Source organism: Saccharopolyspora dendranthemae, from assembly GCF_007829955.1.
GTDB classification, from domain to species: Bacteria; Actinomycetota; Actinomycetes; order Mycobacteriales; family Pseudonocardiaceae; genus Saccharopolyspora; species Saccharopolyspora dendranthemae.
Map to the genome: position 1 here is coordinate 968,603 of NZ_VIWX01000002.1, position 57,171 is coordinate 1,025,773.

The following is a 57,171-nucleotide window of genomic DNA, read 5'->3' on the forward strand; positions in this document are numbered from 1 at the left end:
ACCGGTACACCGGCACCTCGATGACCCGCGCACCGGCGTGCTCCAGCGCTGCGACGAAGTCCGGTAGCGGCGTCCCGTGCAGCTGGACCGCGATCCGCGTCCCGTCCAGCGGCTCGCCGAGCAGGTGCTCCAGTAGCTCCCCTGAGGATTCCGACTCCGGTGACCACGGATCGGGCAGCCCGGCCGCCCGCACCGCCCCGCGCGCCTTCGGGCCCCGCGCCAGCGGGCGGGCCGAGCTCAACGCCGCCAGCAGGTCTTCGCCCACGCCCCATCCGTCGGCGGCCTCGATCCAGCCGCGGAAGCCGATGCCGGTCGTGGCGACCACGGCGTCGGGCGGGTCGGCGATGCACTCGTCGGTGACCCGCCGGAGCTCGGTGTCGTCGGCCAGCGGCAGGATCCGCAGCGCCGGGCCGTGCACGACTCGGGCACCGCGCCGCTCGAGCAGCGAGCCGAGCTCGTCGGCCCGGCGGGCCGCGGTCACCGCGACCGTGTACCCGGTGAGTTCGTCCCTCAAGGAAGCGCGACCTCCACGACCGCCTCGCGCCGCCGCACCCGGAACACCGGAAGCCGGGCGCCGGGGTCGTCCAGGCACAGGCCGGTGCGCAGGGAGAACACCTGCTTGAGCATGGGGGAGGCCACGGTCGGTTCCCCTCCGCGATCGCCGACGATGCCGCGGCTGATCACCCCGGCCCCGCAGAACGGGTCGACGTTGCCCACGGCGAACAGCTCGTCGTCGTGAGTGCGGAACACGGCGACCGCGTTGTCGCCGACCAGTGCCGGCATGCCGTGCTCGGGTGCCAGCAGGTCGAGCGCGCAGATCGGCTGCCAGTTCACGAGTGGACCTCCTCGGTGCGGGGGTTGATCGAGGGCATCGGCAGACCGACCGGTCCCGGCCGGATCTGACCGCGCTCGGAGATGAAGCGGATCGTGGGATCCGGTGCCTCCGGAGCGTTGACGAAGGACACGAACCGCGAGAGCTTGCCCGGATCGGACAGCACTCCGGCCCACTCGTCGGAGTAGGTCTCGACGTGGCGCTGCATCGCGCCTTCCAGCTCGGCGGCGATGCCGAGGGAGTCCTCGACGACGACGTCCTTGAGGTGCTCCAGGCCGCCTTCGAGGGATTCGACCCAGGCGGAGGTGCGCTGCAGGCGGTCGGCGGTGCGCACGTAGAACATGAGGAACCGGTCGATGAGCTGGATCAGCCGCTCGTCGTCGAGGTCGGCTGCGAGCAGCTCGGCGTGGCGCGGGCTGAACCCGCCGTTGCCGCCGACGTAGAGGTTCCAGCCCTCGTCGGTGGCGATGACGCCGAAGTCCTTGCCTCGGGCCTCGGCGCACTCGCGGGCGCAGCCCGACACCGCCGACTTGAGCTTGTGCGGTGAGCGCAGGCCCCGGTAGCGCAGTTCCAGCCTGATCGCCATGCTCACCGAGTCCTGCACGCCGTAGCGGCACCAGTCGTCGCCGACGCAGGACTTCACCGTCCGCAGCGCCTTGCCGTAGGCGTGCCCGGACTCGAACCCGGCATCGACCAGCCTCGTCCAGATCTGCGGCAGCTGCTCCACCCGCGCGCCGAAGAGATCGATGCGCTGACCACCGGTGATCTTGGTGTAGAGCCCGAACTCCTTGGCCACCTCGCCGAGCACGATGAGCTTGTCGGGGGTGATCTCGCCACCTGGCACCCGGGGCACCACCGAGTAGGTGCCGTTGCGCTGGATGTTGGCCAGGAACCGGTCGTTGGTGTCCTGCAGGCCCGCCTGCTCGCCGTCGAGGATGTGGCCGTTGCCGAGGCTGGCCAGGATCGAGGCGACGGCGGGTTTGCAGATGTCGCACCCGCGCCCGGAACCGTGCTTGGCGATCAGCTCGGAGAACGAGCCGGCTCCGGTGGCCCGCACGATCTCGAAGAGCTCGGCGCGGGACTGGCCGAAGTGCTCGCACAGCGCCTTCGACGTCGCCACACCGCACTCGCTCAGCAGCGTCCCCAGCATCGGCACGCACGATCCGCAGCTGGTCCCGGCCCTGGTGCAGGACTTCACCTCCGCGACACCGGTGAGCCCGCGCTCGACGATGGCGCTGGTGATCTGCCCCTTGGTGACGTTGTTGCACGAGCACACCGCCGCGTCGTCCGGCAGCGCGCCGGGGTCCGCGCCCGACCCGGCGGGCAGCAGCAGCTGCTCGGGTGCGGCCGGGAGTTCCCGGCCGACCAGCGGTCGCAGCACCGAGTAGGCGCCGGCGTCGCCGACCAGGACACCGCCGAGCAGCACCCGGGCGTCGTCGGAGAGCACGAGCTTCGCGTAGGTGCCGGCGGCGTTGTTGGCGTAGACGACCTCCAGCGCGCCCTCGGCCGTGCCGTGGGCGTCGCCGAAGCTGGCGACGTCGACGCCGAGGAGCTTGAGCTTCGTCGACAGGTCGGCACCCGGGAAGGTCCCCTCGCCCAGCTCCAGCAGCTGATCGGCGACACCTTCGGCCATCGCGTAACCCGGCGCGACGAGCCCGTAGCAGCGGCCGTCGACCGCCGCGCACTCGCCGATCGCCCACACGCGGTCGACACCGGTCCGGCACGCCTCGTCGACCAGGAACCCGCCGCGCTCACCGCGCGCCACCCCGGCGGTCTCGGCGAGCTCGTCGCGGGGGCGCACACCGGCGGAGAACACGACCAGGTCGGTGTCGATGACGGTGCCGTCGTCCAGGGTCACCCCGGTGACGTGCTCCTCGCCGTCGACCGAACGGGTCGCGGCACCGGCGTGGACGGTCAGTCCCAGCTCCTCGACCAGCTTCCGCAGTACCTGCCCGCCGCCCTCGTCGACCTGCAGCGGCATCAGCCGCGGTGCCATCTCCACCACGTGCGGGCGCATCCCCAGCAACCGCAACGCGTTCGCGGCCTCCAAGCCCAGCAACCCGCCGCCGATGACCACGCCGTCGGCGCCCTCGGTCGCGGCGTCGCGGATGGCGTCGAGATCCTCGAGGGTGCGGTAGACGAAGGTGCCGGGGAGCCGATGTCCGGGCACCGGCGGGACGAACGGCGTCGAACCCGTCGCCAGCACCAGCGCGTCGTAGCTCAGCGACTCACCACCCGCCAGCGAGACCGCGCGGGCCTCGGTGTCCACATCGGACACCGAGGTGCCCGGCCGCAGCTCGACCATCGGGTCGTCGACGAGGTCCTGCCCGGTCAGGCTGAGGTCCTCGGCGCTCTTGCCGTCCAGGTAGGACGACAGCGCCACGCGGTCGTAGGCGGGACGAGGTTCCTCGCCGAGCACGACGATCCGCCAGGTGTCGGCCTCGTCGCGATGACGGAGCGATTCGACGAGCCGGTGGCCGACCATCCCGTGGCCGACGACGACGAGCGTGCGAGTCATGCCGCGCCCTTCCTCTCTGATTCGATGCGATCGGCCAGCGCGTCGCACAGCCGGCCGACGTCGTCGACGCAGCCGCCGCACCCGGTGGTCGCGCGCGTGGCTCCGGCCAGCGCCGCGACCGAGCGGGCACCGCTGTGCCACGCGCTGATCAGGGACTTCTTGGTGACGTGGGAGCAGCGGCACAGCACCGCGTCCTCGGGCAGCTCGACCGGTGCGCCCGGCACGGCGGCGGGAGTTCCCAGCAGCAGCGACAACCGGTCGGCCGGCATCGGCAGGCCCCGCTCGTGCACCCGGGTGATCGCGGGGATCGCGGCGGGCAACCCCAGCAGCACCGCGCCGGAGACCCGCCCGGAGTGCAGCGCGAGCGCGGCGTAGCGGCCCCGAGCCGGATCCGAGAACGTGACGATCTCGGCGTCGCCGGAACGCAGCGCGCGCGTCGCGCCGACGGAGGCGAGGTCGAGGCCGCGTGCCCTGAGCCGGGTCACCACACCGGACCCGGTGAAGCGCGCGCCGCCTCCGGTGAGGTGCTCGGCCAGCACCTCCGCCTGCTCCCAGGCCGAGGAGATCACCCCGGCCGCCACGCCTCGGTGCTCGGCGCAGTCGCCGATGGCGTGGATGTGCGGATCGCTGGTGCGCAGCTGATCGTCGACGACGACGCCGCGGTTGACCGACACACCGGCGCGCTGCGCGAGGCGCACCTCCGGCCGCACTCCGGTGCACGCCACCACGACATCGGCCGCGACCTCGGAACCGTCGGTGAGCCGCAGCATCCCGTCTCTGTGCGACGTGGCCTTCACCCCGAGCCGGACGTCGACACCGAGCTCGCCCACCCGCTCGGCGAGCATCCGGCCAGCGGTGTCGTCGAGGCGGCGCCCCATCAGGTGCGGCCCGCGGTGCACCAAGCTCACTTGACGCCCGCGCGCCAGCAGCGCCAGCGCGACCTCCACCCCGAGCACGCCGCCGCCGAGCACGGCGACACGGCCCGGTGCTCGCTCCAGCCGGGCGCAGTCGGAGAGCGTGCGCAGCGAGGTGAGCCGATCGGGGGTCAGGCCGATGATCTCCGGAACCAGCGGCCGCGCACCGGTGGCCAGCACCAGCGCCTCGTAGCCGAACTCGCGGCCGTCCTCGGTGCGCACTGCGCGCCGCCCCCGGTCGATGTCGATGACCGGGTTGCCCGGCCGCACCTCGGCGTCCACCTCGGGCAGCGCCACCGCCGACGGGGGCAACGATCCGTCGAGCACGGAGCCGAGCAGCACCCGGTTGTAGGCGGCGTGCCGCTCGGCGCCCAGCACGGTGATCTGGCCGTCGTGGCCGTGCGCTCGCAGCTTCTCCACGAGCCGGTGCGCGGCCGGCCCGTTGCCGACCACGACCACCCGGCCCGCCACGGGGTTCAGCGGGCTCATTCGGACACCACATCCCGGTGGGGTTCGATGCGCACCGCGCTGGCCTTGAACTCGGGCATCTTGCTGCGCGGGTCCAGCGCGTCCCCGGTGAGCAGGTTGGCGCGCCCGTCGCCGGGGAAGTGGAACGGCAAGAAGACGGTGTCGGTGCGCATCGTCGGCACCACCCGCACCTCGGCGATCGCGCTGCCGCGCGCCGAAGTGACCCTCGCCAGCACCCCGTGGGCCAGACCGGCGCGGGAGGCGGTGTCGGGGTGGACCTCCACGAACGCGGCGGGGGAGGCGTCGTTGAGCTCGGCGACCCGCCTCGTCTGCGCGCCCGACTGGTAGTGCGCCAGCACGCGCCCGGTGGTCGCCGTCAGCGGGAACAGCTCCGTCGGCTGCTCACCGGCATCGCGGTGCTCGACCGCCGCGAACTGCGCCCGCCCACCGGGGTGGGCGAAACCGTCGAGGAACAGCCTCGGCGTTCCGGGATGCCGCACGTCCGGGCAGGGCCAGTGCAGCGCCTCGCCCGCGTCGAGCCGCTCGTAGCTGATGCCCGCGTAATCGGCCTTGCCGCCGGCCGACGCGCGGCGCAGCTCGTCGAAGACCTCGCGCGGGCGGGTGGGGTAGCGGTGGCCGGGCTCGCCCAACCGGGTCGCGATGCCGTGCAGCACCTCCAGGTCGCTGCGCGCGTGACCCGGGGCCGGCCGCAACCGGCGGCGCCGCAGGACGCGACCCTCCAGGTTGGTCATGGTGCCCTCCTCCTCGGCCCACTGGGTCACCGGCAGCACCACGTCGGCCAGCTCGCTGGTCTCCGACGGCACGAAATCGGCCACCACCAGCAGATTCAGCGACCTCAGCCGGTCGACCACGTGCTCGGCGCGGGGCGCCGACACCACCGGGTTGGAACCGAACACCAGCAGCGCGCTCGGGCCGTCGTCGGTGCCCAGCGCGTCGAGCAGCTCGTAGGCCGAGCGCCCCGGCCCCGGCAGCACCTCCGGCGGCACGCCCCAGATCCCGGCGACGTGCTCGCGCGCGGACTGGTCGGTGATCATGCGGTAGCCGGGCAGCTGATCGGCCTTCTGACCGTGCTCCCGGCCGCCCTGCCCGTTGCCCTGACCGGTCAGGCAGCCGTACCCGCGACCGCGCCGTCCTGGAAGTCCCAGCGCGAGCGCGAGGTTGATGAATCCGGAGACCACGTCCACGCCCGTGCTGTGCTGCTCGGCGCCGCGTCCGGTGAGCACGTAGGCGCTGCCGGCACCGGCGAGCATCCGCACCGCTTCCCGCTGGTCGGTCGCCGGGACCCCGGTCACCCGCTCGACCCGTTCGGGCCACCAGGACATCGCCCTCCGCCACGCGGCGTCGAACCCGTCGGTCCGCTCGCGGACGAAGTCGCCGTCGACGTGGCCGTCGACCACCGCGATGTGCAGGAGTCCCAGCGCCAGCGCCAGATCCGTGCCCGGCAGCGGCTGCAGGTGCAGCGCGGCCCGCTCGGCGGTCGCGGTCCTGCGCGGATCCACGACGATCAGGTCCGGCGAGCGCAGGTGCTGCATCAGGGGCGGCATGGTCTCCGCCGGATTGGCCCCGGCCAGCAGCACCACGTCCGCGCCGCCCAGGTCGGTCACCGGGAACGGCAGCCCGCGGTCCAGGCCGAACGCGGCCGTCCCGGCGGCGGCCGCCGAGGACATGCAGAACCGCCCGTTGTAGTCGATCTGGCTCGTGCCCAGCGCGAGCCGCGCGAACTTGCCCAGCAGGTAGGCCTTCTCGTTGGTGAGGCCTCCGCCGCCGAACACCCCGACGGAGTCCGGGCCGCGTTCCCGACGAACCCGATCGAGGCCGGAGGCGACGGTGTCGAGCGCCGCCTCCCAGGAGACCGGGACGAGCTCGCCGCCGCGACGCACCAGCGGCCGCCGCAACCGGTCGGGGACCTCCAGCAGGGAGGGAGCGGTCCAGCCCTTCTGGCAGAGCCCACCCCGGTTGACCGGGAAGTCCGTCGGCTGCACCAACACCGCGCCCCGTTCCTGCGCGAGCCGGGTTCCGCACTGCAAGGCGCAGTACGGGCAGTGGGTGTCCACAGCGCGAAGCTCAGACACGACCGGCCCCCGCGGTTCGCTCCCGGGGCACCTCGACCGGGCCCTGACCCGGCCCGCGCGCACCGCGCAGGTACACCCACCAGGTCACCAGGACGCACACCGCGTAGTAGGCGAGGAACACCGCCAGAGCCCCGTCACCGCTGGCCGCCTCGCCGCCGTAGGAAGCGCGGAACGCCAGGTTGATGCCCACACCGCCCAGCGCGCCGATCGCACCGGCGATCCCGATGACCGCACCCGAGTACCGCCGAGCCTGCGCGAAGGCCGCCACGGCCTCGCCGCCCGCGGTGACCTCGCGCTCGGCCTCCTCGGCGAAGACCGCGGGGATCATCTTGTAGGTCGAGCCGTTGCCCAGGCCGGTCAGCAGGAACAGCGCGATGAACGCCGTCACGTACAGCGCGAACGACCCCCACGCGGAGGCCACCAGCAGCACGGCCGTCCCGGCCGCCATCAGCGCGAAGCTCCACAGCGTCACCCGAGCTCCGCCGAGGCGGTCGGCCAACCGGCCGCCCAGCGGCCGCGACAGCGAACCCACCAGCGGTCCCAGGAAGGTCCAGCTCGCCGCCTGCAGCGGCGTGAACCCGAACTCCGTCTGCAGCACCAGCCCGAACGCGAAGCTGTAGCCGATGAACGACCCGAAGGTGCCCACGTACAGCGCGGAGATCCACCAGGTGTGCCTGCTGCCGCAGGCCTCCCGCAGCGCGCCCGGCTCCGCCCTGATGCTGTCGACGTTGTCCATGCCCAGCGCCGCGCACACCGCTGCCACCGCGATCAGCGGCAGGTAGATCGCCGCCACGTAGGCCGGGTGGGTGTTGCCCGCGAAGGCGATGACGAGCAGGCCGATCACCTGGATCGCCGCCACGCCGATGTTGCCGCCGCCCGCGTTGAGCCCCAGCGCCCAGCCCTGCAGCCGCTGCGGGAAGAAGGTCGTGATGTTGGCCATCGACGAGGCGAAGTTGCCGCCACCGGCACCAGCTGTCGCGCCGATGAGCACGAACACCCACAGCGGCGTGCCCGGCTGCTGCACGAAGTGCAGAGCCAGCACCGTCGGCACCAGCAGCACCGCCGAGCTGAAGATCGTCCAGTTCCGGCCGCCGAAGCGGGTCACCGCCGCCGCGTAGGGCAGCCGCAGCACCGCGCCCACCAGGTTCGGCGTGATCACCAGCAGGAACTTCTCCGACGCGGTGAACGGCAGGCCGATGTCGGGCCCCATGAACAGGACCAGGACCGACCAGATGCTCCAGACGGAGAACCCGATGTGCTCGGAGAGGATCGAGAAGATCAGGTTGCGGCGAGCGATGCGCTTGCCGGTGGATGCCCAGAGGACCTCGTCCTCCGGGTCCCAGCCCTCGATCCAGCGGCCTCTCGGGGACCGTGCGTTCGTCGTCAACGCGGCTCCTCTCAACGGGTCGCTCCGAAGGTAGGAACCGGCTGTTTCCCCTGTGCTCGTCGCGCGTTACCGCCAAGAAAATGGGTCTTCACAGAACCGGACCGCTGCCGGTCAGGAACTCGGTGACCGGCAACACACGTCGGCCCGGTGCGCCGACCGACATCGCGTCCGTGGCACCTTGTGGAGGTGACGCAACGAGGCTCGGAGGCCGACGACAGCGCGACGTGGCAGCACGCCCGAGAACTCTTCGGTGCCGCCCGGCGCATCACCGCGCTCACCGGCGCGGGCGTGTCGACCGCGTCCGGCATCCCCGACTTCCGGGGGCCGGAGGGCGTGTGGACCCGCAACCCGCAGGCCGCCCGGCTCAGCGACATCGACAGCTACCTCGCGGACGAGGACGTCCGGGCGCAGGCCTGGCGTGCCCGAGCCGAGAACCCCGCCTGGCACGCCGAACCCAACGCCGCGCACCGGGCGTTCGTCGACCTAGAGGCCTCCGGCCGGTTGGGCGCGCTGCTCACCCAGAACATCGACGAGCTGCATCAGCGCGCCGGTCTGAGCCGCGACCGCGTCCTGGAGCTGCACGGAACGATGCGCCGCACGATCTGCGTGCACTGCGGCGCGTCCGGCGACATGATCAAGGTCCTGCAGCGGGTCGCCGACGGCGAGCGCGACCCGGATTGCCGTTCGTGCGGCGGAATCCTCAAATCGGCGACGGTGTTCTTCGGCCAGACGCTGGACGGCGAGGTGCTGCGGGAAGCCCGGCGGGCGTCGCTGGACTGCGACCTGTTCGTCGCGGCGGGCACCTCCTTGTCCGTCTACCCGGCGGCGGCCTTCGCGGAGATGGCGGGCAAGGCCGGTGCGAAGCTGATCATCTGCAACGCCGAGCCCACCCCCTACGACGAGATCGCGGACGCGGTCCTGCGCGGACCGCTCACCGAGGTGCTGCCCGGGCTCGCCGCCGCACCGCTGATCGACTCCGGCGAACCGCTGCGAACGTGGGGTGATCCCAGCACCTGGGATCAGATGTGACACGAGTGGTTGACGTTGCAAGAGAAACGTCCGTTTCGTGTGGTGCGCATGAGGCGCTGATGCAAAACTCCGGCTAATTGTGACTCCGTTCGGTCTAAGTTCCGGTACCGAACGGGTGCATCTGCTGGAGGTGACGGGTGTTGTCCACGAATCGAGGCGCGCGCAGGATCGGCGTGCTGGTGCTGCTCTGCGCGGTCGGTTTGGGGGCCACCGGTACTGGGTTGGCCGTCCCGCCTCCGCCGCCGAACCCCAGCGATGCCGAGCTCCAGGCGGGCAAGGCCGAGGCCCAGCGCAGCGCCGGCGAGGCCGGTGCGCTCGCCAACCGGCTCGCCGAGGCCGAATCCCGTCTCGTGGGCCTGCAGTCGCAGGTCGAGGTCCAGATGGAGGGCGCGAACAAGGCCCGCGTCGATCTCCAGCGGGCCGAGGACGACTACGGCCGCTCGCGCACCGCCGCGGATGCCGCCGCCGCAGACGCGCGCGTCGCGGCCGGGCGGATCGATTCGCAGCGCCACCGGCTCGACCAGTTCGCCGCCAGCAGCTACCGGCAGGGCAGCAAGCTCGGCTCGATCACCGCCTACGCCGGCGCCCGCGATCCGGAGGAGATGCTCGAACGGGCGTCCCTGCTCGACGCCATCAGCGACTCGCAGCTCGACGTCCTGGAGGACCTCGAGAAGGCGCGCATCGAGAAGGTCAACAAGGACTCGATGACCCGGGCCGCGCTGGAGGAGGCCGAGGCCAAGCGCCAGGCCGCCGACGAAGCGCGGGCGGCCGCCGAAGCCGCCCAGCAGGCGGCGATCCAGGCGCGGGCCCAGCAGGTCACGCAAGCCGAAGGATTGCAGGCCGATCGCGACTCGGTGCAGGCGGAGCTCGACTCGGCCCGCTCGCGGGTGTCCGGGCTGCAGGCCCAGCGCGCCGACTACGAGGACTGGCAGGACGACAAGGCCGCGGAGGAGCAGGCCGCGGCCAGTGCCCGCCCGGTCACCGCTCCTCAGACCGGCAGCGATCAGCCGTCGTCCTCCGGTGACGTCGAAGCCGTGGTGTCGCGGGCGCTGTCGCAGCTGGGGATGCCCTACGCGTGGGGCGGTGGCAACTCGCGGGGGCCGACCCGCGGCATCCGGGACGGGGGAGTGGCCGACTCCTACGGCGACTACGCCAAGGTCGGTTTCGACTGCTCCGGGCTGATGATCTACGCGTTCGCGGGTGCCGGCGTCTCGCTGGACCACTACAGCGGCTACCAGGCTCAGTCGGGCAAGCGGGTCCCGGTCTCGCAGATGCAGCGCGGCGACATGCTGTTCTGGAACGACGGCGGCTCCATCCACCACGTCGCGCTCTACCTGGGCAACGGGAAGATGGTCGAGGCGCCGTACTCCGGCTCGCGGGTGCGCGTCGCCCCGGTCCGCTACGGCGGCATCTACCCCTACGCGGTGCGCCCGCTCTGACGGCCCGGCTGGTCGGCTCGGTTCGCGGGCTGCAAGCATTGCGACGTGGCGGATTTCGCGGCGGTGCTGCTGGCCGGGGGTGGCGCGCGCCGGCTCGGCGGTGCGGACAAGGTGATGCTGCCGGTGCGCGGCCGGACTCTGCTGGACCGCACGATCGACGCCGTGGCCGGAGCGAATCCCGTCGTGGTGGTCGGTCCTGAACGGCCGACGGCCACGGCGGTCCTGTGGACCGCTGAGGAACCCGCCGGGGGAGGGCCGCTCGCGGCCGTCGAGGCCGGGCTGCGCCGGATCGAAGACACCGACGGGCTCGTGGCGGTCCTGGCCGCCGATCACCCCAACCTCACCCCGGACACCCTCGCGCGCCTGAGCGCAGCGCTGACCGACCAGCCGACGGCCGGGGGAGCGGTCCTGGCGGATCCCGGCGGGAGGGCGCAGTGGCTGATCGGTCTCTGGCGGGTGCGAGCCCTGCGGGACTCGATGCCCTCGGAGGTCCGGAACCGCCCGGTGCGCGCGCTGTTCGCGCCCCTGGGCCCGGTGCGGGTTCCCGCAACCACACCTGAGGTGTCCGATGTGGACACGCCGGGGGACCTGCGCGAAGCCCGCACGCCGGACTTCTGAGCGCCTCCCCGGCTCCTCGCCGGAGAGGCGCTGTTCAAAACATTAACTGCATCTATCGTTTCAGTGTCGAATGAAATTAATGCCGTTCGGCCGGGGTCACCACAAGCCGCGCGGAGGCCGAAAGCGGTTCGGCTTCACAGCGGTCATACCGGCGATGAGGTTGGGTGGGGTTCGATGCGCCCCCTCGTGCGCGAGGAGTCAGCGGCGTGCCAGGATCTTGATCGGCCGGAAGCGGCCGCATCGACGAGGAGGCTGGGAGAAGTGACCGAGGCCGGCAACGGTGAGAGCGCGGGCGCCGGAGCCGCTGCGGCGCGTCCAGCAGGTCAGGCGGGAGCGTCGAGCACCCCGGCGCGCGACGCGCAGCTGCTCGAGCGCACCGTCTTCGAAGTCAAGCGCGTCATCGTCGGGCAGGACCGCCTGATCGAGCGGATGCTGACCGGTCTGCTGGCCAAGGGGCACATCCTGCTCGAGGGCGTGCCCGGTGTCGCCAAAACCCTCGCGGTCGAGACCTTCGCCCGGGTCGTCGGCGGCTCGTTCTCCCGCTTGCAGTTCACCCCGGACCTGGTACCCGCCGACATCCTCGGCACCCGCATCTACCGGCAGGGCAGCGAGCGCTTCGACGTCGAGCTCGGCCCGGTGCTGGCGAACTTCGTGCTCGCCGACGAGATCAACCGCGCGCCCGCCAAGGTGCAGTCGGCGCTGCTGGAGGTCATGGCCGAGCGGCACGTGTCCATCGGCGGGCAGAGCTTCCCGATGCCCGCACCGTTCCTGGTGCTGGCCACCCAGAACCCCATCGAGAACGAGGGCGTCTACCCGCTGCCGGAAGCCCAGCGCGACCGCTTCCTGTTCAAGCTCCCGGTCGAGTACCCGACCGCCGAGGAAGAGCGCGAGATCATCTACCGGATGGGCGTGACCCCGCCCGAGCCCGACGGGGTGCTCAGCCCCGAGGAGCTGATCCGGTTGCAGGACGTCGCCGCGGGCGTGTTCGTGCACCACGCGCTGGTCGACTACGTGGTGCGCCTCGTGGTGGCCACCCGGATGCCCAACGACCACGGACTGGCCGACATCGCGGGCTGGGTCTCCTACGGAGCCTCACCGCGTGCCAGCCTCGGGATCATCGCCGCCGCCCGCGCTCTGGCGCTGGTGCGCGGTCGTGACTACGTGCTGCCGCAGGACGTCGTCGACGTCGTGCCGGACGTGCTGCGCCACCGGCTGGTGCTGTCCTACGACGCGCTCGCCGACGGCATCCCGGTCGAGCACATCGTGGCCCGGGTGCTGCAGACGGTTCCGCTGCCGCAGGTCTCCGCCCGTCCGCAGGGCGGCCCGCAGCAGCCGGCGCCGATCGGTCCCGCCGGGCAGCCCGGCTACGGCCAGCCGCCGATGCCACCGCACCAGTGAGGGGAGGGGCAGACGTGGCGGTACCCGCGAACTCCGGCGGTGACCGCCCGGCCTGGGCGCCACCGGCCCTGGAGACCGGGCGCATGGAGGTCGCGCTGCGCGCCCTCGAACTCACCGTTCGCGGGCGGCTCGACGGCCTCCTGCAGGGCAACCACCTCGGCCTGGTGCCCGGCCCGGGCAGCGAACCGGGGGAGGCCCGCAGCTACCAGCCCGGCGACGACGTGCGGCGGATGGACTGGGCGGTCACCGCGCGCATGACCGAGCCGCACATCCGGCAGACGGTCGCCGACCGCGAGCTGGAGACGTGGGTGGCGATGGACCTCTCGCCGAGCCTCGACTTCGGCACGGCCGCCTGCGACAAGCGGGAGCTGGCGGTCGCCGCGCTCGCCGCGGTGATGTTCTTGACCAGTGGTGGCGGCAACCGGGTCGGCGCTGTCGTGGACAACGGGACCGGGCAGCACCGGCTCCCCGCGCGCGGGGGCGCCGCCTACGCGCGGGCGCTGCTGAAGAAGGTCGCCGAGACGCCGCGCGCCCCGGAGGGAACCCGGGGAGACCTCCCAGGGCTGCTGGAGTCGTTGCGGCGTCCGCCGCGCCGCCGGGGGCTGGCCGTGGTGATCTCCGACTTCCTCGGCGGCACCGACTGGCAGCGCGCGCTGCGCGGTCTCGGCGCGCGGCACTCGCTACTGGCGATCGAGGTGATCGACCCGCGGGACGTGGAACTGCCCGACGTGGGCACGGTCCTGCTGTCCGACCCGGAGACGGGCAAGCGCCGCGAGGTGCACACGACTCCGGTGCTGCGCAAGGAGTTCGCCGCTGCGGCGGCCGCGCACCGGGAGGACGTGGCGAGGGTCCTGCGCAGGGCCGGGTGCGCTCACCTGGTGCTGCGCACCGATTCCGACTGGATCGCCGATGTCGTGCGGTTCGTGATGGCCCGCAAGCGCGGTTGGTCCGGCGGAGGAGCTGGGTGATGTTGAGTCTGACCGGGTTCACCGCGCCGTGGTGGTTCCTGCTGCTGTTTCTGGTCGCCGGTCTCGTCGCCGGGTACGTGTGGGCGATGCGCCGCGGTCGGCGGGACACGCTGAAGTTCTCCAACCTCGAGGTGCTGGACCGGGTCGCCTCCAGCAGGCAGGGCTGGTGGAAGCACGTGCCTCCGGCGCTGCTGGGGGTGGCGCTGATCTTCCTGACGGTGGCGTTGTCGGGACCGACCGCGGAGCAGCGGATCCCGCGCAACCGGGCGACGGTCATGCTGACCGTGGACGTGTCGCTGTCGATGAAGGCCACCGACGTCGAGCCGAACCGCTTGGAGGCGGCGAAGGTCGCGGCCAAGGAGTTCGCCGACAAGCTGACGCCGGGCATCAACCTCGGCCTGGTGTCCTTCGCCGGGACGGCGACCGTGCTGGTCATGCCGACCACGGATCGGTCGAGCGTCAAGCAGGCGATCGACACCCTCAAGCTGGCGGAGGCGACCGCGACGGGTGACGGCATCAACGCGTCGATGCAGGCCATCGACTCGTTCGGCAAGATGGTCGGCGGTCCGGCGGGTGCGCCTCCGGCGCGGATCGTGCTGATGGCCGACGGTGGGCAGACCATTCCGCGCGAGATGGACGCGCCGCGCGGCGCCTACACGAAGGCCGGGGAGGCGAAGAAGGCGGGCGTGCCGATCTCGACGATCTCCTTCGGCACCAAGCACGGCTCGATCGAGATCGAGGGCGAGCAGGAGTGGGTCGAGGTCGACGACGACGCGATGCAGGAGATCGCGCGCTTGTCCGGCGGTGAGTTCCACAAGGCGTCCAGCGCCGAACAGCTGCGCGAGGTCTACGAGACCCTGGGCGAGCAGATCGGCTACGAGACCAAGCACACAGACGCCAGCAAACCGTGGCTGGTGCTGGGTACTCTCTGCGCGATCATCGCGGCCGGGATCTCCCTGTTCGCCGGTCGAAGACTGCCTTGAGGGCGGGCGCGCCCCGTCCCGACGACGACGGGAGCAGCGTCGCCTTGAGCACGGCAGCTCGTTTCTTGTGGGAGTTCGTCAAGTCGCCGACCACGACCGCCGCCGTGGGCCCGAGTTCGCGGGCCTTGGCGGAGCAGATGGTGGCCCCGATCCCGTTGACCGGTGATCCGGTGGTGGTGGAGCTGGGGCCGGGCACCGGGGCTTTCACCGAGGTGATCCAGCGGCGCCTGGGGGGCCGCGGGACGCACCTGGCGGTGGAGCTCAACGAGGGGTGGGCGGCCGAGCTGGGTCGCCGGTTCCCCGGCGTGGAGTCGGTGTGCGGTGATGCGCGCAGCGTTCCGGAGTTGTTGTCCGAGCACGGTGTGGGCAAGGCCGATGTGGTGGTCAGCGGGTTGCCGTGGGTGGCGCACGCGCCGGTGGGTGGTGTGCCGCTGGTGGAGCTGCTGGCGGGGGCGATGACGCCGGACGGGGCTTTCACGCAGTTCGCCTACACCTGGACCCGGTGGGCGCCTCCGGCGCGCAGGCAGCACGCGGATCTGAAGGCGACCTTCGAGGAGACGGTGGTCAGCCGCACGGTGTGGCGCAACCTGCCGCCCGCGGTGGTGTACCTGGCCCGGCGGCCGCGTCGCGCGTAGCCGCGGGCCGCCTGTGGCGGTGTTAGTTTGCTGGGATGCCTGCTGATGCTGTGGTGACGGGGCTGGACGAGTTACCGCTGCTGGTGGAGCTGGGGACGGCGTTGCTGTTCTCGAGCCTCATCGGTCTGGAGCGGGAGATTCGCGCCAAGAGCGCCGGGCTGCGCACTCACGCGCTGGTCGGGGTGGGCGCGGGCCTGTTCATGCTGGTGTCCAAGTACGCCTTCGGCGATCTGCTGGTGTTCGACCGGGTGTCGCTGGATCCGTCGCGGGTGGCGGCGCAGATCGTGTCGGGCATCGGTTTCATCGGCGGTGGTCTGATCTTCGTGCGGCGGGATGCCGTGCGGGGGTTGACCACGGCGGCGTCGGTGTGGCTGGTGGCAGCGGTGGGGATGGCCTGCGGCGGGGGACTGGTGCTGCTGGCGGCCGCGACGACGGGCGTGCACTTCCTGGTGGCGATCGGGTTCCCGTACCTGCTGCGGTTCGCCCGCCCGGCGTTGCGGGAGCCGCAGGTGATGCGGGTCGGCTACCTCGACGGCTACGGGGTGCTGCGCAACGTGCTGACGATGTGCACGAGTCGCGGGTGGACGCTGCTGGACCTGCAGGTCGAGCGCGAGGATTCCGACGACGAGCAGCGCACGGCGGTGGTGGCGCTGCGGTTGCGGGGCAAGAGCCCGGTGGCGGCGCTGGTGGAGGAGATCAGCTCGTTGCCGGGGGTGTTGCACGCGGCGGCCGGCGAGTCGGCCGAGGGCGGGTTCTGAGGCGGTGCCGGGCCCGCGTGCGAGCCCGGCACCGGCGGGTCACTCCGCCTCCGCCTCCGCGTCCTTCTTGACCTCGTCCATGTCGAGCCCGCGGGCCTGGCCCACGAGGTCCTCGAAGACGTTCTCGGGCAGCGCGCCGGGCTGCTGGAACACCAGGACCTTGTCTCGGATGATCGCCAGCGTCGGGATCGACTGGACGTCGAAGGCGGCGGCGAGCTCGGGCTGGTCCTCGGTGTCGACCTTGGCGAAGACGATGTCGTCGTGGGTTTCCGAGCCCTTCTCGAAGACCGGCGCGAACTGCTTGCACGGGCCGCACCAGGAGGCCCAGAAGTCGATGATGACGAACTTGTCGTCACCGACGACCTCGTCGAAGTTGTCCTTGGTCAGTTCCACCGTGGCCATGGGATACCTCTTCGCAGTGGTGGGGCAGTACTCGGGCAACGTCGGCCGCGGGACCGCGCATTCCCCCAGGTTCATGTCGGTTGCACCACGCTCGTGGTGATCACCGCGAGCGTGGTGGGCCACGGTACTGGCCGCGGGGCCGGTTCGGCGTGCACGGGGTGCCTCGGTGTGTAGGCACGCCACCATATTGGGGCCTGTTTTATGTGCGGAGTCGATGAGCGGTGGTGCTCGCCGAGCCGATAATGTCGCGGCTGAAACGAATCTTGACGTGTTCGATGGGAGATCCACAGTGGCACGGTCCGTACTGGTGACCGGCGGTAACCGCGGCATCGGCCTGGCGATCGCGAGGGCGTTCGAGGCCGCCGGGGACAAGGTCGCGGTCACGCACCGCGGATCGGGTGCGCCGGAGGGCTTGTTCGGCGTGCAGTGCGACGTCACCGATCCGGACCAGGTCGCCGCGGCCTTCGACGAGGTGGAGGACGCGCACGGGCGGGTCGAGGTGCTGGTGGCCAACGCCGGCATCACCGATGACACGTTGCTGCTGCGGATGAGCGAGGAGCAGTTCGGGCGGGTCATCGACGCGAATCTGGCGGGTTCCTACCGGGTGGCCAAGCGCGCGGCCAGCAGCATGTTGCGCAACCGGTGGGGCCGGATGATCTTCATCTCGTCGGTGGTGGGTCTGTCCGGTGGGCCTGGTCAGGTCAACTACGCGGCGAGCAAGGCGGGTCTGGTGGGCATGTCCCGCTCGATCGCCCGCGAGCTCGGTTCGCGCAAGGTCACCGCGAACGTGGTGGCGCCCGGTTACGTCGCCACGGACATGACCGACGAGCTGTCCGAGGAGCGCAAGAAGGAGATCCTCGCGCAGGTGCCGCTGTCGCGGATGGCCGACCCGGAGGAGGTCGCGGGCGCGGTGCGCTGGCTGGCGTCCGACGAGGCCGGGTACATCACCGGTGCGGTGATCCCGGTCGACGGCGGTCTCGGGATGGGGCACTGACGGCCCGGTCGCGGGGACGAGAACTTCCGGCACGGCGCTGGTGCCGGTGACCACGGGTGCGCCAGCACTCGGCATGTGATTTCGAAGGGGTTTTCTCGTGAGCGGATTGCTCGAAGGCAAGCGGATCCTGGTCACCGGGGTGATCACCGACGCGTCGATCGCGTTCCACGCGGCCAAGGCCGCGCAGGAGCAGGGCGCCGAGGTCGTGCTCACCGGTTTCGGCCGGTTGAGCCTGGTGGAGCGGATCGCCACCCGGCTCCCGAAGCCGGCACCGGTGCTGGAGCTGGACGTCTCCAACGCCGAGCACCTGGAGACCTTGCCCGAGCGGCTGCGCCAGCACGTGAGCGGCCTGGACGGGGTGCTGCACTCGATCGGCTACGCGCCGCCGTCGTGCCTGGGCGAGCCGTTCCTGGACGCGCCGTGGGAGGACGTGGCGACCGGCGTGGAGATCTCGGCGTACTCGTTGAAGTCGTTGAGCACCGCGGTGCTGCCGCTGATGGGCGAGGGCGGCTCGATCGTGGGCATGGACTTCGACGCGCGCGTGGCGTGGCCTGCCTACAACTGGATGGGCGTGGCGAAGGCGGCGCTGGAGTCGACGTCGCGGTACCTGGCGCGCGAGCTGGGGCCGCAGGGCATCCGGGTGAACCTGGTGTCGGCGGGGCCGGTGCGCACGATGGCGGCCAAGTCGATCCCGGGCTTCTCCGAGCTGGAGGCGGGCTGGGGTGACCGGGCTCCGCTGGGCTGGGACGTCAACGACCCGACGCCGGTGGCGAAGTCGATCTGCGCGGTGCTGTCGGATTGGCTGCCCGCCACGACCGGCTCGATGATCATGGTCGACGGTGGTGTCCACTCGCTCGGGATCTGATCCCGGCAAGTCGCTGTGGCGGGGTGGTGGTTCCCAGCGGAACCACCACCCCGCCGTCGTCCGCGCGGCGAAGCGCTCGCGCGTTCCCAGTTTTAGTCATAACTGAGCCGACATTTCGGGCATCGAAGGTCCTCGGTTTGGACTAAAACTGGGAAGTGCGGGGGATCGGGGCCGCGAGGGGGTTCACATCGCGTGCGCCCCGGTTGCGCGGCGGTGTTCGCGCGGCGCGATGATGGCGCGGTGAGCTTTGACGCGTTGCTGTTCTTGTCGTTCGGAGGGCCGGAGGGGCCGGAGGAAGTGCGGCCGTTCCTGGAGAACGTGACTCGGGGCAGGGGAGTGCCGCCGGAACGCCTCGACGAGGTGGCCGAGCACTACCTGCACTTCGGCGGTGTGTCGCCGATCAACCGGTTGAACCAGGACGTCATGGCGGCGCTGCGGTCCGAGCTGGCGGCGCAGGGCCGGGATCTGCCGGTCTACTTCGGCAACCGCAACTGGCATCCGATGATCGAGGACACCGTCGCGCAGATGGCCGATGACGGGGTCGAGCGGGCGTTGGTGTTCGCCACCTCGGCGTGGGGCGGGTACTCGGGCTGCAAGCAGTACCACGAGGACATCGTGCGGGCGCGGGAGTCGGTGGGGCAGCGGGCCCCGGAGCTGGTGAAGCTCCGGCAGTTCTTCGACCACCCGCTGTTCGTCGAGGCCAACGCCGACGCGGTGCGCGCGGCCTACGAGCGCTTGGGGGAGCGCTCCGAGCAGCCGCGGCTGGTGTTCACCGCCCACTCCGTCCCGTTGCGCGCGGACGAGCAGCCCGGTGCCGACGGCCGGCCGCGCTGGTACTCGCGCCAGGTGGCCGAGGCCGCCCGGTTGGTGGCCGAGCGGGTGGGCGTGGACGCCTACGACGTGGTGTGGCAGTCGCGTTCCGGGCCGCCGCAGGTGCCGTGGCTGGAACCGGACGTCTGCGATCACCTGGAGGACCTGCACGCCAAGGGGGTGGGTTCGGTGGTGGTCAGCCCGATCGGTTTCGTCTCGGACCACCTCGAGGTGATCTGGGACCTGGACAACGAGGCCGAGGAAGTGGCCGCCGAGCTGGGAATGGGGTTCGCCCGCGCGGCCACGGCGGGCACCGATCCCCGGTTCGCGAAGATGATCGTGGAGCTGATCGCGGAGCACACCGATGATGCTCCGGCGTGCAAGCTCTCGGAGATGCTGGCCGCGGGGTCGACGGTCAACGGTCAGCTCTGCGCTCCGGGCTGCTGCTGAACCGCTGAGACGAGACGAGGGGGTGCGTTCCCGACGCGGGAACGCACCCCCTCGTCTCGGTCAGGAGCTGGTGGCCTGGTCGGCCAGGACGCGCACCATCTCGGCGATCGAGGCGCGGCGGGCGGCGCGGACGGCGTCGAAGAGGGGCCGCAGCGCGTCGGTGCGGGCGCGGATGGCCGATGCGGACAGGGCGCCGCCGGGGGAGTCGTCGGTGGCCACCCAGAGGATCGCTTCGACCTCGGTGGCCCGCTGCAGGATGCGCAGCGTGCGCTGGGGGATGGTCTCCGGCCAGTCCGGGGCGGGTTTGTCGGCGATGGTCCGGGCGATCTCCTCGCGCACGCCGGGGCGCTGCTTGGCGACGCCGAGGTCGATGAGGACGGTGGCGGCTTCGCGCATCGCGGAGGCCATGCCGTGCTCGGCTTCGCCGATCGGCATGTGCTCGGCGGGCGGCATCTCGCCGGTGTCGAACACCGTCCAGCGCCGGACTCCTTCGGCGATGCGCTCGGGGACCAGGCCGAGTTGGGCTTCGGGCAGCACGGCGGCTTCACCGGTGCGCATCGCGAGCTTCGAGAAGGCGCTGGCTCCGCCGAGTCCGCGGACGTCGCCCGGCACGGGCAGCGCCAGTTCGCCGGTGGAGACCCCGGCCTTGCGCAGGGCGGCGAGCAGCAGGGCGGGACCGGCGGGCGTGTCCTGGGGTCCGGGCAGGTCCAGGCGCGCGGCGAGCTCGTCGTCGGCGGCGCGGAACTCCTGCACCTCGCCCCAGGTCTGCACGGCATCGAGCACGTCGTCGGAGGCGGCAGCACCGTGCAGCCAGGCGGACGACCAGACAACCAGAGTGGCGCTAGGGCATGGCACGTCGCTAGAGGGTACGGATCGAAAACCGTTGCCGCGTCCGGGGGGATGCGGGGTGTGACGCCGCCCATGGCCCGGACTCGCGGTGATCGTCCGGCGTGGCGGCACCATCACCCACCACGATCGGATTACCGTGTTGATCGTGCGGTCGGTTGATTATGGACGGGACATCCTCTCGGGCTCGCGGCGCAAGAAGGTGCCGGAGATCCCCGCTGAACCGGGTCTGGTGGTGGAGGACGCGGCCAGCGGTTTCTGCGGTGCGGTCCTGCGGGTGGAGAAGGGCAACGTCGTGCTGGAGGACCGGCACGGCAAGCAACGGCTGTTCCCGATGCGCCCGGCGGCGTTCCTGCACGAGGGCAAGCCCGCGACGTTGGTTCCGGCGGCCGCGGTGTCGCCCGCGGCGCCTGCCCGGTCGGCTTCGGGTTCGGTGAAGGTCGAGGGCCTGCGAGCCCGGACGGCCCGGGGGAGCCGGATCTGGGTGGAGGGGTTGCACGACGCGGAGCTGGTGGAGCGGATCTGGGGCCACGACCTCCGGGTGGAAGGCGTGGTCGTGGAGCCGTTGCACGGCGTGGACGATCTGCCGGGGCTGCTGGCGGAGTTCGGGCCGGAGCCGGGACGGCGGGTCGGGGTGCTGGTCGACCACCTGGTGCCCGGCAGCAAGGAATCCCGTCTCGTCGAGGGCATCGCCGACGAGCACGTCATGATCACCGGTCATCCCTACGTGGACGTGTGGGAGGCGGTGAAACCGGCCGCGGTGGGGATCCCGGAGTGGCCGCAGGTGCCGCGCGGGCAGGACTGGAAGCAGGGCGTGTGCTCCCGCCTGGGGTGGGGTGAGCCCGCGGAGGGCTGGCGGCGCGTGCTGGCAGGTGCCACCGGTTTCCGGGACGTCGAGGCGCCGCTGCTGTCGGCGGTCGAGCAGCTGATCGATTTCGTGACCGCGCCGGAGTGATGCGGTCACACCTTGATCACGTGGCCGCGAATGCCGGGACGACCTGGGTCGCGCGTGCCAGGATGGATGCATGACTCCTGCGCTGCTCTGGCTGATCGCCGGGGTGCTGCTGATCGGTGCCGAGGTGCTCTCCGGCGACTTCGTGCTGGTCATGCTCGGTGCCGCGGCTCTGGGGGCCGCCGGTAGTTCGGCGCTCGGGATGCCTTTGGGCGTGGACGTCGCGGTGTTCGCGGTGCTGGCGCTGGGGCTGGTGCTGATGGCTCGGCCGGCGTTGAAGCGGCGCATGACCGAGCAGCGGGAGCTCAAGACGAACGTGGACGCCCTGGTGGGCAAGCAGGCGCGGGTGGAGTCCACAGTGGATGGACAGGGTGGTCGGGTCAGCATCGAGGGCCAGCTGTGGTCGGCGAGGTCGCTGGACGACACCCAGGTAATCGAGGTCGGTCGCACGGTCACCGTCATGGAGATCGCGGGCGCCACTGCCGTGGTGTGGGCCGAGCCCTGAGGGAGATGAGGCTTTGTGGGGATGCCTGAACTGATCGCGCTCCTGGTCGTGGTGCTGCTGGTGCTCATCGTCGTGGTGAAGGCCGTGATGGTGGTGCCGCAGGCGCAGTCGGCGGTGGTCGAGCGGCTGGGCCGCTTCCGGACGGTGGCGCAGCCGGGCCTGAACATGCTGGTGCCGTTCTTCGACAAGGTGCGGGCGCGCATCGATCTGCGGGAGCAGGTCGTGTCGTTTCCGCCGCAGCCGGTGATCACCCAGGACAACTTGACGGTGTCGATCGACACGGTGGTGTACTTCCAGGTCACCGATGCGCGCGCGGCGGTCTACGAGATCTCCAACTACATCGTGGCGGTGGAGCAGCTGACCACCACGACGCTGCGCAACGTGGTCGGTGCGATGAGCCTGGAGGAGACGCTGACCTCGCGGGATGCGATCAACACGCAGCTGCGCGGGGTGCTCGACACCGAGACCGGCCGGTGGGGGATCCGGGTCGCGCGCGTGGAGCTCAAGGCGATCGACCCGCCGCCGTCGATCAAGGACTCGATGGAGAAGCAGATGCGCGCCGACCGGGAGAAGCGCGCGATGATCCTCAACGCGGAGGGCACCCGGGAGTCGTCGATCAAGACCGCCGAGGGGCAGAAGCAGTCGGCGATCCTGGCGGCGGAAGGCGAGAAGCAGGCGGCGATCCTGGCCGCCGAGGCCGACCGGCAGTCCAGCATCCTGCGGGCGCAGGGTGAGCGGGCCAGTCAGTACCTGCAGTCGCAGGGGCAGGCGAAGGCCATCGAGAAGGTCTTCGCGGCGGTCAAGCGTTCCAAGCCGACGCCGGAGCTGCTGGCCTACCAGTACCTGCAGACGTTGCCGCAGATGGCGCAGGGTGACGCCAACAAGGTGTGGGTGGTGCCCAGCGATTTCGGGAAGTCCCTGGAGGGCTTCGCGAAGATGCTGGGCGAGCCGGGTGCCGACGGTGTGTTCCGCTACGAGCCGTCGGAGGACACGACCGAGGCTCCGCCGGCCGAGGCGGTCGAGGAGTCGGTGCAGGCGTGGTTCGACACCACCACCAACCCCGAGGTCGCCGAAGCGGTGCGCGCGGCCGAGGCGGTGGCACGCAAGGAGGTTCCGCCGGCGAACATGTCGCAGTCGCCGGAACAGGGCTGATTCGCTGTTGTTCGCGTCCCGGTGCCGGTCATCCGGCGCCGGGACGTTCTTGTTGGGCGGGTTCGCCGAGGGGCGTGAACGGTTGCGCGTCCTGGTGCGCCGGCGCGTAGGTGGCGACCGCGCCGACGGCGTTGCCGAAGGGGTCGCGCAGCACGCCGAAAACGCCGGGGAAGACCCGGATCTCCCCGTCGCCGCAGATGACCGGCAGGTGGATCGCGGTGCCTTCGAGCCCGGCTCGGGCGGTCCGCATCGCGCGGTGGAACCCCTCCCAGTGAGCCTGCCGGTGCTCCGGGGGCACGATCAGATCGAGCGAGGCGCCGTGCGCGTCGTCCGCCGTGTGCCCGAAGAGCAGTTCCGCGTCGTCGTTGAAGTGGGCGATTCGGCCGCTGGTGTCGGCGACGACCAGGGCTGAGCGGTGCTCGGTGTTGTTCATGAACAAAGAATGCGGCTTGATCAGCACGTCCGCACCGGTTTATTGCATCTGCAGTTTCAGTGCGAACCGAAATTAATGCTTCGCCGTCGAGATCCGGTACGAGAAGTGCAACCCAAACCGCTGCGACAGGAGAGGTCGGCTCAGGTGTCGGACGGGTCGAGGTAGGGGCCGCCGGAGATGCCGAGTGCTCGGACGGTTCCTAGCAGGTGCTCGCGGAGGAGCGTCTTGGTCGCCTCGGCGTCGCCGGCCGCGAGGGTGTGGGCGAGCTCGGCGTGCTGGTGGGTGATGCGGTCGCGTTGGGAGTGGGTGCGCGCGGTGGAGGTGATGCGCATCTGCTTGTCGCGCAAGGTGTTGTAGAGGTCGGTGACCACGGGGTTGGCCGCGGCGTCGACCAGGGTGGCGTGGAAGGCGCGGTCGGCGACGTGCATCTCGGCGTCGCTGAGCTCGGTGCCGTCGCAGGCGGGGTGTTCGGCCAGCCGGCGGCCGATGGCCGACATCGCGTCGGCGCCTTCGATGGCGAGCTTGTCGATGGCGAAGCTCTCCAGCGCGAGGCGGGCCTCGATCAGCGCGCGGGCTTCGGTCGCGCTGACCGGCACGACGAGCGCTCCGCGCTTGGGGTAGAGCTTGAGGAATCCCTCCGATTGGAGGCGCAAAAACGCCTCGCGGACGGGTGTGCGCGACATCTGCAGGGTGCCTGCCACCTCTCCTTCGCTGAGCAGCTCGCCGTCGGGGAAGCTGCCGTCCAGGAGTCCGGTCTTGACGTGCTGGTACGCGCGGTCTGCTGCCGGGGTTTCGGATGTTGTTGCGCTCGACACGTGTGCATCCTACTTCCACCCATCTTGTATCTATGATGGATACAAGTCTTTTCCAGGGAGGGGTAGCACGGTGTCCACGACGGTCGAAGCGCCACCGCAGCACGCGGGTGCCCAGCAGCGAGGGGCTGGACCTCGCATGGCCTGGCTGGTCTGGGGCGTAGGAGCTCTCTGCTACTGCGCAGCGCTGTTCCACCGGGCAGGGCTGGGGGTGGCCGCACCGGAGGCGCTGCAGCGCTTCGACTCCGGGCCGGGCGTGCTGGCGCTGTTCTCCGCGTTGCAGCTGGGCGTGTACCTGGTGCTGCAGATCCCGGCGGGCCTGCTGGCCGACCGCCTCGGCCCGCGCAAGGTCATCACGGGCGGCATGGTCGCCCTGGCGCTCGGGTCGGCGGTGTTCGCGCTGAGCGGTTCGATCGTCGGCGGGATCGCCGGGCGGATGCTGATCGGTTTCGGCGACGCGTTCATGTTCACCAACGTGCTGCGGCTGGCCGCGCACTGGTTCCCGCCGCACCGCTACGGCAAGGTCGCCGCGCTGACCGGACTGGCGGGCGGACTCGGGCAGGTCGTCTCGACGTTGCCGCTGAGCCTGTCGCTGCACTCGCTGGGGTGGGTGCCGACGTTCCTGGGTGCTGCGGCGCTGACCGCCGCTCTGGGCCTGGCGGCGGCGCTGATCATCCGGGATCGCGACGTGGCGGCTCACGATCGCGCGGAGCACTCGGAGCCGGTGTCCGAGCGGATCCGCCACAGCCTGCGGGTGGTCGTCGCGCAGCGCGGCACCCAGCACTCGTTCTGGACGCACTTCGTTCTGATGGCCCAGTTCGTCGCGATCACCACGCTGTGGGGCGGTCCGTGGCTGAGCTCGGCGCAGGGGCACGGCCAGTCGGAGGTCGGATCCCTGCTGCTGCTGAGCGTGCTCGGTTTCGTCGCGGGCACGTGGTTCGCGGGCCAGTACGTGTCGGGGCGTCCGCGTCGCCGTGAGCGCTACACGTTCGGGTTGTCGTTGGTGGTGGTCGCCGTGTGGGCGGTGATGGTCGGATGGCCGGGTGTGCTGCCGATGCCGCTGCTGGTGGTGGCGTTGCTGGCGGTCGGTGTGTCCGGTGGTGCGGCGATGCTGGCCTTCGACGGTGCGCGCACGGCCAACGCCGAGCACCGGTCGGGCACTGCCACGGGTGTGGTGAACATGGGTGGTTTCAGCGCTGCGGTGCTGATCCAGCTGCTGGTGGGCGCCGTGCTGGAGCTGGTGTCGGGTCTGGATCCGGCGGTGGGTTACCGGTGGGCGTTCGTGCCGGTGCTGGTGCTGCTGGTGATCGGTTCGGTGTCGCAGTGGTGGTTGCGGGACCGCTCCCTGTCGTGAGCTGGTCGCGTTAGCCTCGGTGGGTGGCCGGCCAGCGGCGGTCGGCTTCGGTTACGGAGGCGTGTGGCGTGACGGCGTGGGAACTGCGCAACCTGGTGGGTGGCAAGTCCGCGGTGGCGGCCGACGGTGCGACGTTGCCGGTGCTGGATCCCAGCACCGGTGAGCAGTACGCGACCGCGCCGCTGACCCGGTGGGTGGATGTCGATGCGGTGATGCCGGTGGCGGCGGAGGCGTTCGAGTCCTGGTCGCAGGTCACGCCGCGAAGTCGGCAGGAGGCGTTGCTGGGCATCGCCGATGCGGTGCTGGAGCGCAGTGAGGAGCTGGTGCTGGCGGAGTGCCGCAACACCGGCAAGCCGTTCGAGGTGGTGCGTTCGCAGGAGCTGCCGATGGCGGTGGATCTGCTGCGCTTCTACGCCGGTGCCGCGCGGGCGGAGGGTGCTGCGGCGGGTGGTGAGTACCTGCCGGGGCACACGTCGTTCACGCGTCGGGAGCCGATCGGGGTGTGCGCGGCGGTGACGTCGTGGACGCACCCGTTGTTGCAGGCGGCGGCGAAGGTGGGGCCCGCGGTGGCGGCGGGCAACGTGGTGGTGCTCAAGCCCGCGGAGACGACGCCGGTGAGCGCGGTGTTGCTGGGTGAGTTGGCGGGGGAGTTCTTGCCTCCGGGTGTGCTCAACGTGGTGTGCGGTGATCGCGACAGCGGTCGGGCGATGGTGGCGCACGAGGTGCCGGGGATGTTCTCGATCACCGGGACGGTGCGGTCGGGGATGGAGGTCGCGGGTTCGGCGGCGGCGGATCTGAAGCGGGCGCATCTGCAGTTGGGTGGTAAGGCGCCTGCGGTGGTGTTCGCGGATGCGGATCTGGATCGGGCGGCGGAGCGGATCGCGGTGGCGGCGTTCGGCAACGCGGGTCAGAGCTGCACGGCGGCGAGCAGGGTTCTGGTGGCCGCGGAGGTGCGCGAGGAGTTCGTGGAGCGGCTGGTGGAGTGGGCGGGCCGGTTGCGGCCTGGTCCTCCGCAGGACGCGGATGCGGCGTTCGGTCCGCTCAACAGCGCCGGTCAGCTGGAGTTGGTGCTGGACCGGTTGGAGCGGTTGCCGGAGCACGCGCGCGTGGTGGCCGGGGGTCGTCGTCGCGGTGAGCGGGGTTTCTTCTTGGAGGCCACGGTGGTGGCGGGTGCTGAGCAGGACGACGAGCTGGTGCAGCACGAGGTGTTGGGGCCGGTGGTGGCGGTGCAGTCGTTCGCGGGTGAGGCCGAGGCGGTGGAGTTGGCCAACGGGGTGCGCTACGGGTTGACGGCGAGCGTGTGGACTCGCGATCACGGTCGTGCGATGCGGTTGTCGCGGAGGTTGCAGGCGGGGACGGTGTGGATCAACGCGCACGATTGCCTGGTGGCGGAGATGCCGCATTCGGGTTTCAAGCATTCGGCGTCGGCGCGGGATTTCGGGTTGCACGGCTTGGAGGACTACACGCGCATCAAGCACGTGATGTCGGCGTGGGAGTGAGCGCGGGTCAGTTCTGGCGGGGTGTGGTGGTGCGCGGCCAGGGGTGGGTCTGTTCGTAGGCGTGGGCTGCGCGCAGGACGAGTGCGTCGGCGTGGCGTGGGGCGATGATCTGCAGGCCGATGGGCAGGCCGTCGTCGGTGTGGCCGCAGGGGATGCTGGCGGCGGGTTGCTGGGTCATGTTGAAGGGGTAGGTGAAGGGCGTCCAGGTGGTCCAGCGGTCGCCTTCGGTGGGTGATTCGCGGTCTGCCTGGAAGGGCGGGATGCCGACGGTGGGGGTCAGCAGCAGGTCGTAGGTCTGCTGGAAGGCGCCCATGCGCTGGCCGAGGGTCATGCGGGTGTTGGTGGCTTCGAGGTAGTCCTGGGCGGTGTAGGTGAGGCCTTGGCGGCAGATGTCGGCGAGGCCGGGGTCGAGGAGTTCGCGCTGGGCGTCGGTGAGGTGCTGGGTGGCTTTGGCGGCGCCGGCGAACCAGAGGACGTGGAAGTCCTCGATGGGGTCGGTGATGTCGGGGTCGGCTTGGTCGACGTGGGCGCCGAGGTCGCTGAAGGTGCGGGCGGCTCGGGTGATAGCGCGGGTGATCTGGGGGTCGACGTGGGTGGTGAAGCCGAGGTCGGTGCTCACGGCGATGCGCAGGCCGGCGACTCCGCCGCCGAGGTGGTCGATGTAGGAGCCGGTGGGTGCGGGCAGTGCCGACCAGTCGCGGACGTCGGGTTGGGCCAGGACGTCGAGCATGAGGGCGGCGTCGGTGATGGTGGTGGTCATCGGGCCGGCGTGGGAGAGGGTGCCGAAGGGGCTCGCGGGGTAGAGGGGGATGCGGCCGTAGGTGGGTTTGATGGTGGCGATGCCGCAGAAGGAGGCGGGGATGCGCACGGATCCACCGCCGTCGGTGCCCAGTGCGAGCGGGCCCATGCCGGTGGCGACGGCGGCTGCGGCTCCGCCGGAGGAGCCTCCCGCGGTGCGGGCGGTGTTCCAGGGGTTGCGGGTGGTGCCGTGGCGGGGGCTGTCGGTGACGGCTTTCCAGGCGAGTTCGGGCATGGTGGTCTTGCCGAGCAGGACGGAGTTTTCGCGGCGGAGGTTGCCGACGGCGGGGGCGTCTTCGTTCCAGGGGCCTGCGGCGTCGACGGTGCGGGAGCCGCGCAGGGTGGGCCACCCGCGGGTGAGGAAGATGTCCTTGATGGAGGTGGGGACTCCGTCGAGTCGGCCGGCGGGTTGACCGCGGTGCCAGCGGTCCTCGGATTCGCGTGCGGCGTGCAGCGCGGTGTCGGGGTCGACGAGGCAGTAGGCGTTGAGGGCGGGGTCGTGGTCGTCGATGCGTTGCAGGACGGCTTCGCACGCTTCGACGGGTGAGAGGGTTCCGGCGGCGTAGGCGGCCAGCAGCTCGGTGGCGGGCAGCTCGGCGGGCTGGGTGTTGGCCATGACGTCTCCTGGTGTGCGCCTGGGGTAGGTCTCAGCCGGTGACGTAGCCGCGTTGTTTGTCGACGACGTTGCGCAGGTCGGTGTCGTCGGTGAAGGCGCGCAGGTTGGTCAGGAACAGGTCGACGAGTTCGTCGGTCCAGCCGACGGTGTCGCCGGACATGTGGGGGGAGATCAGCACGTGGGGCATGTCCCACAGGGGTGATTCCTGGGGGAGGGGTTCGGTGTCGAAGACGTCGAGCGCGGCGCCGGCGATGTGGTGCTGCTGGAGGGCTGTGACGAGGGCGGGTTGGTCGACGAGTTCGCCGCGGCCGACGTTGATGAACCGGGCGGTGGGGCGCATGGCGGCCAGGACGTCTGCGTTGATGAGCCCGTGGGTTTGGGGGGTCAGGGGTGCGGCGAGCACGAGGTGGTCGTAGTCGCCTGCGATCGCGGGCAGGTCGTCGGAGGCGTGGACGTCGCCGAAGTCGGGGTCGCCGGTCCTGGCGGTGCGGCCGGCGCCGGTGACGCGCAGTCCTGCTGCGGTGAGCTGGCGGGCGATGGCGCGTCCGATGGGGCCGGTGCCGATGACGAGCGCGGTTTTGCCTTCGATGCGTTCGGTGACGCGGTGCTTCCACTGCTTGGCGTCTTGCAGGCGCAGGGTGGTGTGCATGTCCTTGGCGAAGGTGAGCACGGTGCCCAGGACGTATTCGGCGATGGGCTGGTCGAACACGCCGCGTGAGTTGGTGAGCTGCACGGGGGAGTCGCGCAGTTCGGGGAACAGCAGGCGGTCGACTCCGGCGCTGGCGGAGTGGATCCAGCGGAGTTGGTCGGCGTGCGGCCAGGCGTCGGCGATGGCTTGGGAGCGGAAGGCCCACACGAACATGGCATCGGCGCCGGGCAGGGCTTCGGGCAGTTGGTCGCCGGTGGCGTAGCGCAGGTCGGCGTGTTCGGCGATGCGAGCCATCTCGTCGGGGGCGTCGCCGTCGTGGAGGGCGACGACGGTGGGGCGGGTGTGGACCATGGCGATGACCTTAAGGCCGAAGGGGTGTCGGGTGATCGTCTCCCACGCCGGTCGGGTGCGTGTTTGCCCTGCGCTGGGCGGGTGAGAACGAGCATTCGGTGAAGGCATTGACACGCTAGGAACGGTTCGTAGGATTGTCAACAATCCACTGGCGACGGCAGGTCCGGTCCGGGGGAGAATTGATGGTGTCCACACCCGAGGAATGGATCACGAATGCCCAGGTACCTGTCGATCACGCTGGAGAAGCGGGGCGTGTCCTGCGTCGCGGAGCTGCTCGACGCCGATGCCCCCCGGACCTGCGAAGCGGTGTGGAACGCGCTGCCGCAGGTCGGGCCGGTGCATCACGCCAAGTACGCCCGCAACGAGATCTACACGATGGTGCCGCGCTTCGCCGAGACCGAACCGGGCCAGGAGAACCCGACCGTCACGCCGATCCCGGGCGACGTCGTCTACTTCTCCTTCCCCGGCGGCATGCTGGATCGGGAGTTCAAGCAGGACAAGGGGATCGAGAGCCTGCCAGGGGTGATCGACCTGGCGATCTTCTACGGGCGCAACAACCTGCTGCTCAACGGCGACGTGGGCTGGGTGCCCGGCAACGTCTACGCCACCATCGTCGAGGGCCTGGCCGAGATGGCCGAGGCGTGCAACGACGTGTGGCGTTCGGGCAGCGTCGGGGAAACCCTGCGCTACGACCGCTTCGAGGGTTCGATCGGGGGTCGCCATGCCACTTGATGACTTTCTCGGTGCGGTGAGCGGACCGGTGCGGCAGCGCGGTGTGGGCGTGATCGCACCGTTCGACCTGGCGTTGGACCGCGAGCTGTGGCGGTGGGCGCCGGAGGAGGTGTCGCTGCACCTCACGCGCACGGCGTTCGTGCCGGTGCCGGTCAGCGTCGAGCAGGCCAACCTGGTCTCCGACGAGGCCTCGGTGCACGCGGCCACCCGCGACCTGCTGGTGCCGGAACCGGAGGTGGTGGCCTACGCGTGCACCTCCGGCAGCTTCGTCGACGGTGCCGGAGGGCAGCGGCGGCTGGTGGAGGTCATGCGCGATGCCGGTGCGCCGGCCGCGGTGACCACCTCCGGTGCGCTGGTGCAGGCGCTGGAGGCGCTCGGGGTGAGCAGCGTGGCGATCGCGACGCCCTACGTCGTGAGCATCACCGATCGGTTGCGCGCCTTCCTGGGCGAGCACGGGGTCGAGGTGGTCGCGAGCGTCGGGCTGGGTCTGCACGGTCAGATCTGGAAGACCAGCTACCGGGACGTGGTGGAGATCGTGCGCGCCGCGGACCGGCCGGAGGCCGAGGCGATGGTCATCTCGTGCACCAACCTGCCCACCTACGACCTGATCGGTCCGCTGGAGCAGGAGTTGGGCAAGCCGGTGCTCACGGCCAACCAGGTGACGATCTGGGCGGCGCTGCGCGAGATGGGGCTGCGGGCTATGGGGCCCGAGCAGCGTTTGATGCAGGCGGTGGACGCTCCGGCCGCGTGAGCGGGGCGGTAAAGATGACGTCACGAACGTTCCGGTGGCCGGGAACCCTGCGGTAACATTGTCAACAATCGACACCTCGCTCGGGTGTGCCGGGCGGGGATCGGCAGGGTCGTGGTTGTGGGACGTCGAGAACAGGATGGAGCTCCCCGGTGCCGCACACCGCAGGAATTCTGTACCCCGGCTACAGCGCCGAAGACGACTACCCGACCTTGGAACGGCTGCTGGGCGAGGACGTCCGGCTTCCGCTGGTGCACACGCTGATGCGCGAGGACGCCCACCGGGTGGACGCCTTGCTGGACGTGGGTTCCGACGAGGTCTTGGCCGAGGGGGCGCGGGCGCTGGGCCCGGTGGACTCGGTGATCTGGGCGTGCACCTCGGGCAGCTTCGTCTTCGGCTGGTCCGGTGCGCGCGAGCAGGTGGAGAAGCTGCAGGCCGTGACCGGGCTGCCGACTTCGAGCACGTCGTTCGCGTTCGTGCACGCCGCCGCCCTGCTGGGGTTGCGGCGGGTCGCGGTGGCTGCGACGTACCCGGCCGATGTGGCCGATAGGTTCGTGGACTTCTTGCGCGCCGGGGACCTGGAGGTGGTGCGGCTCTCCAGCAGGGGGATCGTGACCGCCGCCGAGGTGGGCACGCTGGGCCGCGAGCAGGTGCTGGCCTTCGCCGAGGCCAACGACGACGACCAGGCCGAGGCGCTGCTGATGCCCGACACCGCGCTGCACACCGCGGCGTGGATCGACGAGATCGAGCAGCGGCTGGGCAAACCGGTGTTGACCGCCAACCAGGTCAGTGCGTGGGAGGCGTTGCGGCTGGCCGGGGCGAATCTGTCGCGTGAGGGTTTGGGATCGCTGTTCCGGACTGGAGCAGGCCGGTGACCCGGGTGGTCGCCGGCGAACAAGGAAATGGTGAGCGGAGTGCTCGGGACCGAGGAGCAGTGCCAGCAGCCGGGTGAGTTGGAGCCGGTTCAGCGCAAGTCCACTGCGGCGATCGTGGCCGATCAGCTGCGGGCGGCGATCATGTACGGGTCGTTGCCCCCGGGGTCGCAGCTGGGTGAGGCCGAGTTGGCGGCGCGGCTGGGGGTGAGCCGGGGTCCGTTGCGGGAGGCGATGCAGCGGCTGGTCGCCGAGGGGTTATTGCGCAGCGAGCCGCATCGAGGGTTGTTCGTGATGGATCTGCACACCGAGGACGTGGCCGACATCTACGTGGCGCGGCTGGCGGTGGAGCGGGCGGCGTGCGAGCAGATCGTGCGGTATCACCGGGTGGAGGCGGTCGCGGAGCTCACGGCGGCGCAGTCGCGGATGGTGGCGGCGGCAGGCAAGGGCGATGCGATCGAGCTGGCCGATGCCGATCAGGAGTTCCACGAGACGCTGGTGCGGGTCTCCGGCAGTGCGCGGTTGCAGCGGATGGCGCAGACGTTGCTGGTGGAGAAGCGGATGTGCCTGACGGCGTTGCAGGACAAGTACCACGCCGATGTTCAGGCGCTGGTCGATGAGCACAAGGGCTTGGTGGATGCCATCGAGTCCGGTGATGAGGCGCTGCTGCTGTCGCGTCTGGCGGAGCACATGAACGACGCCTTGGACCGCCTCAACGGCTCCATGGCCGAGTGACCACGTCTCTCCCGGTCGGGTGCGCCGCGGCCGGTCCCAGTTTTAGTCCAAACTGAGCGGACATTTCGGGCACGAAAGGTCCTCGGTTTGGACTAAAACTGGGAAATGCCACGAAAGGGGTGGGTGAGATTCCCTGTCGGGTCTCACCCACCCCTTTTCTGCGTGAGGGCTCAGAGGCCGCCGATGGAGACGTACTTGGTCTCCAGGAACTCGTCGATGCCGACCTTGCCGCCCTCACGGCCCAGACCGGAGGCCTTCACGCCGCCGAAGGGCGCGGCCGGGTTGGACACGATGCCCTGGTTGAGGCCGACCATGCCGGTGTCCAGCGCTTCGGTGACCCGCAGGCCGCGCTGCAGGTTCTGCGTGAACAGGTAGCTGACCAGCCCGTACTCGGTGTTGTTGGCGTGGGCGATGGCTTCGCGCTCGTCGGTGAAGGTGGTGATCGGGGCGACCGGCCCGAAGATCTCCTCGTGGCCCATGCGCGCTCCGGCGGGAACATCGGTGAGCACGGTGGGGGTGTAGAAGTAGCCGTCGCCGCCGTGCTTGCCGCCGCCGGTGACGACCTGGGCGCCTTGGGCGACGGCGTCGGAGACGAGGTCGGTGACCTTGTCGAGCTGCTTGCCGTCGATGAGCGGCCCGACCTGGATGTCGTCGGAGACGCCGCGGCCGATGGTCAGCGACGACATCCGTTCGGCGAGCTTGTCGGAGAAGGCCTGGGCGACGTCGGCGTGGACGTAGAAGCGGTTGGCGGCGGTGCAGGCTTCACCGATGTTGCGCATCTTGGCCTGCATGGCGCCTTCGACCGCGGCGTCGAGGTCGGCGTCGTCGAACACGAGGAATGGGGCGTTGCCGCCGAGTTCGAGGGAAACCTTGAGGACCTGCTGGGCGGACTGCTCGATGAGCTTGCGGCCGATCGCGGTGGATCCGGTGAACGAGAGCTTGCGGGCGCGCGGGTCCCGGATCATGGGTTCCATGACCCCGCCGGCGTTGGCGGAGGTGACGACGTTGAGCACGCCGTCGGGCAGTCCGGCTTCGCGCAGGATGTCGGCCAGCGCCAGCATCGACAGGGGTGTCTGCTGGGCGGGTTTGATCACCGAGGTGCAGCCGGCGGCGATCGCGGGCCCGATCTTGCGGGTGCCCATGGCCATGGGGAAGTTCCACGGGGTGATCAGCAGGGCGGGGCCGACGGGCTGGTGGGTGACCAGGAAGCGGCCCGAGCCGTTGGGGGCCACGGCGTAGTCGCCGCCGATGCGCACGCCCTCTTCGGCGAACCAGCGGAAGAACTCGGCGGCGTAGGTGATCTCGCCGCGCGCTTCCGGCAGTGGTTTGCCCATCTCCAGCGTCATCAGCAGGGCGAGGTCTTCGCGGCGCTCGATGAGGATCTCGTAGGCGCGGCGCAGGATCTCGCCGCGCTCGCGGGGCGGGTGCTGGGCCCAGTCGGCTTGGGCGTCGTGCGCGGCGGCCAGGGCGGCCAGGGCGTCGTCGGGGGAGGCGTCGGCGACCTGGCAGAGGGTGGCGCCGGTCGCGGGGTCCTCGACGGCGAAGGTGCGTTCACCGGTGGCGTCGCGCCACTTGCCCGCGATGAACAGCTGCTTGGGGGCGGCCTCGACGACGGTCGCCTCGCGGGGGTGCGTTGGGGTGGTGGTCATCGCTGCCTGAACCCTCCTGGGTGTCGACTGGATGTGCTGATTGCCAACCTAGTCCGCTTCGGTGGTGGACACCGGGTGTTGCTGATGGTTGCATGACTGCCTAGATTGTCAACAATCCTACATTCTGCACGCTTGGAGTCGATCATGACGGAGCTCTCCCCGGCGCTCAAGCAGGCGACCCCGGTGCTGGCCGCACGCGGCGAAGGGGTCTACCTCTACGACGAGTCCGACCGTCGCTACCTGGACTTCACCGCCGGCATCGGTGTCACCAGCACCGGACACTGCCACCCGCGCGTGGTCGAGGCCGCCCAGCGCCAGGTCGGCACCCTCATCCACGGCCAGTACACAACGGTGATGCACAAACCGCTGCTGGATCTCACCGAACGACTCGGTCAGGTGTTGCCCGAGGGCCTCGACCGCCTCTTCTACGTCAACTCCGGCAGTGAAGCCGTCGAAGCGTCCGTGCGGTTGGCGCGACACGCCACCGGACGGGCGAACATCATCGCCTTCCAGGGCGGCTTCCACGGGCGCACGATGGGCGCGGCCGCGCTGACCTCCTCCGGCGTCAAGGTGCGCGCCGGGATCGGCCCGATGATGCCGGGCGTGGTGTTCACCCCGTTCCCGGAGGCCTACCGGCAGCAGTGCAGCACCGAGGAAGCGGTGCGCCGCGCGCTGGCGGAGTTCGACCAGCTGCTGGTCACCCAGACCTCGCCGCGCGACACCGCGGCGATCATCATCGAGCCGGTGCTGGGCGAAGGCGGCTACATCCCCGCGCCTCCGGAGTTCCTGGCCGGGCTGCGCCAGCGCGCCGACGCCCACGGCATCCTGCTCATCGTCGACGAGGTGCAGACCGGTGTGGGCCGCACCGGCCGCTTCTGGGGCCACGACCACGCCGGCATCCGCCCCGACATCCTCATCACCGCCAAGGGCCTGGCCAGCGGCTTCCCGATCTCGGCCATCGCCGCCGGCGAGGAGCTGATGAGCAAGGCGTGGCCGGGTTCGCAGGGCGGCACCTACGGCGGCAACGCCGTGGCGGCGGCCGCAGCGCTGGCGACCCTCGAGGTGGTGGAGCAGGAAGGGCTCGTGGCCAACGCCGAGGAGCAGGGAGCGCGGCTGGCCGAAGGGCTGCGCAAGGTCGCCGCCGACCACCCCGTCATCGGTGATGTGCGCGGGCTCGGGCTGATGCTGGGCAACGAGTTCACCACGCCCGACGGCGCCCCGGACGGTGCCACCGCGGCCCGCGCGCACGCCGCCGCGGCCGAGGCCGGTCTGCTGCTGCTGACCTGCGGACCGCACGGCAACGTGGTGCGGATGATCCCCCCGCTGATCGTCACCTCCGAACAGGTCGACGCCGCCATCGAGCTGTGGGCCACCGCCGTTCGCTCGGCCGTCGCACGCTAGGAGCAGTGCCACGTGGTGGGTGTGAGATCTTGCTCGCACCCACCACCAGCACAAACCCCGAACCGCGGGTTACTGTTCGATAGCGGCGGCCACCTGCGCGACGTGCTTCTGAAATGCTGCACGCCACACGACGGCGCGTGCGGGACGCGTCGCCAACAACCGACGCAGGTGTGCACATGAGCGACTGGTCGGCGGGTGGACCGCCGAGGCGAAGGCCGCAAGGCGGCGGCAACAGGTATGACTACTACCGCGGTGGTGAGCCCCCGCAGGGGCGGCGCCCCGGGCCGCCGCCTCCACCCGGACAGCGCCCGCGCGGCGACCGTCCCCAACCGCCGCCGCCGCGCCGGCCACCGCCGCGCAAGAAGGCAAGCTGGGGCAAGCGCATCGGTGTCGCGCTGCTGATCGTCGCGGTGCTGCTGGGTGCGCTGGTGTTCTACTTCGACAGCATGCTGCAGCGCACCGCCGCCCTCGACTTCGCCGGGCAGGCCGGCGATTCGGCGGGAAGCAACTGGCTGCTGGTGGGTTCGGACTCGCGGGAAGGCCTCGACGACGCGCAGCGCGAAGAGCTCTCCGCCGGTGACGCCGGTGGTCGTCGCACCGACTCGATGATGCTGGTGCACATCCCCAGCGGTGGTGGCGAGCCGGCGCTGATCAGCCTCCCGCGCGACTCCTACGTGGCCATCCCCGGTCACGGCAAGACCAAGCTCAACTCGGCGTTCTCCTTCGGCGGGCCGCAGCTGCTGGCCCAGACCGTCGAGCAGAACACCGGCGTGCACATCGACCACTACGCCGAGATCGGGCTGGGCGGCTTCGCCGACCTCGTCGACGCCGTCGGCGGGATCGACCTCTGCTTGGACAAGCCGATGGACGACGAGCCGGCGAACGTGCACCTGCAGCCCGGCTGCCAGGAACTCGACGGGCCGCAGGCGCTGGGATTCGTCCGCGCCCGAAAGTCCCTCGACGGTGGCGACCTGGAACGTGCCGAGAACCAGCGCAAGGTGCTGGGCGCCCTGGTCGACAAGGGCACCAGCCCCGCCACCCTGATCAACCCCTTCCGGCTGTTCCCGCTGGCCTCCGGGGCCAGCAAGACGTTCCTGGTCAACGACTCCGACCACATCTGGCACCTCATGTCGCTGGCCCTGGCCCTGGGCGACGTCAGCGGCGGCAAGGGTGTGACGACCCAAGTGCCCTTCGGCGACTTCGGTGAGGACTCCAACGGCGGGTCGGTCATCGTCTGGGACAAGGACGAGGCCCGCCAGATGTTCGACGCGATCAACAACGATCAGCCCATCCCGAAGGAACTGCTCGGCCAGTAATCCCGCACGTGACGAAGGTGGGCCACCCCGATCATCGGGGTGGCCCACCTTCGTCACATCGCGGCGGCCGGGCTAACCCGCCAGGCCGCTGAGCTGTCCCATGTCGCCGTTGAAGGCGTCCTGGCCGCCGGGCAGCGGTCCGGCGTCGCTGTGCTGCCAGATCGAGTGGTAGGACCAGCCCGCGGGCAGCGGTCCGATCTCCGCCGCGTACCGGGCGATCCACAGTGGATTGTTCACCGCGAAGTCGGGGTTGCCCCCGGTGCACTGGTTCCACCACGACGCCGTCGTGTAGATCATCGGGAACCGGCCCGTGCGCGCCTGGTAGGTGCTGGAGAAGTCCGCGATCCAGTGCGACATCCCCACCGGGTCCAGCCCGTAGCAGGTCTCGCCGTAGGGGTTGTGCTCGATGTCGAGGACCCCCGGCAACGTCCCCGTGCCCGGCGCCCACCCGCCGCCGTTGTCGACGAAGAAGTTCGCCTGCGCACTGCCGGGAGAGCGGTCCGGCAACGCGAAGTGGTAAGCGCCGCGCACCATCCCCGCCGCCGCGGCCCCGTGGTACTGGGAAGCGTAGGAGGAACTGCGGAACCCGGTGCCCTCGGTGGCCTTGACGTAGGCGAACCGCGCACCGTCGGCGTAGGCCCGCGACCAGTCGATCTGCCCCTGGTGACCGCTGACGTCCAGTCCCGCCAGCGCCCCCGCCGGAACCTGACCGGAGACGCGCTCACCCGAGGCGCTGCGGCCCGCGCTGTAGCCGCTCCAGGCACCGTTGGGGTCGTGCGGATCCAGCCGCGGCGCTGCGGCCTGAGCCGGGGACGCCACCCCCACCAGGGCGGCCACCACGGCCAGTAACACCATCGAGCCCGCGCGCCGGGGCGATGCCGCGCGACGCCGGTGACGACCGGGCTGTGGGAACATCTCTGGCCTCCTCACTGGACACCGGCACCCCCTGGGCCGGGATGCCGGTGCGGAAGCGGGCGGTGCCGCGGAGGAACCCCCACCGCGGCCTGCCCGAAAGGTCGTTGACGGCTGATCTTGCGCGCGCTCGCAGAGGATAACCCGACGTCACCGCCCGCGCCCGATACCGACGCGCGAGTGTTTCGCATTTCCAGCGAGAACCCGCCGCCCGGCTCGGTCCACTGTGTATCCACTGTGGCCTGAGTCATCGCGGATTGGAGATTCCGGCGCCGCTGAGGTAGCCCTGTGTGCATGGCACAGCGATACGGCGGCCGGGGCGGGCCCCGGCACGGCGGCCCCCGGAACGCACAGGCCCAGCAGCAGCGCGATCCCGGCGCGCAGCGCGGCGACGCGCACCAGCTGCGGCGCGAGCTGCAGGGCATGCACGGCGCCAGCTACGGCCGCTACAAGTCGCTGACCGGAGCGTGGCGCTTCGACGGGTTCACCCTGCAGGTCCAGCGCGTCCAGCCCGACCCCTACGCTCCGGCCAGCCGCGTGCAGGTCACCGTCGACGCCGAGCACGCGGGCCTGCCCGCCGAGCTGTGGAGCACCCCGGTGCGTGCCCGCGCGCTGGCCGGCTACCTGGTACGCGCCCTGCACCGGCAGTTGGGCAAGAGCAGGCTGCGCGTCGACGCGGGCGGCCAGCAGGTGCTGGACCGCTCCTCCTGCCAGATCCGCGACGGGGCGGTGCGGGTGCGGATGGGCATCGACATGCCCGGCCGGGGCCGCACCATCGACGGCCGCGCCGCCGAAGACACCCTCTGCGACGCACTGCCCGAGGCCGTGGAGACCGCGTTGCGGTGGTCGGTGGCCGATCAGCAGCGGGCACGGGAGTTCGTCGACAGCGTCGAGGACACCCACGCGCTGCGCGCCGCCCTCGACGAGCTCGGGCTGGTGGCGTTCGTGGCCGACGGGGCGATCCTGCCGCGCCGCAGCGGCATCGACGAGCGCCCGCTGTCGGGTGGTGTCCCGTTCTCTTCGCCGGAATCGATGCGCGTGACGGTGCGCCTGCCCCACCGCGGCGAGATCAGCGGGATGGGTGTGCCCGAGGGCATCACCCTGATCGTCGGCGGCGGGTTCCACGGCAAGTCCACGCTGCTGCGCGCCTTGGAGCAGGGCGTCTACGACCACGTTCCCGGTGACGGCCGCGAACTGGTGGTGGCGCGCGACGACACCGTCAAGATCCGCTCGGAGGACGGCAGGCGCGTGCACCGGGTCGATGTCAGCCCGTTCGTGTCGCACCTGCCCACGGGGGCCGACACGCGCGATTTCTCCACCGACAACGCCTCCGGGTCGACCTCGCAGGCCGCGGCGATCACCGAGGCCGTCGAGGCCGGCGCGGGGGTGCTGCTGGTCGACGAGGACACCGCGGCCACCAACCTGATGATCCGCGACGCCCGCATGCAGGCGCTGGTGGCCAAGGACGCCGAACCGCTGACGCCGTTCGTGGACCTCATCCGCCCGCTGCACGCCACCCACGGGGTCTCCACGGTGCTGGTGATGGGTGGTTCGGGCGACTACATGGACGTCGCCGACCAGGTCCTGATGCTGGATGCCTACCGGGCGCGGGATGTCACCGGCCGTGCCCGGGAGCTCTCGGCGGCCCAGCCCACCGGCCGGCGCAGCGAGGCCGAGGGCTATCCGCCGCTGCACCACCGGGTGGTCGAGCCGCGGTGCATCCCGACCGAGCGCCCGAAGATCCGCGCCCGGGGCACCGACGCGCTGAGCATCGGTGAGTCCACGGTGGAACTGCGCGGTGTGGAGCAGATCGTCGATCCCTCGCAGGTCACCGGGATCGGGCTGATGCTGGTGAGTTGTGCGCGGCGAGGCGTGCTCGACGGTGAGCGCAGCATCAACGAGGTTCTCCAGGTGCTGGCCGCCGACATCGCCGAGCGCGGTGCGGAGGCGGTGGACGAGAAGTTCGTGGGTGATTTCGCGGTGCCCAGGCCGTTGGAGGTCGCTGCGGCGCTCAACCGGTTGCGGGTGCTGCAGGTGCGGGATTTGCGGAGCCGATGACGGTTTGCCCGCCCCACCGGGGTGGGCAAACCTGGGGTGGCCCCGATGTGGTGGGAGGCGCGCTGATGCCTCGAATGCGATCACGGCACCCCGGCGCGACCGGGTACGCCGACCGCGCCGACGCCGGTCAGGTCCTGGCCGGTCATCTGCACGGCCTCGACCTGGTCGACCCGGTGGTGTTCGGGCTGGCGCGCGGTGGCGTGCCGGTGGCCGCGGAGGTGGCTCGCGAGCTGGGCGCCGCGCTGCGGGTGTGCGTGGCGCGCAAGATCGGCGCCCCGGGTCAGCCCGAGCTGGCCCTGGGTGCGGTGACCGCGCACGGTCCGCCCAGCTACGACCACGCCTTGGTGCGGTCCTTCGGTCTCGACGAGCAGGATCTGGCCGGGGCGTGCGAGCGGGAGCGGGCGGAGGCCGCGCGCCGCGAGGATCTCTACCGCGGTGCGCCGGTGGCGCTGGAGGGCCGGGACGCGGTGCTGGTCGATGACGGGCTGGCCACCGGAGCCACGGCGCGGGCGGCGCTGCGGATGCTGGCCGAGTCGGGTCCGCGGCACCTGGTGCTGGCCGTTCCGGTGGGTTCGCCGGAGTCGGTGAAGGCACTGCGCGGGGAGGCCGATGTGGTGGTGTGCGTGCTGCAGCCGGTGCGCTTCGCCGCGGTCGGCCAGTGGTACCGGGATTTCGCCGCCACCGGTGATGCGGAGATCAACGCACTGCTGGGGGAGCTCGGCGAGGCCGGCTGAGTCCTTCACGGTGCGCGCAGCGGCGGGCGCGGTGGGTGATCTTCGCTGGTGGCACCGAGCGGGCTGAGGGGTGGCCGGGGTGGGCTCAGCGGGGCGTGAAGATAATGCTTGCGCATCGCCTTCACCACACCCGGCGTCGACGCGCTAACCTCTCCGCACCTACTCCTGTGCTGCGACAAGCCGGGATCCGGCACAGCCCGTGCCGGATCGCCGGGTGTGTGGTGGTCGGGGTGGAGTTGGTATTGGATTCGGGTTGATTGGTTCGCTATGACTGCCGCTGGACATTCCGACCACTCGTCGTCACAGGCGGGAAAGCACGGCCCGCCGTCGCGTCGCTCGGGCAGACGCGGCGAGGACGCGGGTGGCGAGTCGGGTTACTCCTCGGAGGTCGCCCGTCAGGTCGGTGAGGCGACTGTGGCGCTGGGTGAGCGGCTGCGCGATCCGGGTGTGGCGCACAGCGTCGAGGAGATCGAGAAGGTCATGCGTGGTTTCTCGCTGACCGTGGAGGGCATGTCGGGTGGCCTGTCGGGGGTCACCGAGTGGCTGCGCGCGGCCGGTCACGTCGGGCCGCTGTCGGGCCACGCCAGCGTGATGTCCGAGCGCCTGTCGCACATCGGCAAGGAGCTGTCGCGGCTGGCCGATGCCATAGAGCAGGCGCAACAGCGCGCGAGCTGAGTGCCGCGCACCCGCTGAGGGGGTGCGCGGCATCGCCGTGCCACAATGATCACGCGCGGTCCGCGCCGGTCCTCCGGCGCGGTCGGGGAACCGTGCGCAGGGGTTTTGCGGGCGACGCCGAGGGGGCGCCGGGCATCCCGGTGGGTCGTTCTCGCCGGTCGAGGCTGCGGTGCCGGGCGGGATCGGTGCTCGCCGCTGGAGATTCGTCATCGCCCGCCGTTGCCGGAGTTCACGGGTGTGCGGCGGGTGGTGGTCGTCGTGTGTGGAGGTGTCCCGGTTGGATCGCGGCAGTGCCGGAGACTCCTCTGCCGCCTTCGATTCGCTGTTTCGCGATGTGCTCGCCGGCTCGGGTGAGTCGGCGGCGCAGTCGGCCGCGTTGAGCACGCTGCTCGACGAGCAGGCGCACGAGGTGGTGTCCAAGGCCGTTCGGGCCACTGTGGACTGGGGTTCGCGGGAGCTGGACAGTGCTCATCTGCTGTGGGCGGTGACGCAGGTTCCGGCCACAGCGGCGCTGCTGACCTCCTCGGGCGTGCGGGTGGGTGAGCTGGCCGAGGCGGTGCGTTCGGCGGTGATCGCCGTGCAGGAGCCGCTGCTGCAGGGGTCGCCGGTGCTGGCGCCCGCCGCGCGGCGGGCGCTGCTGGGGGCCTACCGGCAGGCGCTGTCGGAGAACGCGGACGTGGTGGGCGCGCGGCACGTGGTGCTGGGTTTGGCCGCCGATGCTGATTCGGTGGCCGGGCGGGCGTTGGCGCGGGCCATCGAGCTCGGTGAGGGCGGCGGTGGCCGCAGCGTGCTGAGCTTGACGCCGCGGCTGGACGAGTTCGGGATGGATCTGACCGAGCTGGCGCGGGCGGGCAAGCTCGATCCGGTGGTGGGCCGCGACGAGGTGATCGAGCAGGCCGTGGAGGTGCTGGGCCGCCGTTCGAAGAACAACCCGGTGTTCGTGGGTGACCCGGGCGTGGGCAAGACGGCGATCGTGGAGGGCTTGGCGCGGCGGATCGTGGCCGGTGAGGTGCCGTGGTCGCTGGCGGATCTGCGGGTGGTGTCGCTGGATCTGGCGGGCATGGTGGCCGGGGCGAAGTACCGGGGCGAGTTCGAGTCGCGGTTCCGCGACGTGCTCACCGAGATCCGCGCCAACCGCGACAGCGTGCTGGTGTTCATCGACGAGTTGCACAGCATCGTCGGTGCCGGGGCCGGTGAGGGCTCGATGGACGCGGGAACGATGCTCAAACCCGTGCTGGCTCGCGGCGAGGTGCGCCTGGTGGGTGCCACCACCGTCGAGGAGTACCGCAAGCACGTCGAGAAGGATCCGGCGCTGGAGCGGCGTTTCGCGCCGATCATGGTCGACGAGCCGTCGGTGGACGACACGGTGGTGGTGCTGCGGGGTTTGCGGGAGCGCTACCAGTCGCATCATCGGGTGCGCATCGACGAGGCGGCGTTGCGGGCGGCGGCGGAGTTGTCGCAGCGCTACATCGCCGACCGGTTCCTGCCGGACAAGGCGGTGGATCTGCTGGACCAGGCGTGCAGCCGGGTGCGGTTGCGGCGCGGCGGGCAGGTGCGTTCGGCGTCGGTGTTCGAACCCACCGTGGTGGCTGATGACGTGGCCGATGTGGTGGCCACCCGCACCGGCATCCCGGTCGCCGATGTCAGCGCCGAGGACGTGTCGCGGCTGCTGGCGCTGGAGGAGCAGCTGCGGGCCAAGGTCGTGGGCCAGGACGCGGCGGTGCTGGCGGTGGCCGAGGCGGTGCGCCGCGCGCGTGTGGGGCTGGCCGATCCGGAGCGGCCGATCGGCAACTTCCTGTTCCTGGGGCCCACCGGTGTCGGCAAGACCGAGCTCGCGCGCGCTCTGGCGCAGGCCTTGTTCGGGGATCCGGGCCGGTTGCTGCGGCTGGACATGGGGGAGTTCCAGGAGAAGCACTCGGTGTCGCGGTTGATCGGTGCGCCTCCCGGCTACGTCGGTTACGGCGAGTCGGGGCAGTTGACCGACCGGGTGCGCCGCCAGCCGTACTCGGTGGTGCTGCTCGACGAGGTGGAGAAGGCGCACCCGGATGTGTTCAACACGTTGCTGCAGGTGCTGGATGCCGGCCGGTTGACCGACTCGCAGGGCAGGCTGGTGGATTTCCGCAACGTGGTGGTCATCATGACCTCCAACCTGGGGGCCGACCGCATCCTGGATTCCGGTGCGGACGCGGCGTCCTCGGCGGTGGTGGTGCTGGAGGAGCTGCGCGGGTTCTTCCGGCCGGAGTTCATCAACCGCATCGATGACGTGGTGGTGTTCCAGCCGCTGGGCGCCGAGCAGCTGCGCCGCATCGGGCACCTGCTGCTGGAGCGCACCCGCGCGCAGCTGGAGGCCAAGGGCATGCGGCTGTCGGTGACCGAGGCGGGCTTGGACTGGCTGGTCGAGCGCGGGCACCAGCCGGAGTTCGGTGCGCGGCCGTTGCGGCGGGTGATCTCCCGAGAGCTCGACACGCGGCTGGCCCGGATGGTGCTGGCCGGTGAGGCCGCCGCCGGTGATGAGGTCACCGTGGACGCCGGCGACGGGCAGTTGCGGTTGTCGGTGGGGCAGGTGTGGCGGCCGGTGGCGGGCGGCAGGCATGCCGCGCCCGGCGAGAACTCGCCACTTCCCGCCCAGCGCTCGGGTGCGTTCGGGTGATCGTCTTCCCAGGCGGGTTCGATCTTGGCATGGTGGGTTCTTGATCGTTTCCGGCGTGGAGGTGGTGGCGGGTGCGGCTGGGTTGGCTGAGCGTGGCGGCCGGTGCGGCGGGGCTGTGGGGGATGCTCGCCGCGCCGCGCGCGGGCGGCGGACAGCCGTACGTGGTGATGCGGGAGCTGGGCTATGCGCCCCGGATCGGCAACGCCCACCGCATGGATCTCTACATGCCGGCCGAGGCGACGGGCCCGTGTCCGGTGGTGGTGTGGAGCGCGGGTTCGGCGTGGCTGGCCGACAACGGCAACACCGGTGGTGAGCGGGTGGCGCGAGCGTTGTGCGCCCGGGGTTACGCGGTGGCGGCGGTGGCCGTGCGTTCCAGCGAGCAGGCGCGCTTTCCCGCCCAGGTGCACGACGGCAAGGCGGCGGTGCGGTGGTTGCGGGCCCACGCCCAGCGCTACGGCCTCGACGGTGAGCGCATCGCGGTGATGGGCAACTCCTCGGGTGGCTGGCTGGCCAGCATGCTCGGCGCCACCGCGGGTGTGGTGGCCCTGGAGGGCGATCTGGGACCCGCCGGGGTTTCCAGCGAGGTGCAGGCGGTGGTCGACCTGTACGGGCCGACGGATTTCCTGCTCATGGACGGGCACACGCCCGAGGGGTCGATCGAGCGGTTCAGCGGGATCACCGGTGGCAGCCGCGGGCACGACGACGCCGCTTCGCCGGAGTCGCGGTTGATCGGCGCGGAGATCCAGACGGTGCCCGAGCGGGTCGCCGAGGCGGACCCGTCGCGGTGGGTGCGCCGGGGTGGCCCGCCGTGGCTGATCCTGCACGGCACGAGCGATCCGCTGGTGCCCTTCCACCAGAGCGCGTTGCTGCTGCGCGCGCTGGAGGCCGCGGGGGTGCCCGCGACGCTCTACGAGATGAGCGGGCGGGTGCACGAGCACGACTACCTCGACGAGACCCGCGACTTCACGCCCCGCCAGGTCCACCACGCGGCAGGTGGTGGTGTTGCCGGCGGCGCACCGGCGACGTGGTCGCTCATCGCCGACTTCCTCGACACCGCCCTGCACTGACCCCCGGTCTCACACGAAAGTGGCAGTGCTTGTTGTGCGGTGGTGGTGGCTCCTACGGTGGTTGCAGCGTCCCCTGCCCGTCGGCGGGACGCGATCTTCCCAGCTCAGCGGCGGTTGCTCGACGCGGTGCGCGCGTGCGCCAGACACCTGAGTTCGCCCACGATAGGGGGTAGCGTGATCGTCTCCAGATCCATGCCCGCAGAGGCCTCCCGCGGGGACGGCGACATCGTCGCTCCGCGGGCCGCCGCCGATCCCGCCCTCAGCGCCGGTGCCCGCCGCACGGAGTTAACCGTGCGCGTGCAGTGGCCCTGGCGGGGGCTGGTGCTGGTGAGCGTCGGCGGTGAGGTCGACATGGCCAGCCTGCCGCGCATCACCGAGATCGTCCGCCAGCGGCTGACCGCCGCACGCCTGCGGACAGCGATCGTCGACCTCTCGCAGGTCGGGTTCGCCAGCAGCGCGGCGCTGGAGCTGCTGATGCTGGCCTACAACGCCGCCGGCCGCCGCGAGGTGCAGCTGCTGGTGGTGCCGGGCACCGGGCCGGTGCGCAGGCTGCTGGAGCTGACCGGCCTCTCGGCGCTGTTCGAACAGGCCGACACGGTCGAAGAGGCCCTCCAACTGGCCTCCCACTAGCCGACGGCGCCGGCGACCGGGCAGGATCTGCTGGTGTGGGCACCTACGTGGCGTTGTTGCGCGCGGTCAACCTCGGTTCGCACGCGCGGCTGCCGATGGCGCGGCTGCGGGAGCTGATCGGCGAACTGGGCTACGCCCACGCGCGCACCTACCTGCAGAGCGGCAACGCCGTGTTCACCACCCCGATCGAGGACGCGGGCCAGGTGGCCGCGTCGTTGCGGGAAGCGCTGGCCGCCGACGGGGTGAACACCGAGGTCATGGTGCGCACCGGCGCGCAGGTGCGGGCGGTGGCCGAGGCCGGGCATCCCTTCACCGCAGCCGGGGTGGAGCACACGAAGCTGCAGGTGGCCTTCCCCCTCGCTCCGGTGACGCCCCAGCAGCTTCGCGGCCTGGCGGCACCGGGTGGCGAGTCGGCGCTGGCCCGCGACGGCGAGGTGTTCCTGCACTACCCGCAGGGGGTGGGCGTGTCGAAGCTGACCACCGCGACGCTGCAACGTCATCTGGGCACCCCGGTGACCTGCCGCAACTGGAAGACCGTGTCGGCGCTGGCCGGGATGTGCTGAGAAATTCGGCTGCGGTCCCCGTGGGGGTGCCGGTAGCATCCGTGAGGTCCTGCCGCCGCCGAGAGAGGTGCCCGTTGCTCGACTGAGGTCCGCGATCACCACGCGAGACACCCGCCCAACCCCGCACTGCGCGAACGGGTTGTGGAGGCCGGGTGTGCGTGGATGCGACCTCGGTGACCGGGACACCAGCGCAGGCCGGTGCTTCTCGCAGGAACCTCGCCGCGTGGTGCTCGCCGCACACGTTGTTTCCCCTTGTTGCACGGCGAAGGCGAGACCCCGCATGTCCTCACCCGCACCCACGACGGTCACCTGCAGTGATCTCACGTTCACCTGGCCTGATGGTGGCAGCGCGTTCACCGGCCTCAACGCCGGTTTCCCCACCGGGACCACCGGTCTCATCGGCGGCAACGGCACCGGCAAGACCACTCTGCTGCGGCTGCTGGCCGGCCACCTGAGGCCCACGGCCGGGTCGATCAGCATGCCCGCCGCACCCGCCTACCTGCCGCAGACCATCACCACCCGCGTGCACGTGCGGGTGGCCGAAGCACTGGGCATCGACGCGAAGCTGCGGGCACTGGCGGCCATCGAAGCCGGCGAGGCCACCGAGGAGCACTGGGACACCCTCGGCCAGGACTGGGACGTCGAACAACGCGCCCACGCCCTGCTCTCCGGGCTCGGACTCGAGGGCATCGGGCTGCACCGGCGCGTCGAGGAGCTCTCCGGTGGGCAGACGGTGCTGCTGCACCTCGCAGCGCTGATGCTGGCCCGCCCCCAGGTGCTGCTGCTGGACGAACCCACCAACAACCTCGACCGCCAGGCCCGCCACCGGCTGCGCGAAGCGGTGCGCGGATGGCGGCACGGAACGCTGATCGTGGTCTCGCACGACCGCGAACTGCTCGACGACCTCGACCGCATCGCCGAACTGCGGGCCGGGGAGATCACCTTCTACGGCGGCGGGTTCTCCTCCTACGAGCAGGCGGTGGCCACCCAGCAGGCCGCGGCCGAACGCGACCTGCGCGCCGCCGAGGCCGACGAGCGCCGCCAGCAGCGGGAACTGGCCGAGACCCAGGTGAAGCTGTCCCGCCGCAAACGCCAGGGCGCCAAGGCCGCCGACAACATGCCCAAGATCCTCGCCGGTGCCCGCCAGCGCGCCGCGCAGGAGTCGGCGGGCAAGCTCACCGGGGTGCAGCAGGAACGCCTGCAGGCAGCCCGCGACAAGCGCCGCGACGCGCAGCAGGCGGTGCGCAGTGACGAACGCCTGCGCCTGGAACTGCCCGCCACACGGGTGCCCGCCGGCCGCGACGTGGCACGGGTGAGCGAGGTGGTGCTGCCGCACTCGGGCGCCAGGGTCGATCTGGAGGTGCACGGGCCGCAACGCATCGCGCTGCTGGGCGGCAACGGCACCGGCAAGACCACCCTGCTGCGCGTGCTGGAGGGAACCGTGTCGCCGCTGGAAGGGCAGGTGGCGGTGCCGGTGACGGCTCGGTTGATGCCGCAGCGCCTGGACGTCCTGGATCCCGGGTTGAGCGTGGCCGGCAACCTGGCCCGTGCCGCACCGGGTCTCGAGCACAACGAGGTGCGGGCGCACCTGGCGCGGCTGCTGTTCACCGGTGACCGCGCCCAGCAGCAGGCGGGCACGCTCTCCGGTGGCCAAGCATTGCGGGCGAGTCTGGCCGCGGTGCTGCTGGCCGAACCCGCCCCGCAGCTGCTGATGCTCGACGAACCCACCAACAACCTCGACCTCGACGCCACCGCACAACTGGCCTCGGCCCTGCGCTCTTTCGAGGGGGCGCTGATCGTGGCCGGTCACGACGTGGAGTTCCTGCGCGAGATCGAACCCACCCGGTGGCTGCTGCTGACCGACACCCTCACCGAGATCACCGAGCAGGAAGCCGAGGAGATCTAACGGCCGGTCCAGGTGTGCGGGGTCTTGTCCAGGAAGGCCCGCACACCGTGGTGGAAGTCGTCGCTGCCGAACACGGTGCGCACCAGATCGTCGCCCTCGGGCATGGTGGCCAACCGCAACCGGCGCACCGCCTCCTTGCCGGCCCACATCGTCAAGGGGGCGTGCCCGGCCAGCCGGTCGGTCATCGCGCGCACCACGTCGTCGAGCTCGCCGACCTGGCACAGCTCGGTGACGAAACCCGCGTCGTGGGCCTCCTCGGCCGACAGCAGACGTGCCCGCAGCAGGAGGTCCTTGGTGCGGGCCGGGCCGAGGTGGAACACCAGCATCGAGTAGGTGTTCATCGCCAGGCAGTTGCCCAAGGTGCGCGCCACCGGCACACCGAAGCGGCCGGTGGCCGTCGACACCCGCAGATCGCACGCCGCGGCCAGGGCGATGCCCGCCCCGACGCAGAACCCGGAGATCGCCGCCACGGTGGGCACGGTGGCGGCTTCCAGGCGCCCGAACACCGCTTCCATGCGCTGCTCGTAGGCCACCCCGTCCTCACCGCTGGTGAACTCGGCGAACTGGGCGATGTCGGTGCCGGCCACGAACGCCTCGTCCCCGGCACCGCGCAACACCATCACCCGGATGTCCGGGTCGGCCTCGGCGCGTTCGATCGCCGACACCAGCCCGTCGTACATCGCCCAGCTCATGGCGTTGCGCTGGGCGGGGCGGTTGAACGTCACCCGCAGCACGGGCCCGTCGGCGCTCACCAGCAGTTCATCGGACATCGGAGTGTTCCTTCCTGCCCGCGCGGCGGGCCACCATCGGTGCGGACAGCATCGCCACGGCCACGAGCCCGATCACCACGGCGATCGGCTGGGTGAAGATCAGCCACATGTTCCCGTCCAGCAGCGCCGAGGACTGCACCAGCGCTTTCTCCATCAGCCCGCCGATGACCACGCCCACCACCAGCGGCGCCATCGGCAGGTCGAGGCGCTTCATGCCGTAGCCGACGAACCCGAAGAGCAACACCAGCACGACGCTGAAGAAGTTGTTGTCGATGGCGAACGCGCCCACGAAGCTGGTCACCAGGATCATCGGGTAGAGCAACCCGTAGGGCACCCGCAGCAGCTGCGCGAACACCGGCGCCAGCGGCAGGTTGAGCACCAGCAGGATCACGTTGCCGATGAAGAACGACACCAGCAGCCCCCACACGAGCTCGGGCTGCTCGGTGAACAGCAGCGGGCCCGGCTGGATGCCGTAGACGGTCAACGCCCCCAGCAGCACCGCGGTGGTCGCCCCGCCGGGGATGCCGAGGGTCAGTGTGGGGATGAAGTTGGCGTTGGCGGCGGCGTTGTTGGCGCTCTCGGGTGCCGCGACGCCCTGGATGGCGCCACGGCCGAACTGCGCGCGGTTGCGCGACACCCGCTTCTCCACCCCGTAGGCCAGGAACGACGCCAGGGTCGATCCGGCACCGGGCAGCGTGCCCAGGGCGAAACCGATGAGGCTGCCCCTCCCGATCGCCCCGGCCGACTCGCGGATGTCGGAGCGCCGGATCACCAGGTCGGCGAAGCGGGCGCGGATCGGCCGCGCCCCGCCCACCCGGATCTGGTGCAGCACCTCGCCCACGGCGAACAACCCGATGACGACCTCCACGTAGGGGATGCCGGAGAGCAGGTTGATGCTGCCGAAGGTGTAGCGGGCCTGCCCGGTACCGGCGTCGATGCCCACGCACGCGATCAGCACCCCCACGCACGCCATGGCTGCCGCGCGCAGCGTGGAACCGGTCGTGAGCACCACCATCGTCACCAGCGCCAGCACCATCACCGCCAGGTTCTCCGGCGGCCCGAACCGCAACGCGACCTGAGCGATCGGCGGGGCCAGCGCCGCCAGCAGCACCAGCGACAGGATCGCCGCCACGAACGAGCCGATCGCCGCGATCGCCAGCGCCGCACCGGCCCGGCCCTGACGCGCCATCTGGTACCCGTCCAGCGTGGTCACCACGCTGGCGGCCTCACCCGGTGTGGACAGCAGCACCGAGGTGATCGTGCCGCCGTACTGGGCGCCGTAGTAGATCCCGGCCAGCAGGATCAGCGCCGTCACCGGCTCCACCGTCAACGTCAGCGGGATCAGGATCGCCACACCCGTGGCCGACCCCATCCCGGGCAGCAACCCGATCACCGTGCCCAGCACGACCCCGGCGAAGCACCACAGCAGGTTCATCGGCGTCAACGCCGTCGACGCACCCAGCAGCAGGTTCTCCAGCACCGAGCTCACCTCCCCGCCCTAGAACCCGAAGATCCCGGTCGGCAGCGGCACCGAGAGCACCACCGCGAAGATCAGCCACATCCCGCCGGCCGCCGACACCGCGAAGCCCACCGAGGGCAGTGGGCGCCTGCCCTCCAGCCAGGTCGAGATCACCAGCACCAGCGCCCCGAACGCCACCACCATGCCCAGCAGGGGAACCGCGAGGACCGTCACCGGCAGCAGCACGAACACCCGCCGCAGGATCCACGACCGCTGCCGCGCCGTGCGCCCGAAATCGTCGGTGCCCGACTCACCACCGTCGTCCGGGGCGGGGTCGCGCAGCTGCCGGTGCAACAGCACCCCGGACAGAAGCGCCAGCACCCCGCCCGCCGCCAACGGCACGAAACCCGGCCCGATGCGGCCCTGCTCACCGAACACCCCGTAGACCGGCGCCGAGATCGCCACACCCGCGCCCAGCACCACCAAGCCGATCCACGTCCACACCTGCGCTCGATCGGTGCTCACCGGCTCACCACCTGCTCCACCTCGCCCTGCGCCCCGGCCAGGTACGCGCCGAACTCCGCGCCGAAAGCCGGCCGCGGCTGAAGGAACTCCGAGGCCACGTAGTCGTCGTAGGCGGGGGAGTCGGCGAAGCGACGCGCGGCCTGCACCCAGAACCGCTGCGCCTGCGGGTGGAGACCGCCCGGGGCGATCACCCCGCGAAACTGCGCGAACACCACCGGAACGCCCTGCTCCACCGACGTGGGAACACCGGCGAGCTCGGGGTAGGTGTAGCGCTGATCGGCGAACACGCACAGCGCCTTGAGCTCACCGGCCCGCAGCTGCCCGATCACCTCGCTGGGGTTGAGCGAGGCCACCTCGACCTGGCCGCCGAGCACCGCGGCCATCGACTCACCGCCGCCCTCGTAGGGAACGGTGTCCACATCGGCACCGGTCTTGGCGCGGATCTGGGAGAACACCACCGCATCCGGCCCCATCGCCCCCGAGATCGCCGCCAGCAACCGCCGGTGACGGGCCTGAGCGACCGCATCAGCACAGCTGCGCAGCGGCGAATCCGGGCGGGCGACCAGCATCGTGTAGTCGTCGCCGACCTTCATGATCGGGGTGAACGAGCGGTGCGAGAAGGCCACCTCCACCGATGCCGGCAGCGACAGCAGCGACGTCTCGGTGGCCAGCAGGTACTGCGGGGAACCGGTCTTGCCCAACAGGTAGGAGTAGCCGACCGCGCCCTGCCCGCCCTCGCGGTTGTCGACGCTGACCGACAGACCCGGGGTGACCGACACCAGCCCGTCGGCCACAGCGCGCCCGGCGATGTCACTACCGCCCCCAGCGGCGAAGGGCACCACCATCGTCACCGGCCCGACCGGGCGTTCGGCACCCGCAGCGTCCTCCCCGGAGGACCCGCCACCGCACCCGGAGAGCACACCCGAGACCGCAGCCACCACCATGATCAGCGCTAACGCACGCATCACTCCTCCTCGAGCTCGCGGCAGCACGACTCCTCAGGACTCGGCGATGACCCCCGCCCGCGCCAGCCCGGCGATCTCCTCGGCACCCACCCCCAGCTCGCCCAGCACCTGCGCGGTGTCGGCACCCAGCACCGGCCCCGCCGACACCCGCTGAGGCGGAGTCCCCGACAACCGCATGGGCGAGCCGATCTGACGCACCGCACCCAGCTCCGGATGCGGGGCGTCCCAGAAGAACTCCCGCTCGGTGAGGTGCTCGTCGGTGAACACCTCACCGGTCTCGGCGATCGGCGCGCACGGCACCCCGGCCTCCACCAGCACCGCCACCACGGCCGCCGCGGACCACTCGCCGGTGGTGCGCTCGATCGCGGCGATCAGCTCGTCCCGGTGGTGGTAGCGGTCGTAGGACGAGCCATAACGCTCGTCGTCGAGCAACTCCGCCAACCCCAGCGCCTCGCAGAACGCCGGCCACGTCTTCGGCGTCGTCGCCCCGACCGTCACCCACCCGTCCGCGCACCGCACCGCCTGGTACGGGGCGCTGTTCTGATGCGCCGAACCGTGCTTGCGTCCGCTGGCACCCGTGGCGAAGAACGTCCCGGCCTCCCACACCGCCAGCGACGCACCCGCTTCGAACAACGACACGTCGGCGACCTGACCCTCACCGGTGCGCTCACGCGCCCGCAGCCCGGCCATCGCGCTCATCGCCGCGTACAGACCGCACACCAGATCGCACACCGGAACCCCGACCTTGACCGGAGCTCCGCCCGGCTCACCGGTGATGCTCATCAGCCCCGCCCGGGCCTGGGCCATGATGTCCAAACCCGGCTGCGAGGCCAGAGGCCCGTCCTGGCCCCACCCCGACACCGCCACGTACACCAGCTGCGGGTACTGCTCGCGCACCACCTCGGGCCCGAATCCCAAGGCCCGCAACGCCCCCGGCCGCAGGTTCTCGATGAGCACGTCGGCGGTACCCAGCAACCGCGCCAGCAGCGCCTTGCCCTCCTCGGTCTTGAGATCCACCGCCACGGACCGCTTGTTGCGGTTGAGCCGCACGAAGGGGGAGGAGTGGCCCTGCAGGAACGGCCCGGTCTGGCGCACCGGATCACCACCCGAGGGGTTCTCCACCTTCACCACGTCGGCCCCGAGATCGGCCAGCTGCATCGCCGCGTAGGGAGCCGCCATGAACGCGCCGATCTCGACCACGCGCACACCGGCCAGCGGAGCTGACTCTGATCGGGTGTTCATCCACGCCTCCCACCACGCCGGGCGACACGGCGACTACCGTGATCGGCATCACCTGACTTTTGTCTACAGCAGTCAGCAATGGGCTGACAACCTCGACGCACCAGGTTGCTCCACCCGAGGCAATTAAGATCGCGGGGAGCGATGAAGGAGAACCGTGACCGGATCCGTGGACAACCCCAACAGCGCCCCGCACATCGTCGGGCCGCCCAGCCTCGTCGAACTCGCCGCGGCCACCCTCCGGCGCATGATCGTCGGCGGCGACCTGCTCTGCGGCCAGCGCATCGTGGAGAACCGGCTCACCGGTCAGCTCGGCATCTCCCGGCCACCACTGCGCGAAGCCCTGCGCGTCCTCGAACGCGAAGGACTGGTGCGCCAAGTCCCCCGCAAGGGCGTGATCGTCACCCCGCTGACGCTGCACGACATCTACGAGATCTGCACCCTGCGCGCCGAGTTCGAACGCCTCGCCATCCGCCTGGGAGTGCCGGTCACCGACCCGGCCCGGCGCGCCCGCTGCCACCAGGCGCTGCAGGACATGACCACCGCCGCCGGCAGCGGCGACCGGCCCGCCTACCTCGAGCGCTCCTTCGAGTTCCACGTCTCCGTGGTCGGCCTGTCCGGCCACGCCCGCCTCGAAGAGGCCTACCGCTCGCTGCAACTGCAGCTGATGCTGTCGATGGCCCTCAACCGCCGCGCCCGCGAGGAACACGAAACCCTCGACGGCGACGTGGCCCGCCACTCCCACCTGCTCGAGGTCATCGACACCGGCGACCCGGTGGCCGTCCTCGACGAACTCGCCACCCACGGCGACCGCAGCTTCCTCGACGGCATCGAGGACAAAGTGGACGGACACACCGAAGTCGCGCTGGCCTGGCTCGCCGACCAGCGCAGCACCGAAAGGACCCCCCGTTGAACGAGCCGCTGACCGTCACCGTCGACGGCATCACCCCCGAGATCGACACCGCCGCCTTCGTCGCCCCTGGCACCAGCCTCATCGGCCGCGTGACGATCGCACCCCGCGCCAGCATCTGGTACGGCGCGGTCCTGCGCGGTGACCAGGAGACCATCACCATCGGCGAGGCCACCAACATCCAGGACGGCAGCGTCATCCACGCCGACCCCGGATTCCCCGCCGACATCCACCCCGAGGTCACCGTCGGGCACCGCGCCGTCCTGCACGGCTGCACCGTGGAATCCGGCAGCCTCATCGGCATGGGCTCGGTCGTGCTCAACGGCGCCCGCATCGGCGCCGGCTCGCTGGTCGCCGCCGGGGCAGTGGTGCTGGAAGGCACCGACATCCCACCGGGCTCCCTGGTCGCCGGAACCCCCGGCAAGGTCCGCCGCGAGCTCACCGACGACGAACAAGCCGCCCTCAAGCTCTCCGTCGAGCAATACCTCGCCCTCGCGGCCAAGCACCACAAGGCCCTCGGCTGAAACAACCCGTCCCCGGTGAGGCCGGAACCCGGTCCCTCTCTGAACTCACCCTGGGACGGTTGTCGTCCGAACCGTCCATGATCGATATCCGCTTCGCCCGGACGGTTCGGACCACAACCGCCACCAGGGGACCAGGCCCCTAGGCGACCAACCCGCGCACCACCGTGGCCTCCAGCTCCTCGCACCGCGACACCCGCGGCACCAGACCCGCCGCGCTCATCAACTCCGCCGTGCCCTCCGCCTGCTCCCGCGAGGTCTCCACCAGCAGCACGCCACCCGCCGCCAACCAGCGCGGCGCCTCGGCGATCACCCGCGCCTGCACCGCAAGACCATCCGCCCCGCCGTCCAGGGCCACCCGCGGCTCGTAATCCCGCGCCTCCGGCGGCATCAATCCCACCTGCCCGCTGGGCACGTAGGGCGCATTGGCCGTGATCACCCGAACCCGGCCCGCAAGCTCCGACGGCAACGGCGAGAACAGATCGCCCGCGGCCACCCGGCCTCCCGCCACGTTCACCCGAGCGCACTCCACGGCCCGCTCATCCACATCCACCGCCCACACCACCGCATCCGGACAGCCGGCCAGCACCGAGGCGGCCACCGCACCCGACCCGCAGCACACGTCCACCACCACATCACCCGCACCCAGGCCCTCCAAGGCCAGCTCCACCAGATGCTCCGTGCGGCGTCGCGGCACGAAAACACCAGGCGCCACCACGATCCGCGCACCCCGGAACCACGCCCACCCCACGACCTGCTCCAACGGCACCCCCGACACCCGCTCGGCGAGCATCCGCTCCAGCCGCACCTCGTCGCCGCCGGCCTCGCCGAACAGCAGCTGCGCCTCATCTTCGGCGAACACGCACCCGGCAGCCCGCAACCGCCCGGTCACCTCATCCCGACCCACGAAAACCCTTTCCCAGCAGCACAAAGCCAGACGGCCCCGCACATCCTCGCACCCGCACCACGAAACGACGTCTGCCGCGCCCCGAAACCGGGACGCGGCAGACGCGAAGTCATGTTCGGTTGTGCGCTACCAGGACCTCACCCACGCGGAAAACGCGTGAAGGCCTGCGAGCGGGGGTGACGGCGCATCGTCGCGCGGGCGCGTGAAAGCTCCCGCGAGAAACCGCCCAGCCAGCGAACCATGCTTGCCATACGGCGACCTCCATACTGCTTCATTGGGACTGATGTGGAGTTGACGGTCTTCCCGCTCGTTGTCAACACCCGGATCCGCAGAAACCTACTGATCCGGCCGAGTTCATCCCCGTCACCCCGGATGTCGTCGCAGGTCGTCCGCGTGTTTCAACCGTGACATAACAGAACGGTCACAACAAGGAGCGGACGGTCACACTCCGACGGACGAACGCCCCGCCACGCCCGGTAGCGATCACACCGGATGCGCCCCCACCGCATCCCGCAACTCAGCCGCCACCGCCACATCCGACTGCCGCGCGCAGTGCGCACAGCAGAAGAAACGCCCGCTCGCCTCCACACCATGACCCAAGATCCGGCACCCGCAGTGCTCGCACTGCGGAGCCAACCGCTGCGCCGCGCACTCGAACGAGTCGAACACGTGCACCCCACCGCCCACGGTGCGCACCTCGAAACTCATCCAGTAGTCGTTCCCGCACACCTCGCAGGTAGCCATCTCCAACCGCCCTCCACATCGAGGAAATCCCACAACACCGCAGAGCATGCGTGCTGCCCCCACCACCGGCAACCGCAACCACCACCACCGGAAAGCGAGCAGATTTCACCTCGGACGCACCCCCACCCATGTGCCAGCATGATCACCACCACACCCACGCGCCGAGCCAGGGAGCCGCCCCATGCACGACGACCGCCACATCGTCGAACAACGCCTCGACCGCGTCCTGCACCAACGACTCAAACCCGCCCAACACACCCACACCCAACCCATGGACATCGCCGTCTGGCACACCCCGGGCGAACCCGTCCACGTCACCGAAGCCCTCAACGCCACCTACGAACCCGCCCACATCGGCCAACCCTGGGGACCCGCCTGGGGCACCGCCTGGTTCCGACTCACCGCCACCATCCCCGACACCTGGGCCGGACACACCGTCGAAGCACTCATCAACCTCGGCTCCACCGACGAACGCCCCGGCTTCCAATGCGAAGGCCTCTGCTACACCCCCGACGGCACACCCCTCAAAGCCATCAACCCCCTCAACACCTACCTCCCACTCCCATCCACCCCCGGCACCCACACCCTCTACGTCGAAGCCGCCGCCAACCCCGACATCCTCGGACCCCGCGGCTTCCAACCCACCCACCTCGGCGACGAACCCACCCCCAACGGCCCACCCCTCTACCAACTCCACCAAGCCCACATCGCCCTCCGCCACACCGAAACCGCCGCCCTCTACCACGACGCCGAAGTCCTCGACCAACTCATGCGGCAACTCCCCGAGAACTCGCCCCGCCGCCACCAGATCCTCCGCGCCCTCGAACGCATGCTCGACACCCTCGACCTCCACGACATCCCCGGCACCGCCACCCAAGCCCGCCACCAACTCACCGACGTCCTCACCTCACCCGCACACCCCAGCGCCCACCACATCTCCGCCGTCGGCCACGCC

At 70.9% G+C, this 57,171-nt stretch carries 54 protein-coding genes (2 of these 54 only partly in view); 33 read left to right on the forward strand and 21 right to left on the reverse strand.

Annotated features, from left to right (window positions below):
* The 6 genes in view from FHU35_RS13230 to FHU35_RS13255 are tightly spaced (each overlapping or abutting the next) and all read right to left on the reverse strand, a layout consistent with a single transcriptional unit that may run on beyond the window.
* Window positions 1–514 carry the beginning of a uroporphyrinogen-III synthase gene (locus tag FHU35_RS13230; RefSeq protein WP_145739075.1) on the reverse strand. It extends 629 nt beyond the left edge of the window, so only the first 514 of its 1,143 coding nucleotides appear in the window; the start codon lies at window positions 512–514; the stop codon falls past the left edge of the window.
* A complete protein-coding gene (nirD, locus tag FHU35_RS13235; RefSeq protein WP_145739077.1) occupies window positions 511–834 on the reverse strand; it encodes a nitrite reductase small subunit NirD in 324 nt (107 codons plus the stop codon). Before nirD ends, FHU35_RS13230 begins: the two co-directional genes overlap by 4 nt.
* Window positions 831–3,350: a nitrite reductase large subunit NirB gene (nirB, locus tag FHU35_RS13240; RefSeq protein ID WP_145739080.1), complete on the reverse strand. Its 2,520-nt coding sequence runs from the start codon at window positions 3,348–3,350 to the stop codon at window positions 831–833. Before nirB ends, nirD begins: the two co-directional genes overlap by 4 nt.
* The gene (locus FHU35_RS13245; RefSeq protein WP_145739083.1) at window positions 3,347–4,753 is read right to left on the reverse strand and encodes an FAD-dependent oxidoreductase; all 1,407 of its coding nucleotides are present in this window, start codon (window positions 4,751–4,753) and stop codon (window positions 3,347–3,349) included. Before FHU35_RS13245 ends, nirB begins: the two co-directional genes overlap by 4 nt.
* Window positions 4,750–6,825 (reverse strand): molybdopterin oxidoreductase family protein, encoded by a 2,076-nt coding sequence (locus FHU35_RS13250; RefSeq protein ID WP_145739085.1) that lies wholly within the window; start codon window positions 6,823–6,825, stop codon window positions 4,750–4,752. Before FHU35_RS13250 ends, FHU35_RS13245 begins: the two co-directional genes overlap by 4 nt.
* Window positions 6,818–8,212 carry an MFS transporter gene (locus FHU35_RS13255; protein WP_145739087.1) on the reverse strand — a complete coding sequence of 465 codons (1,395 nt, stop codon included), beginning with the start codon at window positions 8,210–8,212 and terminating at the stop codon, window positions 6,818–6,820. Before FHU35_RS13255 ends, FHU35_RS13250 begins: the two co-directional genes overlap by 8 nt.
* A gap of 186 nt (window positions 8,213–8,398) precedes the next feature.
* Between FHU35_RS13255 and FHU35_RS13260 the strand changes: the two genes are divergently transcribed.
* The 8 genes from FHU35_RS13260 (at window position 8,399) to FHU35_RS13295 (ending at window position 16,040) form a co-directional block, all read left to right on the forward strand.
* Window positions 8,399–9,241: an SIR2 family NAD-dependent protein deacylase gene (locus tag FHU35_RS13260; protein WP_145739091.1), complete on the forward strand. Its 843-nt coding sequence runs from the start codon at window positions 8,399–8,401 to the stop codon at window positions 9,239–9,241.
* A 137-nt stretch (window positions 9,242–9,378) separates the two neighbouring features.
* Window positions 9,379–10,680 (forward strand): NlpC/P60 family protein, encoded by a 1,302-nt coding sequence (locus tag FHU35_RS13265; RefSeq protein WP_186459406.1) that lies wholly within the window; start codon window positions 9,379–9,381, stop codon window positions 10,678–10,680.
* 45 nt (window positions 10,681–10,725) lie between these two features.
* Window positions 10,726–11,298 carry a molybdenum cofactor guanylyltransferase gene (gene mobA / locus FHU35_RS13270; RefSeq protein WP_145739098.1) on the forward strand — a complete coding sequence of 191 codons (573 nt, stop codon included), beginning with the start codon at window positions 10,726–10,728 and terminating at the stop codon, window positions 11,296–11,298.
* Between the two features lie 363 nt (window positions 11,299–11,661).
* Window positions 11,662–12,696, forward strand: coding sequence for an AAA family ATPase (locus FHU35_RS13275; RefSeq protein WP_425474139.1), 1,035 nt, complete (start codon window positions 11,662–11,664; stop codon window positions 12,694–12,696).
* An 83-nt stretch (window positions 12,697–12,779) separates the two neighbouring features.
* Window positions 12,780–13,664, forward strand: a complete 885-nt coding sequence (locus FHU35_RS13280; RefSeq protein ID WP_246110318.1) for a DUF58 domain-containing protein — start codon at window positions 12,780–12,782, stop codon at window positions 13,662–13,664.
* Window positions 13,665–13,666: 2 nt separating this feature from the next.
* Window positions 13,667–14,647 carry a VWA domain-containing protein gene (locus tag FHU35_RS13285; RefSeq protein ID WP_186459435.1) on the forward strand — a complete coding sequence of 327 codons (981 nt, stop codon included), beginning with the start codon at window positions 13,667–13,669 and terminating at the stop codon, window positions 14,645–14,647.
* Between the two features lie 44 nt (window positions 14,648–14,691).
* Window positions 14,692–15,282: a class I SAM-dependent methyltransferase gene (locus tag FHU35_RS13290; protein ID WP_145739106.1), complete on the forward strand. Its 591-nt coding sequence runs from the start codon at window positions 14,692–14,694 to the stop codon at window positions 15,280–15,282.
* Window positions 15,283–15,317: 35 nt separating this feature from the next.
* A complete protein-coding gene (locus FHU35_RS13295; protein WP_145739109.1) occupies window positions 15,318–16,040 on the forward strand; it encodes an MgtC/SapB family protein in 723 nt (240 codons plus the stop codon).
* Between the two features lie 39 nt (window positions 16,041–16,079).
* On the opposite strand, the gene trxA is transcribed toward FHU35_RS13295, so the two are convergent.
* Window positions 16,080–16,442 (reverse strand): thioredoxin, encoded by a 363-nt coding sequence (gene trxA / locus FHU35_RS13300; RefSeq protein WP_145739111.1) that lies wholly within the window; start codon window positions 16,440–16,442, stop codon window positions 16,080–16,082.
* Window positions 16,443–16,731: 289 nt separating this feature from the next.
* On the opposite strand from trxA, the gene fabG reads away from it, so the two are divergent.
* The 3 genes from fabG to FHU35_RS13315 all read left to right on the forward strand — a co-directional run bounded on the left by fabG (window position 16,732) and on the right by FHU35_RS13315 (window position 19,561).
* Window positions 16,732–17,436: a beta-ketoacyl-ACP reductase gene (gene fabG / locus FHU35_RS13305; RefSeq protein WP_145739113.1), complete on the forward strand. Its 705-nt coding sequence runs from the start codon at window positions 16,732–16,734 to the stop codon at window positions 17,434–17,436.
* A 97-nt stretch (window positions 17,437–17,533) separates the two neighbouring features.
* Entirely contained in the window at window positions 17,534–18,301 is a 768-nt protein-coding gene (fabI, locus tag FHU35_RS13310) for an enoyl-ACP reductase FabI (RefSeq protein ID WP_145739116.1), read from the forward strand.
* A gap of 240 nt (window positions 18,302–18,541) precedes the next feature.
* On the forward strand, window positions 18,542–19,561 hold the full coding sequence (locus FHU35_RS13315; RefSeq protein ID WP_186459408.1) for a ferrochelatase: 1,020 nt from the start codon (window positions 18,542–18,544) through the stop codon (window positions 19,559–19,561).
* A gap of 60 nt (window positions 19,562–19,621) precedes the next feature.
* Here the strand turns inward: FHU35_RS13315 and FHU35_RS13320 are convergent, their stop codons facing one another.
* On the reverse strand, window positions 19,622–20,416 hold the full coding sequence (locus FHU35_RS13320; RefSeq protein WP_145739118.1) for a hypothetical protein: 795 nt from the start codon (window positions 20,414–20,416) through the stop codon (window positions 19,622–19,624).
* Between the two features lie 139 nt (window positions 20,417–20,555).
* On the opposite strand from FHU35_RS13320, the gene FHU35_RS13325 reads away from it, so the two are divergent.
* The 3 genes from FHU35_RS13325 to FHU35_RS13335 all read left to right on the forward strand — a co-directional run bounded on the left by FHU35_RS13325 (window position 20,556) and on the right by FHU35_RS13335 (window position 23,016).
* Window positions 20,556–21,362 (forward strand): DUF3097 domain-containing protein, encoded by an 807-nt coding sequence (locus FHU35_RS13325; RefSeq protein ID WP_145739120.1) that lies wholly within the window; start codon window positions 20,556–20,558, stop codon window positions 21,360–21,362.
* Window positions 21,363–21,432: 70 nt separating this feature from the next.
* A complete protein-coding gene (locus tag FHU35_RS13330) occupies window positions 21,433–21,864 on the forward strand; it encodes an NfeD family protein (protein ID WP_145739121.1) in 432 nt (143 codons plus the stop codon).
* A gap of 21 nt (window positions 21,865–21,885) precedes the next feature.
* On the forward strand, window positions 21,886–23,016 hold the full coding sequence (locus FHU35_RS13335; RefSeq protein WP_145739123.1) for an SPFH domain-containing protein: 1,131 nt from the start codon (window positions 21,886–21,888) through the stop codon (window positions 23,014–23,016).
* A gap of 28 nt (window positions 23,017–23,044) precedes the next feature.
* Here the strand turns inward: FHU35_RS13335 and FHU35_RS13340 are convergent, their stop codons facing one another.
* On the reverse strand, window positions 23,045–23,449 hold the full coding sequence (locus tag FHU35_RS13340; protein ID WP_145739125.1) for a PAS domain-containing protein: 405 nt from the start codon (window positions 23,447–23,449) through the stop codon (window positions 23,045–23,047).
* Window positions 23,450–23,589: 140 nt separating this feature from the next.
* Entirely contained in the window at window positions 23,590–24,264 is a 675-nt protein-coding gene (locus FHU35_RS13345; RefSeq protein ID WP_145739127.1) for a GntR family transcriptional regulator, read from the reverse strand.
* A gap of 70 nt (window positions 24,265–24,334) precedes the next feature.
* On the opposite strand from FHU35_RS13345, the gene FHU35_RS13350 reads away from it, so the two are divergent.
* A complete protein-coding gene (locus FHU35_RS13350) occupies window positions 24,335–25,615 on the forward strand; it encodes an MFS transporter (RefSeq protein ID WP_246110275.1) in 1,281 nt (426 codons plus the stop codon).
* Between the two features lie 68 nt (window positions 25,616–25,683).
* Window positions 25,684–27,114, forward strand: coding sequence for an aldehyde dehydrogenase family protein (locus FHU35_RS13355; RefSeq protein ID WP_145739129.1), 1,431 nt, complete (start codon window positions 25,684–25,686; stop codon window positions 27,112–27,114).
* 7 nt (window positions 27,115–27,121) lie between these two features.
* On the opposite strand, the gene FHU35_RS13360 is transcribed toward FHU35_RS13355, so the two are convergent.
* Together FHU35_RS13360 and FHU35_RS13365 are read right to left on the reverse strand one after the other, a co-directional pair.
* Complete coding sequence (locus tag FHU35_RS13360) at window positions 27,122–28,528, reverse strand: amidase (protein ID WP_145739131.1); 1,407 nt, start codon at window positions 28,526–28,528, stop codon at window positions 27,122–27,124.
* A gap of 31 nt (window positions 28,529–28,559) precedes the next feature.
* Window positions 28,560–29,528 (reverse strand): D-2-hydroxyacid dehydrogenase, encoded by a 969-nt coding sequence (locus FHU35_RS13365; protein WP_145739133.1) that lies wholly within the window; start codon window positions 29,526–29,528, stop codon window positions 28,560–28,562.
* Between the two features lie 213 nt (window positions 29,529–29,741).
* Between FHU35_RS13365 and FHU35_RS13370 the strand changes: the two genes are divergently transcribed.
* The 4 genes from FHU35_RS13370 to FHU35_RS13385 all read left to right on the forward strand — a co-directional run bounded on the left by FHU35_RS13370 (window position 29,742) and on the right by FHU35_RS13385 (window position 32,615).
* Window positions 29,742–30,260: a DUF3830 family protein gene (locus tag FHU35_RS13370; RefSeq protein WP_145739135.1), complete on the forward strand. Its 519-nt coding sequence runs from the start codon at window positions 29,742–29,744 to the stop codon at window positions 30,258–30,260.
* Entirely contained in the window at window positions 30,250–31,011 is a 762-nt protein-coding gene (locus FHU35_RS13375; protein ID WP_145739137.1) for a maleate cis-trans isomerase family protein, read from the forward strand. Before FHU35_RS13370 ends, FHU35_RS13375 begins: the two co-directional genes overlap by 11 nt.
* Before the next feature lie 149 nt (window positions 31,012–31,160).
* On the forward strand, window positions 31,161–31,883 hold the full coding sequence (locus FHU35_RS13380; RefSeq protein ID WP_145739139.1) for a maleate cis-trans isomerase family protein: 723 nt from the start codon (window positions 31,161–31,163) through the stop codon (window positions 31,881–31,883).
* 39 nt (window positions 31,884–31,922) lie between these two features.
* Window positions 31,923–32,615 carry a GntR family transcriptional regulator gene (locus tag FHU35_RS13385; RefSeq protein WP_425474129.1) on the forward strand — a complete coding sequence of 231 codons (693 nt, stop codon included), beginning with the start codon at window positions 31,923–31,925 and terminating at the stop codon, window positions 32,613–32,615.
* A 170-nt stretch (window positions 32,616–32,785) separates the two neighbouring features.
* Here the strand turns inward: FHU35_RS13385 and FHU35_RS13390 are convergent, their stop codons facing one another.
* The gene (locus FHU35_RS13390; RefSeq protein WP_145739143.1) at window positions 32,786–34,264 is read right to left on the reverse strand and encodes an NAD-dependent succinate-semialdehyde dehydrogenase; all 1,479 of its coding nucleotides are present in this window, start codon (window positions 34,262–34,264) and stop codon (window positions 32,786–32,788) included.
* A 144-nt stretch (window positions 34,265–34,408) separates the two neighbouring features.
* Between FHU35_RS13390 and FHU35_RS13395 the strand changes: the two genes are divergently transcribed.
* Together FHU35_RS13395 and FHU35_RS13400 are read left to right on the forward strand one after the other, a co-directional pair.
* Window positions 34,409–35,665, forward strand: a complete 1,257-nt coding sequence (locus FHU35_RS13395) for an aspartate aminotransferase family protein (protein WP_145739145.1) — start codon at window positions 34,409–34,411, stop codon at window positions 35,663–35,665.
* 176 nt (window positions 35,666–35,841) lie between these two features.
* A complete protein-coding gene (locus FHU35_RS13400) occupies window positions 35,842–36,981 on the forward strand; it encodes an LCP family protein (RefSeq protein WP_145739148.1) in 1,140 nt (379 codons plus the stop codon).
* A gap of 72 nt (window positions 36,982–37,053) precedes the next feature.
* On the opposite strand, the gene FHU35_RS13405 is transcribed toward FHU35_RS13400, so the two are convergent.
* On the reverse strand, window positions 37,054–37,896 hold the full coding sequence (locus FHU35_RS13405) for a lysozyme (RefSeq protein ID WP_246110276.1): 843 nt from the start codon (window positions 37,894–37,896) through the stop codon (window positions 37,054–37,056).
* 291 nt (window positions 37,897–38,187) lie between these two features.
* On the opposite strand from FHU35_RS13405, the gene FHU35_RS13410 reads away from it, so the two are divergent.
* From FHU35_RS13410 to FHU35_RS13445, 8 genes are all read left to right on the forward strand, one after another.
* Window positions 38,188–39,951, forward strand: coding sequence for an ABC-ATPase domain-containing protein (locus FHU35_RS13410; RefSeq protein ID WP_145739150.1), 1,764 nt, complete (start codon window positions 38,188–38,190; stop codon window positions 39,949–39,951).
* A gap of 65 nt (window positions 39,952–40,016) precedes the next feature.
* Window positions 40,017–40,685 (forward strand): phosphoribosyltransferase, encoded by a 669-nt coding sequence (locus FHU35_RS13415; RefSeq protein ID WP_145739153.1) that lies wholly within the window; start codon window positions 40,017–40,019, stop codon window positions 40,683–40,685.
* Window positions 40,686–40,952: 267 nt separating this feature from the next.
* Window positions 40,953–41,360: a hypothetical protein gene (locus FHU35_RS13420; RefSeq protein WP_145739155.1), complete on the forward strand. Its 408-nt coding sequence runs from the start codon at window positions 40,953–40,955 to the stop codon at window positions 41,358–41,360.
* Window positions 41,361–41,637: 277 nt separating this feature from the next.
* Window positions 41,638–44,010 (forward strand): ATP-dependent Clp protease ATP-binding subunit, encoded by a 2,373-nt coding sequence (locus FHU35_RS30185; protein WP_145739158.1) that lies wholly within the window; start codon window positions 41,638–41,640, stop codon window positions 44,008–44,010.
* Window positions 44,011–44,081: 71 nt separating this feature from the next.
* A complete protein-coding gene (locus tag FHU35_RS13430) occupies window positions 44,082–45,077 on the forward strand; it encodes an alpha/beta hydrolase (RefSeq protein ID WP_145739160.1) in 996 nt (331 codons plus the stop codon).
* A 174-nt stretch (window positions 45,078–45,251) separates the two neighbouring features.
* Entirely contained in the window at window positions 45,252–45,707 is a 456-nt protein-coding gene (locus tag FHU35_RS13435; protein WP_246110277.1) for an STAS domain-containing protein, read from the forward strand.
* Between the two features lie 35 nt (window positions 45,708–45,742).
* Window positions 45,743–46,270: a DUF1697 domain-containing protein gene (locus FHU35_RS13440; protein WP_145739162.1), complete on the forward strand. Its 528-nt coding sequence runs from the start codon at window positions 45,743–45,745 to the stop codon at window positions 46,268–46,270.
* Between the two features lie 280 nt (window positions 46,271–46,550).
* Window positions 46,551–48,176: an ABC-F family ATP-binding cassette domain-containing protein gene (locus tag FHU35_RS13445; protein WP_145739164.1), complete on the forward strand. Its 1,626-nt coding sequence runs from the start codon at window positions 46,551–46,553 to the stop codon at window positions 48,174–48,176.
* Here FHU35_RS13445 and FHU35_RS13450 read toward each other — a convergent pair.
* The 5 genes from FHU35_RS13450 to FHU35_RS13470 are packed head-to-tail and all read right to left on the reverse strand — an operon-like array spanning window position 48,173 to window position 53,137.
* Entirely contained in the window at window positions 48,173–48,946 is a 774-nt protein-coding gene (locus tag FHU35_RS13450) for an enoyl-CoA hydratase/isomerase family protein (protein WP_145739166.1), read from the reverse strand. The two genes, FHU35_RS13445 and FHU35_RS13450, sit on opposite strands and share 4 nt — an antisense overlap.
* Entirely contained in the window at window positions 48,936–50,426 is a 1,491-nt protein-coding gene (locus FHU35_RS13455) for a tripartite tricarboxylate transporter permease (protein WP_145739168.1), read from the reverse strand. Before FHU35_RS13455 ends, FHU35_RS13450 begins: the two co-directional genes overlap by 11 nt.
* Window positions 50,427–50,444: 18 nt before the next feature.
* Window positions 50,445–50,930 (reverse strand): tripartite tricarboxylate transporter TctB family protein, encoded by a 486-nt coding sequence (locus FHU35_RS13460; RefSeq protein ID WP_145739170.1) that lies wholly within the window; start codon window positions 50,928–50,930, stop codon window positions 50,445–50,447.
* Window positions 50,927–51,895 (reverse strand): tripartite tricarboxylate transporter substrate binding protein, encoded by a 969-nt coding sequence (locus FHU35_RS13465; RefSeq protein ID WP_145739172.1) that lies wholly within the window; start codon window positions 51,893–51,895, stop codon window positions 50,927–50,929. Before FHU35_RS13465 ends, FHU35_RS13460 begins: the two co-directional genes overlap by 4 nt.
* Window positions 51,896–51,928: 33 nt before the next feature.
* Window positions 51,929–53,137, reverse strand: coding sequence for a CaiB/BaiF CoA transferase family protein (locus FHU35_RS13470; protein WP_145739174.1), 1,209 nt, complete (start codon window positions 53,135–53,137; stop codon window positions 51,929–51,931).
* A gap of 154 nt (window positions 53,138–53,291) precedes the next feature.
* Here FHU35_RS13470 and FHU35_RS13475 point away from each other — a divergent pair, with 154 nt between their 5' ends.
* Window positions 53,292–54,047 (forward strand): GntR family transcriptional regulator, encoded by a 756-nt coding sequence (locus FHU35_RS13475; protein ID WP_246110278.1) that lies wholly within the window; start codon window positions 53,292–53,294, stop codon window positions 54,045–54,047.
* Entirely contained in the window at window positions 54,044–54,568 is a 525-nt protein-coding gene (locus FHU35_RS13480; protein WP_145739176.1) for a gamma carbonic anhydrase family protein, read from the forward strand. Before FHU35_RS13475 ends, FHU35_RS13480 begins: the two co-directional genes overlap by 4 nt.
* Before the next feature lie 139 nt (window positions 54,569–54,707).
* Here the strand turns inward: FHU35_RS13480 and FHU35_RS13485 are convergent, their stop codons facing one another.
* Together FHU35_RS13485 and FHU35_RS29915 are read right to left on the reverse strand one after the other, a co-directional pair.
* The gene (locus tag FHU35_RS13485; protein WP_222429362.1) at window positions 54,708–55,472 is read right to left on the reverse strand and encodes a putative protein N(5)-glutamine methyltransferase; all 765 of its coding nucleotides are present in this window, start codon (window positions 55,470–55,472) and stop codon (window positions 54,708–54,710) included.
* A 483-nt stretch (window positions 55,473–55,955) separates the two neighbouring features.
* Window positions 55,956–56,216: a Prokaryotic metallothionein gene (locus FHU35_RS29915; RefSeq protein ID WP_145739178.1), complete on the reverse strand. Its 261-nt coding sequence runs from the start codon at window positions 56,214–56,216 to the stop codon at window positions 55,956–55,958.
* Between the two features lie 181 nt (window positions 56,217–56,397).
* On the opposite strand from FHU35_RS29915, the gene FHU35_RS13495 reads away from it, so the two are divergent.
* Window positions 56,398–57,171: the beginning of an alpha-mannosidase gene (locus FHU35_RS13495; RefSeq protein ID WP_145739181.1), read on the forward strand. The gene runs 2,202 nt beyond the window's last position; only the first 774 of its 2,976 coding nucleotides appear in the window; the start codon lies at window positions 56,398–56,400; the stop codon falls past the right edge of the window.

What these genes read in the sequence shown, in the direction of transcription:
- nirB (WP_145739080.1), bottom strand. Translation starts at nt 3,350, where the DNA reads ATGACTCGCACGCTCGTCGTCGTCGGCCACGGGATGGTCGGCCACCGG.
- FHU35_RS13245 (WP_145739083.1), bottom strand. Translation starts at nt 4,753, where the DNA reads ATGAGCCCGCTGAACCCCGTGGCGGGCCGGGTGGTCGTGGTCGGCAAC.
- FHU35_RS13280 (WP_246110318.1), top strand. Translation starts at nt 12,780, where the DNA reads ATGGAGGTCGCGCTGCGCGCCCTCGAACTCACCGTTCGCGGGCGGCTC.
- FHU35_RS13295 (WP_145739109.1), top strand. Translation starts at nt 15,318, where the DNA reads ATGCCTGCTGATGCTGTGGTGACGGGGCTGGACGAGTTACCGCTGCTG.
- trxA (WP_145739111.1), bottom strand. Translation starts at nt 16,442, where the DNA reads ATGGCCACGGTGGAACTGACCAAGGACAACTTCGACGAGGTCGTCGGT.
- FHU35_RS13330 (WP_145739121.1), top strand. Translation starts at nt 21,433, where the DNA reads ATGACTCCTGCGCTGCTCTGGCTGATCGCCGGGGTGCTGCTGATCGGT.
- FHU35_RS13335 (WP_145739123.1), top strand. Translation starts at nt 21,886, where the DNA reads ATGCCTGAACTGATCGCGCTCCTGGTCGTGGTGCTGCTGGTGCTCATC.
- FHU35_RS13340 (WP_145739125.1), bottom strand. Translation starts at nt 23,449, where the DNA reads ATGAACAACACCGAGCACCGCTCAGCCCTGGTCGTCGCCGACACCAGC.
- FHU35_RS13360 (WP_145739131.1), bottom strand. Translation starts at nt 28,528, where the DNA reads ATGGCCAACACCCAGCCCGCCGAGCTGCCCGCCACCGAGCTGCTGGCC.
- FHU35_RS13365 (WP_145739133.1), bottom strand. Translation starts at nt 29,528, where the DNA reads ATGGTCCACACCCGCCCCACCGTCGTCGCCCTCCACGACGGCGACGCC.
- FHU35_RS13370 (WP_145739135.1), top strand. Translation starts at nt 29,742, where the DNA reads ATGCCCAGGTACCTGTCGATCACGCTGGAGAAGCGGGGCGTGTCCTGC.
- FHU35_RS13375 (WP_145739137.1), top strand. Translation starts at nt 30,250, where the DNA reads ATGCCACTTGATGACTTTCTCGGTGCGGTGAGCGGACCGGTGCGGCAG.
- FHU35_RS13390 (WP_145739143.1), bottom strand. Translation starts at nt 34,264, where the DNA reads ATGACCACCACCCCAACGCACCCCCGCGAGGCGACCGTCGTCGAGGCC.
- FHU35_RS13395 (WP_145739145.1), top strand. Translation starts at nt 34,409, where the DNA reads ATGACGGAGCTCTCCCCGGCGCTCAAGCAGGCGACCCCGGTGCTGGCC.
- FHU35_RS13400 (WP_145739148.1), top strand. Translation starts at nt 35,842, where the DNA reads ATGAGCGACTGGTCGGCGGGTGGACCGCCGAGGCGAAGGCCGCAAGGC.
- FHU35_RS13405 (WP_246110276.1), bottom strand. Translation starts at nt 37,896, where the DNA reads ATGTTCCCACAGCCCGGTCGTCACCGGCGTCGCGCGGCATCGCCCCGG.
- FHU35_RS13410 (WP_145739150.1), top strand. Translation starts at nt 38,188, where the DNA reads ATGGCACAGCGATACGGCGGCCGGGGCGGGCCCCGGCACGGCGGCCCC.
- FHU35_RS13415 (WP_145739153.1), top strand. Translation starts at nt 40,017, where the DNA reads ATGCCTCGAATGCGATCACGGCACCCCGGCGCGACCGGGTACGCCGAC.
- FHU35_RS13420 (WP_145739155.1), top strand. Translation starts at nt 40,953, where the DNA reads ATGACTGCCGCTGGACATTCCGACCACTCGTCGTCACAGGCGGGAAAG.
- FHU35_RS13445 (WP_145739164.1), top strand. Translation starts at nt 46,551, where the DNA reads ATGTCCTCACCCGCACCCACGACGGTCACCTGCAGTGATCTCACGTTC.
- FHU35_RS13450 (WP_145739166.1), bottom strand. Translation starts at nt 48,946, where the DNA reads ATGTCCGATGAACTGCTGGTGAGCGCCGACGGGCCCGTGCTGCGGGTG.
- FHU35_RS13465 (WP_145739172.1), bottom strand. Translation starts at nt 51,895, where the DNA reads ATGCGTGCGTTAGCGCTGATCATGGTGGTGGCTGCGGTCTCGGGTGTG.
- FHU35_RS13470 (WP_145739174.1), bottom strand. Translation starts at nt 53,137, where the DNA reads ATGAACACCCGATCAGAGTCAGCTCCGCTGGCCGGTGTGCGCGTGGTC.
- FHU35_RS29915 (WP_145739178.1), bottom strand. Translation starts at nt 56,216, where the DNA reads ATGGCTACCTGCGAGGTGTGCGGGAACGACTACTGGATGAGTTTCGAG.